At 66.8% G+C, this 56,140-nt stretch carries 53 protein-coding genes and 2 pseudogenes (1 of these 55 cut by a window edge); 17 read left to right on the top strand and 38 right to left on the bottom strand.

The window, feature by feature from the left end; translation table 11 throughout:
- Positions 1 to 144 carry the start of a nuclear transport factor 2 family protein gene (locus tag DIE23_RS31775; RefSeq protein ID WP_124615855.1) on the bottom strand. Its footprint begins 240 nt before the window's first position, so only the first 144 of its 384 coding nucleotides appear in the window; it begins with the start codon at positions 142 to 144; its stop codon lies off the left edge, out of view.
- A 45-nt stretch (positions 145 to 189) separates the two neighbouring features.
- Positions 190 to 759: an acyloxyacyl hydrolase gene (locus tag DIE23_RS31770; RefSeq protein ID WP_124615852.1), complete on the bottom strand. Its 570-nt coding sequence runs from the start codon at positions 757 to 759 to the stop codon at positions 190 to 192.
- A gap of 359 nt (positions 760 to 1,118) precedes the next feature.
- On the opposite strand from DIE23_RS31770, the gene rpoH reads away from it, so the two are divergent.
- From rpoH to cydX, 5 genes are all read left to right on the top strand, one after another.
- Positions 1,119 to 2,054: an RNA polymerase sigma factor RpoH gene (gene rpoH / locus DIE23_RS31760; protein ID WP_124615848.1), complete on the top strand. Its 936-nt coding sequence runs from the start codon at positions 1,119 to 1,121 to the stop codon at positions 2,052 to 2,054.
- Positions 2,055 to 2,381: 327 nt separating this feature from the next.
- Positions 2,382 to 2,663, top strand: coding sequence for a cytochrome oxidase putative small subunit CydP (gene cydP, locus DIE23_RS31755; RefSeq protein WP_124615846.1), 282 nt, complete (start codon positions 2,382 to 2,384; stop codon positions 2,661 to 2,663).
- Positions 2,653 to 4,233, top strand: coding sequence for a cytochrome ubiquinol oxidase subunit I (locus DIE23_RS31750; RefSeq protein ID WP_124615844.1), 1,581 nt, complete (start codon positions 2,653 to 2,655; stop codon positions 4,231 to 4,233). The genes cydP and DIE23_RS31750 overlap by 11 nt, the downstream gene beginning before the upstream one ends.
- A 31-nt stretch (positions 4,234 to 4,264) precedes the next feature.
- On the top strand, positions 4,265 to 5,401 hold the full coding sequence (gene cydB / locus DIE23_RS31745) for a cytochrome d ubiquinol oxidase subunit II (protein WP_124615842.1): 1,137 nt from the start codon (positions 4,265 to 4,267) through the stop codon (positions 5,399 to 5,401).
- Between the two features lie 54 nt (positions 5,402 to 5,455).
- Positions 5,456 to 5,578 (top strand): cytochrome bd-I oxidase subunit CydX, encoded by a 123-nt coding sequence (cydX, locus tag DIE23_RS31740; protein WP_124615840.1) that lies wholly within the window; start codon positions 5,456 to 5,458, stop codon positions 5,576 to 5,578.
- Between the two features lie 109 nt (positions 5,579 to 5,687).
- Here cydX and DIE23_RS31735 read toward each other — a convergent pair whose 3' ends face one another.
- Complete coding sequence (locus tag DIE23_RS31735) at positions 5,688 to 6,131, bottom strand: hypothetical protein (RefSeq protein WP_260436250.1); 444 nt, start codon at positions 6,129 to 6,131, stop codon at positions 5,688 to 5,690.
- 42 nt (positions 6,132 to 6,173) lie between these two features.
- Between DIE23_RS31735 and DIE23_RS31730 the strand changes: the two genes are divergently transcribed.
- Complete coding sequence (locus DIE23_RS31730; RefSeq protein WP_124615838.1) at positions 6,174 to 8,660, top strand: family 20 glycosylhydrolase; 2,487 nt, start codon at positions 6,174 to 6,176, stop codon at positions 8,658 to 8,660.
- Between the two features lie 179 nt (positions 8,661 to 8,839).
- Here DIE23_RS31730 and nagE read toward each other — a convergent pair whose 3' ends face one another.
- The 8 genes from nagE to imuA all read right to left on the bottom strand — a co-directional run bounded on the left by nagE (position 8,840) and on the right by imuA (position 21,900).
- The gene (gene nagE / locus DIE23_RS31725; RefSeq protein WP_124615836.1) at positions 8,840 to 10,603 is read right to left on the bottom strand and encodes an N-acetylglucosamine-specific PTS transporter subunit IIBC; all 1,764 of its coding nucleotides are present in this window, start codon (positions 10,601 to 10,603) and stop codon (positions 8,840 to 8,842) included.
- Between the two features lie 87 nt (positions 10,604 to 10,690).
- Positions 10,691 to 13,273 (bottom strand): phosphoenolpyruvate--protein phosphotransferase, encoded by a 2,583-nt coding sequence (gene ptsP, locus DIE23_RS31720; RefSeq protein WP_124615834.1) that lies wholly within the window; start codon positions 13,271 to 13,273, stop codon positions 10,691 to 10,693.
- Between the two features lie 15 nt (positions 13,274 to 13,288).
- Entirely contained in the window at positions 13,289 to 14,296 is a 1,008-nt protein-coding gene (locus DIE23_RS31715) for an SIS domain-containing protein (protein WP_124615863.1), read from the bottom strand.
- Complete coding sequence (gene nagA / locus DIE23_RS31710) at positions 14,289 to 15,392, bottom strand: N-acetylglucosamine-6-phosphate deacetylase (protein WP_124615831.1); 1,104 nt, start codon at positions 15,390 to 15,392, stop codon at positions 14,289 to 14,291. Before nagA ends, DIE23_RS31715 begins: the two co-directional genes overlap by 8 nt.
- Positions 15,393 to 15,494: 102 nt before the next feature.
- The gene (locus DIE23_RS31705; RefSeq protein ID WP_124615829.1) at positions 15,495 to 16,229 is read right to left on the bottom strand and encodes a GntR family transcriptional regulator; all 735 of its coding nucleotides are present in this window, start codon (positions 16,227 to 16,229) and stop codon (positions 15,495 to 15,497) included.
- Positions 16,230 to 16,550: 321 nt separating this feature from the next.
- Positions 16,551 to 19,766 (bottom strand): error-prone DNA polymerase, encoded by a 3,216-nt coding sequence (locus DIE23_RS31700; RefSeq protein WP_124615827.1) that lies wholly within the window; start codon positions 19,764 to 19,766, stop codon positions 16,551 to 16,553.
- 6 nt (positions 19,767 to 19,772) lie between these two features.
- A complete protein-coding gene (locus DIE23_RS31695) occupies positions 19,773 to 21,260 on the bottom strand; it encodes a DNA polymerase Y family protein (RefSeq protein ID WP_124615825.1) in 1,488 nt (495 codons plus the stop codon).
- Entirely contained in the window at positions 21,193 to 21,900 is a 708-nt protein-coding gene (gene imuA, locus DIE23_RS31690; RefSeq protein ID WP_124615823.1) for a translesion DNA synthesis-associated protein ImuA, read from the bottom strand. Before imuA ends, DIE23_RS31695 begins: the two co-directional genes overlap by 68 nt.
- 251 nt (positions 21,901 to 22,151) lie before the next feature.
- On the opposite strand from imuA, the gene DIE23_RS31685 reads away from it, so the two are divergent.
- The gene (locus DIE23_RS31685) at positions 22,152 to 22,460 is read left to right on the top strand and encodes a VF_A0006 family four-cysteine protein (protein WP_124615821.1); all 309 of its coding nucleotides are present in this window, start codon (positions 22,152 to 22,154) and stop codon (positions 22,458 to 22,460) included.
- 110 nt (positions 22,461 to 22,570) lie between these two features.
- Here the strand turns inward: DIE23_RS31685 and DIE23_RS31680 are convergent, their stop codons facing one another.
- Together DIE23_RS31680 and DIE23_RS31675 are read right to left on the bottom strand one after the other, a co-directional pair.
- On the bottom strand, positions 22,571 to 23,386 hold the full coding sequence (locus DIE23_RS31680; protein ID WP_124615819.1) for a MetQ/NlpA family ABC transporter substrate-binding protein: 816 nt from the start codon (positions 23,384 to 23,386) through the stop codon (positions 22,571 to 22,573).
- 175 nt (positions 23,387 to 23,561) lie between these two features.
- Positions 23,562 to 23,807, bottom strand: a pseudogene (locus DIE23_RS31675) (hypothetical protein); the annotation flags it as partial.
- A gap of 72 nt (positions 23,808 to 23,879) precedes the next feature.
- Between DIE23_RS31675 and DIE23_RS31670 the strand changes: the two are divergent.
- The gene (locus DIE23_RS31670; RefSeq protein ID WP_124615817.1) at positions 23,880 to 24,170 is read left to right on the top strand and encodes a YciI family protein; all 291 of its coding nucleotides are present in this window, start codon (positions 23,880 to 23,882) and stop codon (positions 24,168 to 24,170) included.
- 149 nt (positions 24,171 to 24,319) lie between these two features.
- Here the strand turns inward: DIE23_RS31670 and DIE23_RS31665 are convergent, their stop codons facing one another.
- Genes DIE23_RS31665 through DIE23_RS31645 form a run of 5 tightly spaced genes read right to left on the bottom strand, consistent with a single transcriptional unit; the run spans position 24,320 to position 28,402 of the window.
- Positions 24,320 to 24,937 carry an SCO family protein gene (locus DIE23_RS31665; RefSeq protein ID WP_059599875.1) on the bottom strand — a complete coding sequence of 206 codons (618 nt, stop codon included), beginning with the start codon at positions 24,935 to 24,937 and terminating at the stop codon, positions 24,320 to 24,322.
- An 18-nt stretch (positions 24,938 to 24,955) separates the two neighbouring features.
- Complete coding sequence (gene cyoE, locus DIE23_RS31660) at positions 24,956 to 25,858, bottom strand: heme o synthase (protein ID WP_006477738.1); 903 nt, start codon at positions 25,856 to 25,858, stop codon at positions 24,956 to 24,958.
- Positions 25,859 to 25,866: 8 nt separating this feature from the next.
- Positions 25,867 to 26,979, bottom strand: a complete 1,113-nt coding sequence (locus DIE23_RS31655) for a heme A synthase (protein WP_124615815.1) — start codon at positions 26,977 to 26,979, stop codon at positions 25,867 to 25,869.
- 25 nt (positions 26,980 to 27,004) lie between these two features.
- Positions 27,005 to 27,631: a cytochrome C oxidase subunit I gene (locus tag DIE23_RS31650; RefSeq protein WP_124615813.1), complete on the bottom strand. Its 627-nt coding sequence runs from the start codon at positions 27,629 to 27,631 to the stop codon at positions 27,005 to 27,007.
- 60 nt (positions 27,632 to 27,691) lie between these two features.
- Positions 27,692 to 28,402 carry an SURF1 family protein gene (locus DIE23_RS31645; RefSeq protein WP_260436251.1) on the bottom strand — a complete coding sequence of 237 codons (711 nt, stop codon included), beginning with the start codon at positions 28,400 to 28,402 and terminating at the stop codon, positions 27,692 to 27,694.
- Positions 28,403 to 28,486: 84 nt separating this feature from the next.
- On the opposite strand from DIE23_RS31645, the gene DIE23_RS31640 reads away from it, so the two are divergent.
- Entirely contained in the window at positions 28,487 to 28,696 is a 210-nt protein-coding gene (locus tag DIE23_RS31640) for a twin transmembrane helix small protein (RefSeq protein WP_124615809.1), read from the top strand.
- Between the two features lie 185 nt (positions 28,697 to 28,881).
- Here the strand turns inward: DIE23_RS31640 and DIE23_RS31635 are convergent, their stop codons facing one another.
- From DIE23_RS31635 to DIE23_RS31605, 8 genes are all read right to left on the bottom strand, one after another.
- Positions 28,882 to 29,739: a cytochrome c oxidase subunit 3 gene (locus tag DIE23_RS31635; RefSeq protein ID WP_124615807.1), complete on the bottom strand. Its 858-nt coding sequence runs from the start codon at positions 29,737 to 29,739 to the stop codon at positions 28,882 to 28,884.
- Positions 29,740 to 29,876: 137 nt separating this feature from the next.
- Positions 29,877 to 30,077 (bottom strand): DUF2970 domain-containing protein, encoded by a 201-nt coding sequence (locus tag DIE23_RS31630; RefSeq protein ID WP_006752057.1) that lies wholly within the window; start codon positions 30,075 to 30,077, stop codon positions 29,877 to 29,879.
- A gap of 16 nt (positions 30,078 to 30,093) precedes the next feature.
- On the bottom strand, positions 30,094 to 30,702 hold the full coding sequence (locus DIE23_RS31625) for a cytochrome c oxidase assembly protein (protein WP_124615805.1): 609 nt from the start codon (positions 30,700 to 30,702) through the stop codon (positions 30,094 to 30,096).
- 35 nt (positions 30,703 to 30,737) lie between these two features.
- Entirely contained in the window at positions 30,738 to 30,878 is a 141-nt protein-coding gene (locus DIE23_RS39750) for a cytochrome oxidase small assembly protein (RefSeq protein ID WP_006760728.1), read from the bottom strand.
- 82 nt (positions 30,879 to 30,960) lie between these two features.
- Entirely contained in the window at positions 30,961 to 32,568 is a 1,608-nt protein-coding gene (ctaD, locus tag DIE23_RS31620; protein ID WP_124615803.1) for a cytochrome c oxidase subunit I, read from the bottom strand.
- 43 nt (positions 32,569 to 32,611) lie between these two features.
- On the bottom strand, positions 32,612 to 34,207 hold the full coding sequence (gene coxB / locus DIE23_RS31615) for a cytochrome c oxidase subunit II (RefSeq protein WP_124615801.1): 1,596 nt from the start codon (positions 34,205 to 34,207) through the stop codon (positions 32,612 to 32,614).
- Positions 34,208 to 34,263: 56 nt separating this feature from the next.
- Entirely contained in the window at positions 34,264 to 34,788 is a 525-nt protein-coding gene (locus DIE23_RS31610; protein ID WP_124615799.1) for a DUF2244 domain-containing protein, read from the bottom strand.
- Positions 34,789 to 34,983: 195 nt separating this feature from the next.
- Positions 34,984 to 35,949: a methyltransferase domain-containing protein gene (locus DIE23_RS31605; protein ID WP_124615797.1), complete on the bottom strand. Its 966-nt coding sequence runs from the start codon at positions 35,947 to 35,949 to the stop codon at positions 34,984 to 34,986.
- A gap of 83 nt (positions 35,950 to 36,032) precedes the next feature.
- On the opposite strand from DIE23_RS31605, the gene DIE23_RS31600 reads away from it, so the two are divergent.
- Entirely contained in the window at positions 36,033 to 36,845 is an 813-nt protein-coding gene (locus DIE23_RS31600; RefSeq protein WP_124615795.1) for a ComF family protein, read from the top strand.
- Between the two features lie 105 nt (positions 36,846 to 36,950).
- On the top strand, positions 36,951 to 37,421 hold the full coding sequence (trmL, locus tag DIE23_RS31595) for a tRNA (uridine(34)/cytosine(34)/5-carboxymethylaminomethyluridine(34)-2'-O)-methyltransferase TrmL (RefSeq protein WP_057926485.1): 471 nt from the start codon (positions 36,951 to 36,953) through the stop codon (positions 37,419 to 37,421).
- A 36-nt stretch (positions 37,422 to 37,457) separates the two neighbouring features.
- On the opposite strand, the gene DIE23_RS31590 is transcribed toward trmL, so the two are convergent.
- The 5 genes from DIE23_RS31590 to DIE23_RS31570 form a co-directional block, all read right to left on the bottom strand.
- Positions 37,458 to 37,982 (bottom strand): O-acetyl-ADP-ribose deacetylase, encoded by a 525-nt coding sequence (locus DIE23_RS31590; RefSeq protein ID WP_124615794.1) that lies wholly within the window; start codon positions 37,980 to 37,982, stop codon positions 37,458 to 37,460.
- A gap of 105 nt (positions 37,983 to 38,087) precedes the next feature.
- Complete coding sequence (locus tag DIE23_RS31585; protein ID WP_057926483.1) at positions 38,088 to 39,086, bottom strand: NAD(P)H-dependent glycerol-3-phosphate dehydrogenase; 999 nt, start codon at positions 39,084 to 39,086, stop codon at positions 38,088 to 38,090.
- A 26-nt stretch (positions 39,087 to 39,112) separates the two neighbouring features.
- The gene (secB, locus tag DIE23_RS31580; RefSeq protein WP_014895954.1) at positions 39,113 to 39,595 is read right to left on the bottom strand and encodes a protein-export chaperone SecB; all 483 of its coding nucleotides are present in this window, start codon (positions 39,593 to 39,595) and stop codon (positions 39,113 to 39,115) included.
- 107 nt (positions 39,596 to 39,702) lie between these two features.
- The gene (grxC, locus tag DIE23_RS31575) at positions 39,703 to 39,963 is read right to left on the bottom strand and encodes a glutaredoxin 3 (RefSeq protein ID WP_124615792.1); all 261 of its coding nucleotides are present in this window, start codon (positions 39,961 to 39,963) and stop codon (positions 39,703 to 39,705) included.
- Complete coding sequence (locus DIE23_RS31570) at positions 39,960 to 40,382, bottom strand: rhodanese-like domain-containing protein (RefSeq protein WP_124615790.1); 423 nt, start codon at positions 40,380 to 40,382, stop codon at positions 39,960 to 39,962. Before DIE23_RS31570 ends, grxC begins: the two co-directional genes overlap by 4 nt.
- 134 nt (positions 40,383 to 40,516) lie before the next feature.
- On the opposite strand from DIE23_RS31570, the gene gpmA reads away from it, so the two are divergent.
- The 3 genes from gpmA (at position 40,517) to DIE23_RS31555 (ending at position 43,919) form a co-directional block, all read left to right on the top strand.
- Positions 40,517 to 41,263: a 2,3-diphosphoglycerate-dependent phosphoglycerate mutase gene (gene gpmA / locus DIE23_RS31565; RefSeq protein ID WP_124615788.1), complete on the top strand. Its 747-nt coding sequence runs from the start codon at positions 40,517 to 40,519 to the stop codon at positions 41,261 to 41,263.
- A gap of 248 nt (positions 41,264 to 41,511) precedes the next feature.
- Positions 41,512 to 43,053, top strand: a complete 1,542-nt coding sequence (locus tag DIE23_RS31560) for a S41 family peptidase (RefSeq protein ID WP_124615786.1) — start codon at positions 41,512 to 41,514, stop codon at positions 43,051 to 43,053.
- Between the two features lie 113 nt (positions 43,054 to 43,166).
- Positions 43,167 to 43,919: a HesA/MoeB/ThiF family protein gene (locus DIE23_RS31555; protein ID WP_124615784.1), complete on the top strand. Its 753-nt coding sequence runs from the start codon at positions 43,167 to 43,169 to the stop codon at positions 43,917 to 43,919.
- 89 nt (positions 43,920 to 44,008) lie between these two features.
- On the opposite strand, the gene ptsP (DIE23_RS31550) is transcribed toward DIE23_RS31555, so the two are convergent.
- The 7 genes from ptsP (DIE23_RS31550) to DIE23_RS31520 all read right to left on the bottom strand — a co-directional run bounded on the left by ptsP (DIE23_RS31550) (position 44,009) and on the right by DIE23_RS31520 (position 51,433).
- A complete protein-coding gene (ptsP, locus tag DIE23_RS31550; RefSeq protein WP_124615782.1) occupies positions 44,009 to 45,781 on the bottom strand; it encodes a phosphoenolpyruvate--protein phosphotransferase in 1,773 nt (590 codons plus the stop codon).
- A 205-nt stretch (positions 45,782 to 45,986) separates the two neighbouring features.
- Positions 45,987 to 46,256, bottom strand: a complete 270-nt coding sequence (locus DIE23_RS31545; protein WP_124615780.1) for an HPr family phosphocarrier protein — start codon at positions 46,254 to 46,256, stop codon at positions 45,987 to 45,989.
- A 74-nt stretch (positions 46,257 to 46,330) separates the two neighbouring features.
- Positions 46,331 to 46,801, bottom strand: a complete 471-nt coding sequence (locus DIE23_RS31540) for a PTS sugar transporter subunit IIA (protein ID WP_044848229.1) — start codon at positions 46,799 to 46,801, stop codon at positions 46,331 to 46,333.
- A gap of 231 nt (positions 46,802 to 47,032) precedes the next feature.
- A complete protein-coding gene (gene gshB / locus DIE23_RS31535; RefSeq protein ID WP_124615778.1) occupies positions 47,033 to 47,989 on the bottom strand; it encodes a glutathione synthase in 957 nt (318 codons plus the stop codon).
- Between the two features lie 25 nt (positions 47,990 to 48,014).
- Positions 48,015 to 49,304 carry a glutamate--cysteine ligase gene (gene gshA, locus DIE23_RS31530; RefSeq protein ID WP_124615776.1) on the bottom strand — a complete coding sequence of 430 codons (1,290 nt, stop codon included), beginning with the start codon at positions 49,302 to 49,304 and terminating at the stop codon, positions 48,015 to 48,017.
- Between the two features lie 242 nt (positions 49,305 to 49,546).
- Positions 49,547 to 51,061 carry an ammonium transporter gene (locus tag DIE23_RS31525; protein ID WP_124615774.1) on the bottom strand — a complete coding sequence of 505 codons (1,515 nt, stop codon included), beginning with the start codon at positions 51,059 to 51,061 and terminating at the stop codon, positions 49,547 to 49,549.
- Between the two features lie 33 nt (positions 51,062 to 51,094).
- On the bottom strand, positions 51,095 to 51,433 hold the full coding sequence (locus DIE23_RS31520) for a P-II family nitrogen regulator (RefSeq protein WP_006398175.1): 339 nt from the start codon (positions 51,431 to 51,433) through the stop codon (positions 51,095 to 51,097).
- 356 nt (positions 51,434 to 51,789) lie between these two features.
- On the opposite strand from DIE23_RS31520, the gene DIE23_RS31515 reads away from it, so the two are divergent.
- From DIE23_RS31515 to DIE23_RS31505, 3 genes and pseudogenes are all read left to right on the top strand, one after another.
- Positions 51,790 to 52,041, top strand: a complete 252-nt coding sequence (locus DIE23_RS31515) for an accessory factor UbiK family protein (RefSeq protein WP_006398174.1) — start codon at positions 51,790 to 51,792, stop codon at positions 52,039 to 52,041.
- Positions 52,042 to 52,298: 257 nt separating this feature from the next.
- Positions 52,299 to 53,321 (top strand): annotated as a pseudogene (locus tag DIE23_RS31510) (YifB family Mg chelatase-like AAA ATPase); the annotation flags it as partial.
- A gap of 1,649 nt (positions 53,322 to 54,970) precedes the next feature.
- Positions 54,971 to 55,771, top strand: coding sequence for a hypothetical protein (locus tag DIE23_RS31505; protein WP_124615770.1), 801 nt, complete (start codon positions 54,971 to 54,973; stop codon positions 55,769 to 55,771).
- Positions 55,772 to 56,140: the final 369 nt, after the last annotated feature.

The following is a 56,140-nucleotide window of genomic DNA, read 5'->3' as shown; positions in this document are numbered from 1 at the left end:
CTGCTTGGTTTCGCGTTTGCCATTGGTGTGCACGAAGAACACCTTGTCCGACAATTGCGCATCGAGCGCCTCGCCGTCTCCGTCGACCATCGCCCGGAACCGATCGCGCTCGAGTGCGCGAATCGCATCGATCACCTTAGCCATCGCCTGACTCCTCGGCAACGCGCCCGCCGTGCGCGGGCGTGCGGATCAGAAGTTGTACTGCACGTAGAACTGGTGGAAATTTATACCAGGATTCGGCTCTTTGATACCCGCGTTAGACACATGTTGAAAACGATAACCGACCTGATACTGTTGGCGTTCTCCGAACTGTGCGCCGACGCCGACGACGTCCGCGAACTGGAAGGCGGTCGACAGCGACAGATTGTGCGAGATCGTCGGGTGAGTCAGGAACCGGATGCCTGCGCCGGCCTCGATGAACGGGCGAACCTGGCCCGCGCTCTTGATGAAACGGAACATCGGCGTCGCGCCGATCTCCCCGAGGTTGGCGTGAACGTTGCCGCCCGTGTGCCAGTAGCCGACGTTGCCTTCCATCACGAACGCGAAGTGCCAGCCGCCGATTTCCCACCAGTTCCAGCCCGGATCCCACACCACGCCGAGATCGCCCGTGTCGATCCCGTGGCGATCGGAAAACCCGCCGCCCGCCTGGATCCCCCACCGGTCCGCAAATGCGGCCCCCGATCCGCCCAGCAGCGACGCCGCCAGCAGCGCATGCAGCGCAAGCCGGCTACGGGGCCGGCGATTCTTCTTATTGTTCATCAGACACTCCAACTTTGCGGGTTGAATGGAGCCTTGCCGCAGCGGCCGGCCCGAGCGAACTGAATGGTATGGTAAAGGACTTTTCGGATCGGCATCGCGAAGCGAAATTGTTTGCTTCCAAAACGACAAAAATCGAAATCGTCTACCGATTACCATCAGAAACAAGGACTTACGGAACTTCCTCCGGCCAGCCCGGTCGCAAATTAGACTATCGACTCGACAAGCTCGATAGAAAACCGGGAACTCGGATGGCCACGCACCCTCTAAGGAATTAGCACTCGGATTACGGGAGTGCTAAGATGGGCCCCGGAATCTCATCCGAGACTAGGGTTTGTCCCTGATTCCAAAGGAGTTTTTTAGTGAGCCACGCCCTGACCCTTCCGAACACCCTGAGCCCGACGCCGGCCAAGGCCGAATCGGCAGGCTCGCTGGCGCTCGCAACTCAATCGATGTTGCCGGGCCAGCTTGGCAACATCGACGCGTATATCCAGGCCGTCAACCGGATCCCGCTGCTGAGTGCCGAAGAGGAACGCCAGTACGCGACCGAATTCCGCGAAGACAACAACCTCGACGCGGCACGCCGCCTCGTGCTGTCGCACCTGCGGCTCGTCGTGTCGATCGCGCGCAACTATCTCGGCTACGGCCTGCCGCACGGCGACCTGATCCAGGAAGGCAACATCGGCCTGATGAAGGCGGTGAAGCGTTTCGACCCGGCGCAGAACGTGCGCCTGGTGTCGTACGCGATCCACTGGATCAAGGCCGAGATTCACGAGTACATCCTGCGCAACTGGCGGATGGTGAAGGTCGCGACGACGAAGGCGCAGCGCAAGCTGTTCTTCAACCTGCGCAGCCACAAGAAGAGCATGCAGGCGATGACGCCCGAGGAAATCGACGGCCTCGCGCAGGAGCTCAACGTCAAGCGCGAAGACGTGACCGAAATGGAAACGCGCCTGTCGGGCGGCGACATCGCACTCGAAGGGCAAGTGGAAGACGGCGAGGAGTCGTACGCGCCGATCGCCTACCTGGCCGATTCGCACAACGAGCCGACCGCCGTGCTCGCCGCACGTCAGCGCGACATGCTGCAGACGGACGGCATCGCGCAGGCGCTCGAGTCGCTCGACGCACGCAGCCGCCGGATCATCGAGGCGCGCTGGCTGAACGTCGACGACGACGGCTCGGGCGGCTCGACGCTGCACGATCTCGCGGCCGAGTTCGGCGTGTCGGCCGAACGCATCCGCCAGATCGAAGCGAGCGCCATGAAGAAGATGCGCACCGCACTCGCCGAATACGCCTAAATCCGCGATTTAGAGCGCGTCACCCAAAACCGCTGCCCAACTCGGCAGCGGTTTTTTTTCGCCTATCCTTTCTCCCGTTTTTTTCGTATTAATCGACCTTATTGATCGGGTATCGGGTGGTTTCGGGCCCCTTCCGCATAACCTTGATCTACCTCAAGTTTCAGCTCGCGCTTCGCGACGGTCTGCCGCAGCGCAGCACTCGGCATCGAAATGCCGGCATCTTAAAATTGGCACGTCGGCATAAAAGGATTAAAACAGCTTCACGGCCGTAATAAATCCGACGTAGAGTCGCCCCAAAACCCTGTAAATCGATTCAGGATAATCACCTTGATCTCGATCAATAAAGAGCCCGCTCCGCCGTCGTCCGCGCAGCCGGCGGGCACGCCCGGCTGGCGCGCGCGCATCGGCGCGTGGGCACGCGGGCCGACCCTCGCCCGCGACATCACGCTGGTGCTGATCGTCAAGCTGATCCTCTTGATGTCGCTCAAATACGCATTCTTCAATCATCCGCAGGCTGAGCATATGTCGCTGCCGCCTGCCGCCGTCGCCGAGAAGCTGCTCTCGGTGCCGGCGCCTGCATCCACCGAGGGAGACCACCATGATAAGTAGCGAAGTCGTCGATCTGTCACGTCTGCAGTTCGGCATCACGGCGCTCTACCACTTCCTGTTCGTGCCGCTGACGCTCGGCCTGTCCTGGCTGCTCGTCATCATGGAAGCCGTCTACGTGATGACCGGCAAACAGGTCTACAAGGACATGACCCAGTTCTGGGGCAAGTTGTTCGGGATCAACTTCGCAATGGGCGTGACGACCGGCATCACGCTCGAATTCCAGTTCGGCACGAACTGGTCGTATTACTCGCACTACGTCGGCGACATCTTCGGCGTGCCGCTCGCGGTCGAGGGCCTGATGGCGTTCTTCCTCGAATCGACCTTCGTCGGCCTGTTCTTTTTCGGCTGGAACCGCCTGTCGAAGGTCAAGCACCTGATGGTCACGTTCCTCGTCGCGCTGGGCTCGAACCTGTCCGCGCTGTGGATTCTCGTCGCGAACGGCTGGATGAACAATCCGGTCGGCGCCGAGTTCAACTACCAGACGATGCGCATGGAAATGACGAGCCTGTTCGACGTGCTGTTCAACCCGGTCGCGCAGGTGAAGTTCGTCCACACCGTGTCGGCCGGCTACGTGTCGGCGGCGATGTTCGTGCTCGGCGTGTCGTCGTGGTACCTGCTGAAGAAGCGCGATGTCGACTTCGCGCTGCGCTCGTTCGCGGTCGCGGCCGGCTTCGGCCTCGCGGCGACGCTCTGCGTGATCGTACTCGGCGACGAATCGGGCTATACGACCGGCGAAGTGCAGAAGATGAAGCTCGCCGCGATCGAGTCCGAATGGGAAACGCAACCGGCGCCCGCGTCGTTCACGCTGATCGGCATCCCGAACCAGGACGAACAGCGCACCGACTATGCGATCAAGATCCCGTACGCGCTCGGCCTGATCGCGACGCGCTCGATCGACGAACCGGTGATCGGCCTGCGCGAGCTCGCGAAGCACAGCGAGGAGCACATCCAGAGCGGGATGGTCGCGTACGGCGCGCTGCAGAAGATCAAGCAGGGCGACACGAGCGAGGCGACCCGCGCATTGTTCGACCAGCACAAGCAGTATCTCGGCTACGGGCTGATGCTCAAGCAGTTCACGCCGAACGTGACGGACGCGACGCCCGAGCAGATCAAGGCCGCCGCGAAGAAGACGATCCCGCCGGTCGCGCCCGTGTTCTTCTCGTTCCGGATCATGGTGGCCCTCGGCTTCCTGTTCGTCGCGACGTTCGTCGCCGCGTTCTGGTTCTGCGCGCGCCGCGAACTGCTGCAGGACAACCGCCGCTGGTTCCTCCGCTACGCGGTGTGGGCGATCCCGCTGCCGTGGATCGCGATCGAATTCGGCTGGATCGTCGCCGAACTCGGCCGCCAGCCATGGACGATCGCGGGCGTGCTGCCAACGCACCTGTCGGCGTCGAGCCTGCAGCCGAGCGACCTGTACCTGAGCCTCGCCGGCTTCATCCTGTTCTATACCGCGCTGTTCGTCATCGAGATCAAGCTGATGTTCAAGTACGCGCGCCTCGGCCCGTCGTCGCTGCATACCGGCCGCTATCACCACGAACTCGCCGCAGCCGGCGAGCGTGCCGCGGTTTGAGCACGCCCCCGCAACGGAACAAGGAATCGCTATGGACTATGCAACTCTCAAGCTGATCTGGTGGCTGCTCGTCGGCGTGCTGCTGATCGGCTTCGCCGTCACCGACGGCTTCGACATGGGCGCGACCGCGCTGCTGCCGTTCCTCGGCAAGACCGACGACGAACGCCGCATCATCGTCAACACGGTCGGCGCGACGTGGGAAGGCAACCAGGTGTGGCTGATCACGGCCGGCGGCGCGATGTTCGCCGCGTGGCCACTCGTCTACGCCGCGTCGTTCTCCGGCTTCTACTTCGCGATGCTGCTCGTGCTGTTCGCGCTGTTCTTCCGGCCGGTCGGCTTCGACTATCGCAGCAAGCGGCCCGACCCGCGCTGGCGCGCGGGCTGGGACTGGGGCCTGTTCGTCGGCGGCTTCGTGCCGGCACTGGTGTTCGGCGTCGCATTCGGCAACCTGCTGCAGGGCGTGCCGTTCAAGTTCGACAGCGACCTGCGCGTGACCTACTACGGCGGCTTCTGGGCGCTGCTGAACCCGTTCGCGCTGCTCTGCGGGCTCGTCAGCCTCACGATGCTCGTCGCGCACGGCGCCGCGTTCATCAAGATGAAGACCGACGGCGCGATCGCGCGCCGCGCGTCGATCACGCTGCGCGTGTCGGCGCTCCTCGCGGTCGTGCTGTTCGTGCTGGCCGGCGTGCTGATCGCGTCGACCATCGGCGGCTTCCACATCACGCACGCCGCGCCGACCGACACGGTCGCGAACCCGCTGCTGAAGGACGTCGCCGCCGGCTCGGGCCTGTGGCTCGCGAACTACGGCGAGTATCCGTGGATGATCGCGGCGCCAGTCGTCGGGATCACGGGCGGCCTGCTCGCGCTGCTGCTCGCCGGCTCGAAGCAGGAAAAGACGGCGTTCTTCTGCACCGGCCTGATGATCGCCGGCGTGATCCTGACCGCTGGCTTCTCGATGTTCCCGTTCATCATGCCGTCGTCGCTCGACCCGCGCAGCAGCCTGACCGTGTGGGATTCGACGTCGAGCCACATGACGCTGCAGGTGATGCTGTTCGCGGTGATCGTGTTCCTGCCGATCGTCCTGCTCTACACGAGCTGGGTGTATCGCGTGATGCGCGGCAAGGTCACGCACCAGTCGCTCGAAGAGAACAAGCACTCGATGTACTGAACCCGGCCGGGGCGCGCACGCGCCCTCGCCCACCGTTTCGCAAGGAGTCGAATCATGTGGTATTTCAGCTGGATTCTCGGTATCGGCGTCGCGCTGTCGTTCGGCATCGTCAACGCGATGTGGCTCGAAGCGCGGCAGAAGCCGCAGGAAGCGCCGGCACGCGCACGCCGCGACTGACGCATGCGCGTCGGCGGATCGCCGCGCCGACGTCGGGAACGAACCTCGCTTCATGCGAGGTTTTTTTTCGTCCCGCCCCGCCGGACAGGCCGCGCGCGCCGATGCCAATTTAGCGCCAGATTGATACCACTTGAATACCAATAAAAGGTTTCATAAGATCTTTGGACACGGCCGCTGACAGGCCGAATCCATTTTCGGTGGGGGAGACATGCGAGCCCCGTGTCTGGCGCGCGCCTGCGCGCCGCGTCGTCGTTTGCGTGCAGCCGCCGGTCGCCCGGTGGCGGCGCTCGCCGTTGCGATTGCGGTCGCTGACGGTCGGTCCGGTCGGCCCGGTCGGTCGTTTCCCGCCGACGACGGCCACATCGACGCCGCGGCGGCCATCGCCCATCGCCGATGAACCCGCCGACGTGCGCTCGCCGATCCGATCGGCACGCTTGCCCACCTCCCGTTCCGTAACGCACGCGATCCGCGTGCCGAACACGCGCGGCGCGAGCGCCTCGCGCCGCGCGCTGGTGCCCCGCAGCTCCGTTGAAAGCCCCGACCGCAGCGACATCGTTCCACGATGTCGCTACGCCCCTTTTTATCAGGAGTTCGAATGAAAAGCACGTTGCCCTCCCTGTTGGCCGGATTGCTGATCGCGGCGCTGTCGCCGGCCGCGAGCTGCGCCGCGACCGCGCAAACCACCGCCGGCGCGACCACCGGCAGCCTCGCCCAGCCCGCCACGCAGCCTGCCGATCTCGCGGCCCTGCTGGCGAACGGCCTCGCGTTGCGCGTCGCCGTCGACAACAATCACGCGGTCGCGGCCGGCGTGCCGTGCGCCGATCTCGGCGCGGACGGCGCGGCCTGCGCGACGGGCCGCCTGTTCCTGCAAAACCGCGGCCACCAGCCGATCGCCGACGGCGGCTGGAAGCTCTACCTGCACAGCATCCGCCGCCTGCTGCGAATCGACAGTCCGGGCTTCGCGCTACGCCGGCTCACCGGCGACCTGTACGAGCTGACGCCGCAGCCGGGATCGGTGCGGCTCGCACCCGGCGAACGCATCGAGCTGCCGTTCGTCGCCGAATACTGGCTGCTGCGCTACAGCGACGTGATTCCGCGCCCGTATGTCGTCGTCGACGGCGCGTCGCCCGCCGTGCTCCGCTACAACGACACCGACGACGAGCTCCGCTATGTCGAATCGCTGCCGGCCGACGCGCAGAACAACTCGACCGGCAACGCGCCGCCCGTCGCCGCCCGCCCCGACGCGAGCCGCGCACTACCGAGCGTGAAGCGCGAGCAGCCGCTGCCCGGCACGCTCGACCTGCGCGGCGTCGAGCTCGCGCTGCCGGACCTGCCGGACGCGCAAGTCGCGGCGCTGCGCGAACGCGCGACGACACTCGGACTCGACGGCGTGCGCGTGCCGGTCCGCGGCGCCGTCGCACCGCGCCAGCTGCCGGCCGACATCGCGACGCCGGGCGGGTACCGGCTCGCGATCGGGCCACGCGGCGTGCTGATCGAAGGCTACGATCGCGCGGGCCTCTACTACGGCGTGCAGACGCTCTACTCGCTCGCGCCCGCCGGCGGCGGCCCGATCCCGGCGATGCTCGTCGAGGATGCGCCGCGCTTCGCGCATCGCGGGATGCATGTCGACCTCGCGCGCAACTTCAAGCACCCGGCGACGCTGCGCCGCCTGATCGACCAGATGAGCGCGTACAAGCTCAACCGCCTGCACCTGCATCTGTCCGACGACGAAGGCTGGCGCATCGAGATTCCCGGCCTGCCCGAGCTGACCGGCATCGGCTCGCGCCGCTGCCACGACCCGAGCGAGACGCGCTGCCTGCTGCCGCAACTCGGCTCGGGCCCCGACAACCGCTCGGGAGGCGGCTACCTGACGCGCGACGACTACGTGGCGCTCGTGCGCTACGCGACCACGCGTTTCGTCGAGATCATCCCGGAGATCGACATGCCCGCGCATGCGCGCGCGGCCGTCGTAACGATGGAAGCGCGCTATCGGCGGCTGCATGCGGCTGGCCGCGAGCAGGAAGCGAACGCGTACCGGCTGCTCGATCCGCAGGACACGACGAACCTGACGACGGTCCAGTTCTACGATCGTCGCAGCGACCTGAACCCGTGCGTGCCGGGCGCGCTCAATTTCGCGTCGAAGGTGATCCGCGAGATCGCGGCGATGCATGCGGACGCGCAAGCGCCGCTGCACACCTGGCACTACGGCGGCGACGAAGCGAAGAACATCTTCCTCGGCGCCGGCTTCCAGCCGCTGAACGGCACCGACCCGAACAAGGGGCGCATCGATCTCGCCGCGCAGGACAAGCCGTGGGCACGTTCGCCCGCGTGCACGGCACTCCTCCAGCGCGGCGAGATCAAGTCGATCGACGAGTTGCCGACGCGTTTCGCGAAACAGGTGAGCGCGGCGGTCAGCGCGAACGGGATCGACACGATGGCCGCGTGGCAGGACGGCATCAAGCATGCGAACGGGCCGCAGGACTTCAGCACGCGCCACGTGATGGTGTCGCTGTGGGACACGATCTTCTGGGGCGCATCCGACAGCGCACGCGACCTGAGCGGCAAGGGCTACCTGACGGTGCTCGCGCTGCCCGACTACCTGTACTTCGACTTCCCGTACACGCTCAACCCGCGCGAACGCGGCTACTACTGGGGCTCGCACGCGACGGACGAGTACAAGGTGTTCTCGCTCGCGCCCGATAACCTGCCGCAGAACGCCGAAGTGATGGGCGATCGTGACGGCAACGCATTCGAAGTGACGGGCACGGGCCCCGCGCCGCGCATCGAGGGCATGCAGGGGCAGGCGTGGGGCGAGGTGATGCGCAACGACACGTTCCTCGAATACATGGCCTATCCGCGCCTGCTCGCGCTCGCCGAACGTGCGTGGCACCGGGCCGACTGGGAGCTGCCGTATGCGGCCGGCGTGCGCTTCAGGCGCGGCGACACGCATCACGTCGACCTGGCCGCGCTGCAGCGCGACTGGGCCGGTTTCGCGACGCTGCTCACGCAGCGCGAATTGCCGAAGCTCGACCGGGCCGGCATCGCCTACCGGAAGCCGACCTTCACGCTGACGAACCCGTGAGCGGTTGACGGGCTGAACGGGTGATCCGCGCAAGCGGTACGCGATGCGGATGAGTGCATCGCGCACACGCACCGCCAAGGAAAAACGGCTTGCGACGCATCGCAAGCCGTTTTCGCTTTACCGACTGGTGGCCCGACCCGGCTACGCCGACCGGGCCTGTCTCATCGCATCATGCCGGATCAGGCCGGTTGCGGGGCCGCACCGCCGCCCGTCGACGTCAGGCGCGCGCCGAGCTGTTCCGCATAGCGTGCCGCCGCGTTGCCGCAGACGATGTGGAACGTGTCCGGCGACACCCATGCAACGTCGAGCGCGCCGAGTCGATCGCGATCGACCGCCGATGCGTCGCGCACGACGACGCGCAGGCGCGTGGTCGCGATCGAGTCGAGCGATGCGACGTTGGTCGCGCCGCCGAACACCGCGAGCCAGCGCAGCGGATCCGGATCGAGCGGGCCGGCCGCCGCGCCCGTGACCGGCTGCGCAGCCGCGACCGTGGCCGTCGCCGCCGCACCGGTCGCGCCGCTGCCGATCGCCGAACGCATCTCGTCGGCAATGATGTCGGCCTCGGGCCCGATGATCACCTGCACGCTGCTACCGCCCCGCTTGAGCACGCCGCGCGCGCCGATCGACTTCAGTTCCGGCTCCGACACCTTCTCCGGATCGACGACGGTCAGGCGCAGGCGCGTCGTGCAGGCGTCGACGACCGTCAGGTTGCCCGCGCCGCCGAGTGCGGCAATGTAGCGCTGCGCTCGCGGTGCTGCGGCCGCGGCACCGGCCGCCGGTGCGACGAAGCCGCCCGATGCGTACGACTCGGTCGCCGCGTCGGCCGAGGCCGGCTCGCGGCCCGGCGTCGCCATGTTGAACTTGCGGATGAAGAAACGGAACAGCCCGTAATACGCGACGCCGTACGCGATGCCGAGCGGCACCGCGATCCAGCCCTTCGTCGACAGCCCGTAGTTCAGCACGTAGTCGATCGCGCCGGCCGAGAACGTGAAGCCGAGCTTCACGCCGAGAATCTGGCAGATCGCGAGCGACAGCCCTGTGAGCACCGCGTGGATCACGTACAGCACCGGCGCGAGGAACATGAAGCTGAATTCGATCGGCTCGGTCACGCCCGTCAGGAACGACGTGAGCGCCATCGAGAACAGCAGGCCGCCGACCATCGCGCGGCGCTCCTTCGGCGCTTCGTGCAGCATCGCGAGACACGCGGCCGGCAGGCCGAACATCATGATCGGGAAGAAGCCGGCCATGAAGGTGCCCGCGGTCGGATCGCCCGCGAAGAAGCGGTGCAGGTCGCCGTGCACGAGCTCGCCGCCGGCCGGCGGCGTGAAGTTGCCGAACACGAACCATGCGAGCGAGTTGATGATGTGATGCAGGCCCGTGACGAGCAGCAGGCGGTTCAGGAAGCCGAACACGAACGCACCGATCGCGCCCGCCGTCGTCAACCACTGGCCGGCCGCGTCGATCACATGCTGGACCGGCTGCCATACGTATCCGAACACGATGCCGAGTATCACGCACACGAGCCCGGTGATGATCGGCACGAACCGCTTGCCGCCGAAGAACGCGAGGTAGTCGGGCAGCTTGATGTCCTTGTAGCGGTTGTACAGCAAGCCCGCGACCACGCCCGCGATGATCCCGGACAGCACGCCCATGTTCAGCTTGGGATCGATGTCCTTCATGATCGCGGTTTCGATCAGGTAACCGATCGCGCCCGCGAGTGCCGCCACGCCGTTGTTGTCCTTCGCGAAGCCGACCGCCACGCCGATCGCAAACAGCAGCGGCAGGTTGTCGAAGATCGCGCCGCCGGCATCGGCGATCATCTTGATATTGAACACGTCCGGCTGCCCGAGTCGCAGTAGGATGCCGGCAACCGGCAACACCGCGATCGGCAGCATCAGCGCCCGGCCCAGGCCCTGTATCTTCAGAAACGGATTCCCGTCCATTCAGTCCTCCAATCCATGTCTCGTCATTAAGCGTCGTTGACCTAATTGCTTTCGTAGTGAAACGGGTCGCGTGCCCGCCGTCGACGTTCAGTCGAGCGGCCAGACCTCGCGGCTTGCTGCCCTTACCGCCTGTGCCGAGTCGAGTGCGAGCAGATCCTGCGCACGCTGGCGACACAGCTGGTAATCGAGACGGCGCACGCGCGCCTTGATGCCCGGCACCGACACCGGGTCGACCGACAGTTCGGTCACGCCGAGGCCGACGAGGATCGGCACCGCGAGCGGATCGCCGCCCAGCGCGCCGCACACGCCGATCCACTTGCCATGCTTCGCGGCGCCGCGCACCGCGATGTCGATCAGGCGCAGCACGGCCGGATGCAGGCCGTCGGACTGCGCGGCGAGATCGGCCTGGCAGCGGTCCATCGCGAGCGTGTACTGGGTCAGGTCGTTGGTGCCGATCGACAGGAAATCCGCGTGCTGCGCGAGCTGGTCGGCAAGCAGCGCCGCCGACGGCACCTCGATCATCACGCCGACCTCGATCGGCTCGGTGCGGCCCTGTGCACGCGCGAATTCGTCGATGCGCTTGCGCAGCCGCACGAGCTCGCCCGCATCCGTCACCATCGGCAGCAGGATGCGCACCGCGCCGAATGGCTTCACCGCGAGCAGGCCCTGCAGCTGATCGTCGAGCAGATCGGGGCGCACCTGCGCGAGGCGGATGCCGCGCAGGCCGAGCGCCGGGTTCGGTTCGGGCGGCAGCGTCAGGTAGTCGACTTCCTTGTCGGCGCCGACGTCGAGCGTGCGGATGATCGCGGTGCGGCCCTGCAGCGCGTCGACGATCGACTGGTAGCTCTGCTGGTGCTCGACGACGCTCGGCGCGGCCTGGCGATGGATGAACATCAGCTCGGTGCGCAACAGGCCGACCGCGTCCGCGCCGTTGTCGACCGCGATGTTCGCGTCGTCGAGTGTCGCGATGTTCGCGGCAACCTCGATCGCGCGACCGTCGACCGTCGCAGCGGCTTCGCGCGCCTGCTGCCGGTTCGCTTCGCGCACGCCGTCCAGGCGCTGGCGTTCGTGGCGCGCGCGCTCGACGTCGAGCGCGGTCGGCGCGTGTTCGAGACGGCCCGCGCTCGCGTCGACGACGACCTGCGTGCCGTCCGGAATCGCGTACAGCGCATCGCCGACCGCGACGAGCGCCGGAATGCCGAGCTGGCGCGCGATGATCGCCGCATGCGACGTCGCGCCGCCGCGCGCCATCACGAGCGCGGTCACGCGCTGGCGATCGAGCGACGACAGGTCCGACGGCGTGAATTCCTCCGCCGCGAGCACGGCCTCGTCGGGCAGCGTGCGCGTCGCGCCGCTCGTGTGGCCGAGCGCGCGCAGCACGCGCTTCTCGATGTCGCGCAGGTCGGCCGCGCGCTCGGCGAGCAGCGCGTCATCGAGTTTCGACAGCGTGTCGATCTGCGCGCGGATCGTCGCCCGCCACGCGAAGCCCGCGCTCTTGCCGAGGCTGATCTGGTCGCGCGCCGCGTCGACCAGCGTCGGGTCTTCGAGCAGCACGCGATGCACCGCGAAGATCCCCGCCTCGCCGACCGCGCCGCGCGCCGATGCGTTGCGAACCGTTTCGTCGAGTTCGGCGTCGACCGCCTTCAGCGCCTGGTCGAGCCGGCGGCTTTCCGACGCGGGCGTGCCGGCCGCCTGTTCGGGCGGCACGATGTCCGCATCGTCGAGACGCACCAGCGTGCCGACCGCGATGCCGGGTGCCGCGCAAACGCCCGCGAGCGTGTTCGGATCGAGCATCGCGCCGGTGTTGTGCACGACAGTCTGCGGCGCGGGTGAACGCAGACGCGCCGGTTTCTCCTCGACTTCGCCGTGCGCTTCGCGCAGCAGTTCATGCTCGACCGCATCGACGGCTTGCTGCGCATGCGCGCCGCGGCCGACCAGCTCGATCGTCGTGCCTTCGCCGGCGCCGAGGCCGAGCAGGCCGACCACACTTGCGATCGGCGCCTTGCGACCATCGAAATGCACGTCGACATGCGCATCGAGCCCGCGCGCGGCTTCGCGCGCCCGTGCGGCCGGCCGCGCATGCAGGCCGCCCGGCTGTGTCAGCACGACCTCGCGGCGCACTTCGTTCATCGCCGCCGCGCCGGCCTGCGCCGCCTGCGCGGCGGCTTCGCCCTTGCCGCGCAGCGTCAGGAGCGGCGTCTCGCCGGCCGTCGCGAAACCGCTCGCGCGCTCGACGACGTCGAACGCGTCGGAGTTCGCGATCGCGATCACCGAGACCAGCGAATGCGCGCTGCGCGCGACCGCGTCCTGGTCGAACTCGATCAGCGGGTCGCCCGCTTCGACACGCGCGCCAGCCTCGACGCGCGCGGTGAAGCCCTGCCCGTTCAGCTCGACGGTGTCGATGCCGATATGCAACAGCACTTCCGCGCCTTGCGGCGTCGTGATCGTCACCGCGTGGCCAGTGCGCGCGAGATGCGACACGATGCCGGCGCACGGCGCGACGAGCTTGCCCGCGAGCGGGTCGATGCCGATGCCGTCGCCGAACATCCCGCCGGAGAACACCGGATCGGGCACATCGGCCAGCGCGACGATCGGCCCGGTCAGCGGAGCGAGCAGGACGATCGGATCATGGGTGGAACTCTTCAACTGGGACTCCTCGGCGCGTCTCATCGGCTGTCTCGGCTATCAGTGCGTTTCGGTGACTTTGTTCAGGTGGCGCGGCGTGTCGGGATTGCGGCCGCGCGCGACGGCGAGATCCGCCGCCATCACGTAGAACGAAAGAATGGCGGCGATCGGGTCGAGCGCCGAATGGGCGGACTGCGCGAGCGGCAAGGTCGCGCCGGGCGTGCCGGCGGGTGCCGCGAGCAGCACCGCTGCGCCGCGCGCGCGCATGTCCTGCGCGAGCTGCAGCAACCCGGCCTGCTCGGGCCCCGGCGGCGCGAACACGAGCAGCGGATAGTCGCGGTCGATCAGCTCCATCGGGCCGTGACGAACTTCGGCGCTCGAGAATGCCTCGGCCTGGATGCCGGAGGTTTCCTTCAGTTTGAGCGCGGCTTCCTGCGCGATCGCGAGGCCGAGGCCGCGGCCGATCACGATCATCCGTTCGACGTCCGCGAGCGCGGCGACGGCCGGCGACCAGTCGAGCTGGCCGGCCTGCGCGAGCGCGTCGGGCAGGCCGCGCAATGCCGTCATCAGCGCGGCGTCACGCTGCCAGTACGCGACGATCTGCGCGGACAGCGACAGCATCGCGATATAGCTCTTGGTCGCGGCGACCGACAGTTCGGGGCCGGCCAGCAGCGGCAACTGGTGCTCGCACGCGTCTGCGAGCGGCGATGGCAGCACGTTCACGGCGGCGACGGTGCGCGCGCCGGCTTCGCGCAGCGCGGCCATCGTGTTGACGAGGTCGGGGCTCTTGCCCGACTGGGAGAATGCGAGCGCGAGCTGGTCCTGCACCTTCAGCGGCGCCTGCTGCAGCGTCGCGACCGACATCGGCAGCGACGCGACGGGCACGCCGAGGCGGCTCATCGTCAGGCTCGCGAAATAGCTGGCGGCGTGATCCGAGCTGCCGCGCGCGACCGTCAGCGCGACGGCCGGCGGGTGATCGAGCAGTTGGCCGGCGAGCGCTTCGACGCGCGTGGTGTCGGCGAGTTGCGCGGCGACGACCTGGGCGGACTCGCGCGCTTCCTTAAGCATATTCGACAATCGATTCTCCTTCGACGTAGGTCGCGGTGAGGTTCAGGTCGCGATCGAACACGACGAGGTCGGCCCATGCGCCGCGCTCGAGGCGGCCGCGATCGGTGACGCCGAGGTAGTCGGCCGCATAGCGCGACATCCGGTTCGATACGTCGGCGATCGGCAGGCCGAGCGACACGAGGTTGCGCAGCGCCTGGTCCATCGTCAGCGTGGAGCCGGCGAGCGTGCCGTCGGCGAGCCGCACGCCGCCGAGGCACTTGGTCACGTGCTGGCTGCCGAGCCGGTATTCGCCGTCGGGCATGCCGGTGGCGGACGTGCTGTCGGTCACGACGTACAGGCGCGGAATCGCGCGCAGCGCGGCACGAATCGCGCCCGGGTGCACGTGCAGCAGGTCGGGGATGATTTCCGCGTACTCGGCATGCGCGAGCGCGGCGCCCACCAGGCCCGGGTTGCGGTGATGCAACGGCGACATCGCGTTGAACAGGTGCGTGAAGCCGCACGCGCCGTGCTTGAGCGCGGCGACGGCGTCATCGTAGGTCGCGAGCGAGTGGCCGAGCTGTACGCGCACGCCGCGCGCGGCCATCTCGCCGATGATCTCGATGTGGCCGGCGATTTCCGGCGCGAGCGTGACGACGCGGATCGGCGCGATCGACAGGTACTTCAGCACTTCGTCGAGCACGGCCGACACGGCCGCGTCCGGCTGCGCGCCGAGCTTGCCGGGGTTGATGTACGGCCCTTCGAGATGCACGCCGAGCACGCGCGCGCCACCGGCCGTGCGGGTGCGGGCGACGGTGCCGAGGTTCGCGACGACCTGCATCAACTCGTCGCGCGGCGCGGTCATCGTCGTCGCTAGCAGGCTCGTCGTGCCGAACTGCGCGTGCGTGCGCGCGATCGTCTCGATCGCGTCGCCGCCTTCCATCACGTCGGCGCCGCCGCCGCCGTGCACGTGCAGGTCGATGAAGCCGGGCAGGATGTACGGCGCGTCGTTCTTCGCGGGATCGGCGGGCGTGCCGTCGAGCGTGGTGATGCGGCCGTTCTCGCTATCGAGCGAGCCGTGAATCCAGCCGTCGGGGGTGAGGATGTTGCCAGTCAGCATGACGTTTCTCTTGATGATCTGGTGACGCGGACATCCGCGTCGCGATTTGCAAATCCGTTGCGTTGCGTTCCGTTGCGCGTGGCGCCCTGGCAGTCTCGCGCGTCAGCGTTTCAGTTCGGCGACGAAATCGTAATAGTCGTCACGGCAATACGTTTCGGTCACTTCGATCGCGCGCTGGTCGGCACCGTAGCCGATACGCGTGATCACGAGCAGGGCCGAGCCCGGCTTCACCGCCATCCACTTCGCGATCTCGTGCGTCGCGTTCGCCGCGCGAAAGTGCTGCAGCGCGCGCACGACGGTCATCCCGCGTGCGTCGAGGTATTCGTACAGCGACGCACCGAGCGCCTGCGGATCCGGCACCACCGCGGCCGGCAGCGTCGAATGCTCGACGGCCATCACGATGCCGTCCGCGCGGCGCAGCCGTTCGAGCCGCGCGACCGTCGCGCCCGGCGCGAGGCCGAGACGCGTGATCTCGTCGCGGCTCGCGGCGCGCAGCTTGCGCGACAGCCACACCGAATCGGGCACGAAGCCGCGCTGCTGCATCTTCGCGGTGAAGCCGACGAGACGCGACAGCGGATCGGCCACGCGCGGCGTGATGAAGCTGCCCGCCCCGCGCGCCCGCTTGATCAGCCCCTGCTCGACCAGCAGCGCGAGCGCACGGCGGGCCGTGATCCGCGACACCCCGACCGACCCCGACAGCAGCCGCTCCGACGGCAGCGCCTCGCCGGCCCGCCACGCGCCGGCATGAATCGCGCTCGTCAGGTTGCGGGCGAGCTGCAGATACAGCGGCGTGTCGTCGAGGGGATCGGGCGCCAGTTCGGACCAGCCGGTTTCCATGTGCCTCCGGGTGTCGGACGACGATCTCGGACCGTCGAAAGTGAACGCATTATATAACCACAATAATACCAGTCAACGAACTGGTATTAGCGGTGCGAAAAATCCCCGGAAGCCTTGCCCGGCAAGCGTTTCATTAGCGATAAAGCCTTTGTTTACAACATGATGCGAGATAGGGATTTACCCGGATTGGTATGCAAGGGGACAGTTCAGATGCCGGATTTGGCGGGTTGGGAGGGCTGAAAACGAGACCGGAATAGAACCAGTTCGGCCGACTGGTATGCATCCGGCGGCAGCGCGCGGGCGGCGTGCCGACACGCCGCGTCAGTGGAACTCGCGGCTCGACGTGCGCAGGCCGCCGAGCAGCGGCGTCAGATCCTCGAAATGCTGCGCGACGAGGTGCCTCACGTTGCTGACGACCTGCCACACGCCCGACGCCGCGAGCAGTCGCGAATCGAGCGTTTCGCGGCGCTGTCGCGCGAGCAGTTCGGGCCGCACGATCACGTTCACGCAGCCCGTCTCGTCCTCGAGCGTCATGAACATCACGCCCTTCGCGGTGCCCGGCATCTGCCGCGCGATCACGAGCCCGCACGCGCGCGCGAGCCGTCCGTCGGGACGGCCGCGCAACTCGGCCGCGGACGACAGCCGCTGCGCGCGCAACGCGGGCCGCAGCAGCGCGACCGGGTGGCGGTTCAGCGTGAGGCCGGTGGTGTGATAGTCGGCGAGGATGTCGTCGGCTTCCGACGGCGCGCCGAGCACGGGCTTCTCCGTTTCGTCGATCGGCGCGGCGGCGAGCAAATCGCGCTCGGGGGCCGCGGCGACGGCCTGCCACAGGGCATCGCGGCGATGGCCGGCGAGCGTCGCGAGCGCGTTCGCGGCGGCGAGCGCTTCGAGATCGCGCCGTTCGAGCTGCGCGCGGCGCGCGAGCGCGTCGACGTTCTCGAACGGGCCGGCCGCGCGGGCGGCCTCGATGCGCCGCGCGGCGGCCTCGCCGAGACCGCGCACGAGCGACAGGCCGAGCCGCACCGCAGGCTGGCCGTGTGGCGGCGGCTGGCCGGGCAACGCTTCGAGCGACGCTTCCCAGCCGCTTCGCGTGACGTCGGCCGGCAAGACCTTCACGCCGTGGCGTTTCGCGTCCTGCACGAGCTGCGCGGGCGCGTAGAACCCCATCGGCTGGCTGTTCAGCAGCGACGCGACGAAGATCGCCGGTTCGTGGCATTTGAGCCAGCTGCTCGCATAGGCGAGTTTCGCGAAGCTGGCCGCGTGGCTCTCGGGGAAACCGTATTCGCCGAAGCCCTTGATCTGCTCGAAGATCTGCTCGGCGAATTCGCGCGTGTAGTGGCGTTCGAGCATCCCGTCGACGATCTTGTCGTGATACTTCTCGAGGTTGCCCTTGCGCTTCCACGCGGCCATCGCGCGGCGCAGCTCGTCGGCCTCGCCGGGCGTGAAGCCCGCCGCGACGATCGCGATCTGCATCACCTGTTCCTGGAAGATCGGCACGCCGAGCGTGCGAACGAGCACTTCCTTGAGCGCCTCGCTCGGATACGTGACCTCCCCCTCCTCTTCGCCGGCCACGATCCTGCGCCGCTTCAGATACGGATGCACGGCGCCGCCCTGGATCGGCCCGGGTCGCACGATCGACACCTGGACGACGAGATCGTAGTAGTTGCGCGGCCTCAGGCGCGGCAGCATCGACATCTGCGCGCGCGATTCGATCTGGAACACGCCGACCGTATCGGCACGGCAGATCATGTCGTAGGTTGGTTCGTCATCCTGCGGAATGTGCTTCAGCGTGAACGGCTGGCCGTCCTCAGGCGGCCCGCGCCACGCGGTGCGCAGGTCGAAGGCGCGATGCAGCGCCGACAGCATGCCGAGCGCGAGCACGTCGACCTTCATCAGCTTGAGCGATTCAAGATCGTCCTTGTCCCACTGGATCACGCGCCGCCCGTCCATCGCCGCGTTCTCGACCGGCACGAGCCGCGTGAGCTTGCCGCGGCTGATCACGAAGCCGCCCGAGTGCTGCGACAGGTGACGCGGAAAGTTGAGCAAGCGCCCCGCCAGTTCGGCCCATGCACGAATGATCGGCGTCGCCGGGTCGAGCCCGGTCGACGCGAATTGCTGCAGCAGGTCGCGGCTTCCGTCGAACCAGCGATGCCCCTTCGCGACGCGGTCGACCAGCATCGGATCGACGCCAAGCGCCTTGCCGGTTTCGCGCAGCACGCCGCGTGGGCGGTATGTCGATACGGCCGCCGCGAGTGCCGCGCGATCCTTGCCGTATTTTTCGTAGATATGCTGAATGACCTCTTCCCGGCGCTGGTGCTCGAAGTCGACGTCGATGTCGGGCGGCTCACCGCGCTCCTCGCTGATGAAGCGCTCGAACAGCATCGTGCTCTGTTCGGGATTCACCTCGGTGATGCCGAGGCAATAGCAGACGACCGAATTCGCGGCCGAGCCGCGGCCCTGGCACAGGATGTTCCGGCTGCGCGCGTATTTGACGATGTCGTAGACGGTCAGGAAGAACGGTTCGTAGCTCAGCCTCGCGATCAGGTCGAGTTCATGCTTGATCTGCTTCTCGACCTTTTCCGGAATGCCCTGCGGATAACGCCCGGCGGCCCCGGCGAAGGTTTCCTGTTCCAGGTAGCGCGTCGGCGTGAGCCCCTTCGGCACGATCTCGTCGGGGTATTCGTAGCGCAGCGTGTCGAGTTCGAAATCGCACGCGCCGAGAATCGCGCACGTTTCCGCAATCTCCTCCGCCGAAAACAGCTGCGCGATCCGGTTCCGCGTGCGCAGGTGCTGTTCCGCATTCGGCGCGAGCGCATACCCGCACTCCGAAACCGGCATCCCGACGCGGATCGCCGTCATCACGTCCTGCAGCGGCTTGCAGGAACGCCGATGCATCGTCACGTCGCCGAGCGCGACGATACGCATGCCGCGCCGCTCGCCGGCCGCGCGAATCTCCTCGCGCTGTGCGCCGTCGAGCGGGCGCTGCAGTTGCACGAGCCCGAGTCGCGCGCGCTCGCCGAAGGTCGCGAGGAACCATGCGACCTGCGCATCGAGCACGTCCGCACGCACGGGATGCGTGGGTACGAGAATCGCGAAGCAGTCGGGCATGCCGCGCAGATGCGCGAACTCTGCAGGCGGGGCCGACAGCATCCGCGATGTCAACGTGTAAGTGCCCTTCGGCGCGGCCATCCGTCGCCACGAAATCAGCTCGGAAAGATTGCCGTAACCCTCCCGGTTCTGCGCAAGCAGCACGAGCCCGAACGCACCCGGCCCCGGATCGTGGCCGGGTGCGACTTCCTCTTGTGTGACTTCGAAATACGAACCGATGACGAGCGGCAACCCGTTCTCCCGCGCGGCGACATGCATGCGCGGCGCGCCGGCCAGCGAGCATTCGTCGGTGATCGCGATCCCGCGATAGCCGAGTTCCACCGCCCGCTCGACCAGTTCCTCCGCATGCGACGCGCCATGCAGGAACGAAAAGTTCGACCGGCAGAACAACTCCGCGTAATCGGGCATCCCGTTGAATTCCGCAACCATCTCCGTTTACCCGAACAGGCCGTGCAGGAACCAGCGCGGCTCGACCTGGCTTCCCGACCGTTCAAGGAACACCCAGTAGCACGCGCCGGCCTCGTCCTGGGCGACGTGGTAATCGCGTGCCGCCAGTTGCCCGTCGAACCACCCGGCTTCGATCCGCTCGGCCGACGACATCATCCTGAGCGGCGTATGAAATACCGGCCGCTCACCGCGCATCAACAACGGCAGCGGCTCGGCCAGCAGCCACGCGGGACGCGGCGGTGCGGCAGGCGGGCCGGCGGCCGGCTTGCCCGCCGGTGCATCGAGCGGCAGCCAGCGGTTCGCGGCTTCGGGCCGGTGATCGGCAACGGGCGCCGCGCGCAGCACGTTCTCCGCGCCGAGCCGCGCGACCAGCAGCTCGAACAGCCGCGCACGCGTCTCTTTCGTGCCGCCCGGCTCGGGAAAGAGATCGTCGGCCGGCGGCGCGACCGATTCGACGCGCGTGGCCTTCAGCCGCACCGCGATCACCGCGGCCGGCAGCTCGACGCGCGCGAGCCGCTCGCCGAGCAGCCGCATGAAGTGCGTCTCGTCGCGCACGGGCGCGGCGAACGCGAGTTCGAGCGGCGTCGGCGGCACGGCCTGGCGGCCGCGCTCGTGCTCGAGATCGAACGTCATCGCGGCCAGCGACAGTTGCCGCGCGGCCAGCCAGCCGCAGAGCTGCACGACGAGCCGCCGCGCGGCGAACAGCACGGCTTCCGCGTATTCGACGCGTTCCGGCAATTCGAGCCGCACGTCGAACACGGGCGGCACCGCCATCCACGTGAGCGGCTCGACCGCATCGCCGTACGCGCGATCGAGCGCGGCGAGCAGCGCCGGACCGCAGCGGCGCTGCAGCCCCGCGCGCGGCAGGCCGCGCAGGTCGGCGAGCGTGCGGCAGCCGAGGCCGTCGAACCAGCCCGCATACGGGCGCGCGTCGGGCAGCAGCACGCACGGCAAACGATCGAGCGTACGGACGAGCGAAGCCGGCCCGGCCACGCGGCGCCGGACACGCGCACGCGCCGACGTGCGCGCGAGCAGCCACGCGCCGCGCCCGGTCGGCGCGGCGGACAGGCGCGCCGCATAGCCGAGCGCCGCGAGCGTCGTGCGCACCTGGCGGCACAGCGACGGCAGGCCGCCGAACAGGCGCAGGCTCGGGCCGACATCGACGAGCAGCGTCGCTTCGTCGTCGAGCGCGACGCACGGCGAGAAGCGCAGCAACGCGAGCGCGACCGCGCGCAGCGCATCGGCCTCGCGGGCGGGATCGCGTTCGACGAGCCGGGTGTCGGGTGCGAGCGTCAGCACGCCGCCGCGCTTCATGCCCGCGCGCACGCCCTGCCGCCGCGCGGGCGCGTCGGCAATCAGCACGACACCCTGCTCGAGCACCGCGCAGCCTGTCGCGCCGGCCTGCGCGTCAGACGGCGGCGGGGCGCACACGTCGAGCGGCAGGCGCGGCAGATGGATGCCGAGCAAGACGCGCATAGCGGCTCTCCAGGATGGGCGACGGCAAATCGAGCGCGAGCGGCTCGCTGCGCGCGGGCCCGCGACGCTTGACGATGTCGAGCGACACGCCGCCCGGCACCGGATGCAGCGCGACGCGCAGCACGGCCGGCGACGGTTGCCGCGCGGCCGACAGCGGGCGCAGCATCACGAACAGCGTGTCGCCGGTGCGCGCGGCCGCGAGATGCAGGCGCCGCAGCGCATCGGGCCGCGCGTCCTGCCAGAGCAGCAGCGCGCCGCAGCAGCCCGCCCTGAGCGCCTGCTCGGCGGCCCACAACGCATCGGTGCGGCTGCCGGCGCGCAGCCACAGCAGCGCGTCGGACGGCACGCCGAGACCGGCGAGCGCGGTCGCATGCGGCGACTGCGGCGGCGCGACGAGCGCGAGCGGACGCCGCGCGCTGACGGTGCACGCGAGCGCGGGCGCGAGCAGCCGCATCTCGCCGCAGCCCGGCTGCGCGGCCAGCAGTTCGACGAGCCCGCCGACCGGCCAGCCGCCGCCCGGCAGTTCGGCGGACAGCGGCGCGAAGCCCGTGTCGATCGTGCGAGAACCGCCACGCGCGAGCTGCGAGCCGCGCCACAAGGACGGATGAAGGGATTCGGGAGAAATGGAGGATGCGAGCATGACGCCACCCACAACTGTATGGATATACAGTATATGGCAATGCGCTCGTGCCGCACAGTGCTGCTACGAAGTTGGTATTTTCGTCGGAGGAAAACGATGAGGAAGCCGGCGCCCCCTGCCGTCGCGCCGCCGCGAAACGCGTGCGACGCGCGGCCGGCTGCGGTCCAGCCGGTATCGGCCCAACGCGTCAGCCGCCCCTGCCGCTTTACGTTATGCTGTCCGCCGACCCAATCCACACCATCGGAGTGCACATGACCCGGGGAATCCGTGCGATCGCATGCGCAGCCGTGGCGCTGGCGCTGCCAGGCGCGGCATTCGCGCTGACCGACGGCTATGCGCAGTACGACGACTGCATGCTGGGCGCGCTGCGCGAAAGCCGAAACGGCGCGGCGGCCCAACTGATCCAGCGCTCATGTGACGCACTGTACCGCAACAACGCGATGCTGTTGCCGCGCGAGCGGCGCTTCCACGAGTGCGTCGTGCAGTCGCTGCCGGGCGTGCGCGACAACTACGCGATCCAGCAGATCATGGCGATCTGCTCGCGGCGCGGCGAGATGTGAGCCGGCGCTGAACGCCGGATGCCGCGCGGCCGTCCGCCGGCCGCGCCAACGAAAAAGGGCCTGCGCGATGCAGGCCCTTTCGTTTCAGCGGTCCGACCGGTATGCGGCGTTCAGAACGACGCGACCATCGAGCCCTTGAACTGCTTCTTGATGAATTCCTTCACTTCCGGCGACTGGTACGCCTTGACCAGCTTCTTCACCCACGGCTGATCCTTGTCCTTCGCGCGCACGGCGATCACGTTCGCGTACGGGCTCGTCAGTGCCTCGAGCGCGATCGCGTCCTTGGTCGGCTGCAGGTTCGCGGCGAGCGCGTAGTTCGTGTTGATCACGGCGGCGTCGACGTCCGACAGCACGCGCGGCAGTTGCGCGGCGTCGAGCTCGGAGATCTTCAGTTTCTTCGGGTTCTCGGCAATGTCGAGCACCGTCGCGTTGTTGCCGCCCGTGCCGGCGCCGGCCTTCAGCTTGATCACGCCTTGCGTCTGCAGCAGCAGCAGCGCGCGGTTCTCGTTCGACGGATCGTTCGGCACCGCGAGCTTCGCGCCTTGCGGCAGGTCCTTCAGTGACTTGAATTTCTTCGAGTACACGCCGATCGGCGAGATATAGGTCAGGCCCGCGGTGACGATCTTGTAGCCACGCTGCTTCACCTGGCTGTCGAGATAGGGCTGGTGCTGGAAGCTGTTCGCGTCGAGATCGCCCGAGTCGAGCGCCGCGTTCGGCTGCACGTAGTCGTTGAACTCGATGACCTTCACGTTCAGGCCTTCCTTCTCCTTCGCGACCTTCTGCACGACCTGCCACACTTCCGAATCCGGGCCGGCCACCGTGCCGACCTTGATCACCTTGTCTTCGGCGTGCGCGCCCGCCGACAGCGTCAGCGCGGCACCGGTGGCCAGTACGGAAAATACCTTCAGGAGACTGCGACGCTTCATCTGTTTCTCGCTTTCTTGCTAACTGAAAATGGGGCGCGATACGGGTATGCCCGGACTCGCAGGAAGGGGCAAATGGTGTCACAGGATCGACCGGAAGTGAAATACATCCCGCTCATATGGGTATGCACCGCGGCGGTGCTGACGGAGGATGCGCGGTCCGGCCGTTAGTTGCGTATTAACGAACGATGCCGCCGGCATCGGCGACCCGGAACGCGCCGATCGCGTCGCGCAGACGCCCGGCCTGCGCCTGCAGCGACGTGGCGGCCGCGGCGGCCTCCTCGACGAGCGCCGCGTTCTGCTGCGTGACCTGGTCCATCTGCGTGACCGCGCGCCCGACCTGCGTGATGCCGCTCGCCTGCTCCTCGGACGCGGCCGCGATCTCGCCCATGATGTCGGTCACGCGCGCGACCGCCGGCACGACACGGAACGGCCGCTGTGCTACAAAGACCGGCTGACCGGCGCGCCACGCGCCGGCGACATTCCAGGGCCATCCATGTACGTCATCGACATCCACTACAACGCGTCGCTCGAGCGCATCGACGATGCGCTCGAACGCCACCGTGCGTATCTGCAGCCGCTGTTCGAGCGCGGCATCTTCATCGCGGCGGGGCCGAAGGTGCCGCGCGAAGGCGGCGTGATCCTCGCGGCCCGCATCGACCGCGACGAACTGGACGCGATCCTCGAGACCGATCCGTTCGTGACCGAAGGGCTCGCGACGTATCAGGTGACGGAATTCCGGATTACGCGCGCCGCGCAAGGCTTCAACGTGCCCGCGCTGCCGTGACGCGCGCAAGCGCGACCGTGCGCACTCACGCCGCCATGCGAGGCGGCGAATGCAGATGGAGGGGAAGCAGGAAGAATGCGTGACGGCGCGTCGCGGCCGTCACGCGTGTCGCCGGGCGAGCGCCCGGGCGAACATGCGGCGTACGCCGCTCAGTCGACCAGCAGCTTCAGGTCGTGGACCCACGGGCCGGGGCCCTGGCCGTCGCGCACGAACAGGCGCAGCTTGCCGTCGCGATCGAACACGTAGCTCGCGGCGGTGTGATCCATCGTGTAACTGCCGGGCGTCTTGCCCGGCACCTTCGCGTAGTACACGCGGAAATCCTTCGTGACCTTCTTGAGCGCCGCTTCGTCGGCCGGCCGCAGGCCGATGAACGACGGATCGAACGCGGGCACGTACTGGCCGAGCAGCGCGGGCGTGTCGCGCTCCGGATCGACGGTGACGAACAGCACCTGCACGCGTTTCGCGGCGTCGGGCCCGAGTTGCTTCAGCGCCTCGGACAGTTCGGCCATCGTCGTCGGACAGACGTCCGGACAGTGCGTGTAGCCGAAGAACATTACGACCGCACGCCCCTTGAAGTCGGCGAGCGTACGCACCTTGCCGGTCGTGTCGGGCAACGAGAAATCGCTGCCGAACTGCGTGTTGCCGGTGATGTCGAGATTCTGGAATTTCGGCGCGTTGTCGCAGCCGGCGAGCAGCGTCGCTGCCGCGAATGCGCACGCGAGCATCCAGCCTTGGCGCGCGCGGCGCCCGAACCATGAATGGAGCATTGCGTTCAAACCGTGCGGTTACACGCCGAGCAGCGGGCGTGCATAGTGATCGACGAGCAGCGCGGCGAACAGCAGCGACAGGTAGACGATCGAGTAACGGAAAGCCTTGCGGGCGAGTTCGTCCGAATAGTCGCGGTGGATCTTCCACGCATAGGCGAGGAACACCGCGCCGAGCAGCACCGCGCTCGTCAGGTAGACGGCCCCGCTCATCCCGGAGATGAACGGCATCAGCGTGACCGCGAACAGGATCACCGTGTACAGCAGGATGTGCAGCCGCGTGAATTTCTCGCCGTGCGTGACGGGCAGCATAGGCAGGCCCGCGTTTTCGTAGTCCTTGCGGCGATAGAGCGCCAGCACCCAGAAATGCGGCGGCGTCCACACGAAGATGATCAGCACGAGGATCCACGCGTCGCCGGGCACCGCGCCGGTGACCGCGGCCCAGCCGAGCGCCGGCGGCATCGCGCCCGACGCGCCGCCGATCACGATGTTCTGCGGCGTCATCGGCTTGAGCAGCAGCGTGTAGATCACCGCGTAACCGACGAACGTCGCGATCGTCAGCCACATCGTCAGCGGGTTCGTGAACGTATAGAGCGTCCATGCGCCTACGCTGCCGAGCACGGCCGAGAACAGCAGGATCTGCGGGGTCGTGATCTCGCCGCGCGCGGACGGACGCCACGCGGTGCGGCGCATCATCGCGTCGATCTTCTGCTCGACGAGGCAGTTGATCGCGAACGCGGCGCCGGCCAGCAGCCAGATGCCGACCGTGCCGCCGATCAGCACATGCCACGGCACCATGCCCGGCGTCGCGAGAAACATGCCGATCACCGCGCAGAACACCGCGAGCTGCGTGACACGCGGCTTCGTCAGCGCCATGTACTGCGAGAACCGGCTACCGGGCGATTGGGAAAGGGTGCTTTGCATGGGGACGGTCACGCCGGGGCGGCGTCGCGCGCGGGCTGCACGACACGGCCGGGGCGGCTTGAAAGGATGCGAAAGTTTAACATGACGACGAGCAGCAGCAGGATCGCGGCGCCGCCGTTGTGCGCGACGGCGACCGGCAGCGGCCACTGCAGCACGATGTTGGTCAGGCCCGTCAGGAACTGCAGCAGGACGACCAGCAGCACGCCGTTCGCGGGCCGGCGCAAGGACGCGAAGCGGCGCATCTTCAGCGCGAACGCGACCAGATACGCGACGACGACGAACGCGAACGTGCGGTGGGTCCAGTGAATCGCGACCAGCGCATCCTGCGTGATCGCGTCGCCGTCCTTCGTCATCCCGAGCGCGCGCCACAGATGGAAGCCCTGGCCGAAGTTCATCGGCGGAATCCACTGGCCGTTGCAGGTCGGGAAATCGGTACACGCGAGCACCGCGTAGTTGGTGCTCACCCAGCCGCCGAGCGCGATCTGCACGACCAGCAGCACCAGCGCCGCGAGCGCGGCCGCGCGGTAGCGGCCGGCCTCCGGGTCATGCGACGGCAGCGGCGTCTGCCGCGCCGCGAGCCAGCCGAGCGTGCCGAGCAGCGTGAGGCCGAGCAACAGGTGGGTCGTGACGATCACCGGCTGCAGCTTCATCGTGACCGTCCACGCACCGAACACGCCCTGCACGACGATCAGCAGCAGGAGGCTCGTCGGCCACCACGGCGACACGTGCAGCGGGCGGCGGCGCAGCCGCGCGGACCATGCAATCACGACCTGCGCGATGATCAGCACGCCGATCGCCATCGCGAAATAGCGGTGGATCATCTCGATCCATGCCTTCGTCATGCTGACGGGGCCGGTCGGCATCGCCTGGTGCGCGGCCGAGATCGCCGCGTGCGCGATGAACGGCGACGACGTGCCGTAGCAGCCGGGCCAGTCCGGGCAGCCGAGGCCCGAATCGGTCAGTCGCGTGAAGCCGCCGAACATCACCAGGTCGAGGGTCAGGAACGTGGTGATCCACACCAGCTTGCGGAACTTGTTGTCGTCGGCCTTCACCCACACGTACGACAGCGGCAGCAGCGCGATGCAGAGGCCGATCAGGCCGAGTTGCAGTAGATACGACATCGAATGGTTGCCTCGTTGTCTCGCCTTAGCCGATGCTCGACCACTTCAGCAGCTTCGTCACGTCCGACTTGATCTTGCTGGGGTTCGGGTTCTTCGGGAAACGCATCATCAGGTTGCCGTTCGGGTCGACCATGTAGATGTGGTCGCTGTCCTTCGCGCCGGCATCGGCCGGCAGCCATGCGGCCACCGCGGCCGGATCGGCGACGAGCCGGCGCGTGTCCGGATACGCGTCGAGCACCTTCTGCGGCATCGCGCCCGCATCGCTGCGCAGCCACACCATCGTGATCCGGTGCCGCTCGCCCGCCTGCGTGACGCGGATCTGGCGCATGAAGTAGAGCTTCTGCGCGCAGGCGTCGTCGCATGCGCTGCGGTCGGTCATCACGAACAGCCACACGCCGCGCAGCGACGACAGCGGCACCGTCTTGCCGGTTTCGTCGGTGACCTGCAGGTCGGCCGGGATCGGCCGCTGCGGCTCGATCAGCGTGCCGTAGTTGGTCGAGCCGCCCTTCGGCTTGATCACGTAATAGGTGAAGTACGACGCGATCATCGGCGCCGCGCACACGAGACCCAGCAGCACGAGCATCCAGCGGCCGCGCTTGCGGGCCGCGGGCGAGATCGGCGCTGCGGCCGGACCCTGACGGGAAGATTGCATGGACAAATCAGACCTCTCGAAACGAACCCGCGGCGCTTGCGCCGCGTCCTGGCATGGCGCTCACGCGCCGGCCGACTTCTTCGCCGCACGCCGCGCGGCGTACAGGCCGAAACCGAGCGCGGCCGCCGCCATGGCCCACCACTGAAACATGTAACCGTAATTGCGCTCGACGCCGGTCGTCGCCGCCGGCCAGTCGCGCACGAGCTTGTCGCCGTCGTCGCTCGTCTGCTGGATCACGAACGGCTGCAGCGGCAGCCCCGTTTCCTTCGCATACGCGGCGACGTCCAGGTTCTGCCGGATCTTCTGGTGCGCGGCCGAGCCGCCTTCGCCGAGCTCGAACGCACGCGACGCGTCGGCGCGCGCGATGCCCTCGATCTCGATGTCGCCGTCGGGCGTCGGGAACGGCTCGATGGCCGTGCGATCGGCGATGTTGCGCGGCAGCCAGCCGCGATTCACCAGCACGACGCCGCCGCCCGAGAGTTTAAACGGCATCACGACGTAAAAACCTGGCTGGTCGTTATACGGCCGATTGTCGAGGAACACCGCCTGATCCGGCAGGAAGCGGCCCTTGGCGCGCACGCGGTGGAACTCGATCGATGCGAGCGGAATCGGCTGCACCCCGACGTCGACGGGCACCGCGTGCTCGTAGCGCACGATACTCGCCTGCAGCGCTTCCTTCTGGTGCGCGCGGTCGCGCTGCCAGAACCCGAGACGAATCGTAACCGCGACGACGACGAGAATCAGCAGCGCAGGCAGCCAGCGGATCTTCATCGGGCCACCCGCGAGGCGCATGCGCGAAAACGAAGTGCGATAATTATCCTCTTCCTTTCGAATTGCCGTCGTCCGGTTCGTGTCATGCACATCCTCGTTCCCATCGCCTTCGTCCTCATCATCGCCAGCATGGGCTCGGCGCTCTACTTCATGATGCAAGACCGCGGCCATACGAAACGCATGGTGTGGTCGCTTGCCACCCGCGTCGGGCTGTCCGTCTCGCTGTTCCTGTTCATCCTGTTCGCGAACTGGATGGGCTGGATCCATTCGACCGGCCTGCCGATCGGGCGTTGATGCCTTCACCGCGGCGGCGGCCGTGACCGCTGTGACATATCGCCGCACAACGGTGCCACCAAGCAAAAGCGCCGCCTGACTGAGTCGCGGCGGCGCCGGATTGGCGTCGAGCGCAAGCAGCCAGCGCTGCCCCGTCCCCGCCAATGAAAACGGCCCGCGCATCGCTGCGCGGGCCGTTGTTGCATTTACAGCCAGTAGACGACGACGTACAGGCCGAGCCAGACGACGTCGACGAAGTGCCAGTACCACGCGGCGCCTTCGAATGCGAAGTGGTGATCGGGCTTGAAGTGGCCGCGAATCATCCGCACCAGCACCACCGCGAGCATCGTGCCGCCGAGGAACACGTGGAAGCCGTGGAAGCCCGTCAGCAGGAAGAACGTCGAGCCATAGACGCCCGAGTTCAGCGTCAGGTTCAGTTCGTTGTACGCGTGGTAGTACTCGAAGCCCTGCATGAACAGGAAGCAGACACCGAGCACGAGCGTCGCGGCCAGCCAGGCGATCGCCTTGTTGCGATGATTGTCGCGCAGCGCGTGGTGCGACACCGTCAGCGTCGCGCCCGACGCCAGCAGGAATGCGGTGTTCAGCGTCGGGACCGGCCACGGGCCCATCGTCTTGAAGTGACCGGCAAGCGCGGCCGGGCCTTCGTTCGGCCACACGGCGGAGAAATCCGGCCAGATCAGCTTGTAGTCGAGGCTGCCGAGCTGGTGCAGCGCGATTTCACGCGCGTAGAACAGCGCGCCGAAGAATGCGCCGAAGAACATGACTTCGGAGAAGATGAACCAGCTCATGCTCCAGCGGTACGACTTGTCGACATTCTTGCCGTAATGACCGCCTTCCGACTCGGCGATCGCGTCGCCGAACCAGTGATACAGCGTGAAGAGCAACCACAGCAGGCCAAGCAGCGCCGTGTACGGAGCCCAGTCGTGACCGTTGATCCACAGCGCCACCGACGCGAGCATGACCAGCAGGCCGATGGCCGCGCTGATCGGATGCTGCGACGGATGCGGCACGAAATAGTACGGGGTCTGGTTTTGACCGCTCATGCTTGATTCTCCACTTCAGTCCAATTTGTGTACCGGAAACCGCTCCGGCTTTATTTCTTGCGCGGCGCGACCGCCGCCGCTCTTTCCCGCACGCAGCACCGAGGCGCTGCGCACTGCATTCTTTCCAGCCGCGAGCCTCAGCCCACCACCGCGCGCACGATCAGGATCAGCACGCCGATGAACACACCGGCCGCGATCAACGCGACGATCAGCACGTGCAGCGGATTCAGCTGCGTCGCGTCGGCCTCCAGGTCGCGCCGCTTGCGCACCCCGAAGAACGACCACAACACCGCTCGCACCGCCTGGCCGAACGACCCGCTCCGCTTGGTCTCCGTCATCGCCCCGTCTCCGTCGTCATGCGTCCGGCTTCGCCGCGCCCTGCGCCGCCGTCTTGCGCGGTGCCGGCGCCGGCGCGGCCGGCGTGTTCAGCTCGAAGAACGTGTACGACAGCGTGATCGTCTTCACGTCCTTCGGCAGCTTCGGATCGATCACGAACACCACCGGCATCTTGCGCGACTCGTTCGCGGCCAGCGTCTGCTGCGTGAAGCAAAAACACTCGATCTTCTTGAAGAATTCCGTCGCCTGCTTCGGCGCGTAGCTCGGAATCGCCTGCGCCACCACCGGCCGGCCCTGCCCGTTGGTCACGTCGTACACGATCGTCGTCAGCTCGCCCGGATGCACGTCGAGGCTGTTGTGCTCCGGCTTGAAACCGAGCGGGCCGCGTGCATTCGCATCGAACTCGACCGACACCGTGCGGCTGGTGTCGACCTGCGTGTTCTTCACCTCGCGTTCGCTGACATCGCGCTGCACCAGATTGTTGATGCCGGTGATCTGGCAGATCGCGCGATACATCGGAATCAGCGCGAAGCCGAAGCCGAACATCAGTCCGGCCACGACGAAGAGCTTCACCAGCATCGAACGATTGAACGCGCGATCGACGGCGCCCTCTTCCGGCTTCGACATACGACAACTTCCTCGCTACTGCGTCAGTTACGGCATCAGTGGGTGGACAGCCACCACTGCTTGATCACGACACCCACAAAAAAAACGGCGGCGATGACGAGCAGGATGAGGCCGAGCCGCTTGTTGCCCGCGCGAATCTGCTCGGGCGTTCGTCTTTCTTGTGGATTCCGGTTCATCTGAAACTTCTCTGAAACTTCTCGATTCGGCGCCCGCCGCGCCTGCCTGCGCGGCAGGCAGCGGCGGAACGCCGGGTGAAACTTATTCGACGTGCGGCGGTTGCTCGAACGTGTGGAAGGGAGCCGGGCTCGGCACCGTCCACTCGAGGCCCGTCGCGCCGTCCCACGGCTTGTCCGACGCCTTTTCGAGGTCGCCGCCGCCACGGTAGGCCGGCAGCGCGACCGCGAACAGGAAGTACACCTGCGCGAGGCCGAAGCCGAATGCGCCGATCGTCGCCACCTGGTTGAAGTCCGTGAACTGCGCCGGGTAGTCCGCATAGCGGCGCGGCATGCCCGCGAGACCGACGAAGTGCATCGGGAAGAACGTCAGGTTGAAGAAGATCATCGACGACCAGAAGTGGATCTTGCCGCGCGTCTCGTTGTACATCCAGCCCGTCCACTTCGGCGACCAGTAGTACCAGCCCGAGAACAGCGCGAACAGCGACCCGGCCACCAGCACGTAGTGGAAGTGCGCCACCACGAAGTAAGTGCCGTGGTACTGGATGTCGAGCGGCGCCATCGCCAGCATCAGGCCCGTCAGACCGCCGAACGTGAACACGAACAGGAAGCCGATCGCGAACAGCATCGGGGTTTCGAACGTCATCGAGCCGCGCCACATCGTCGCGAGCCAGTTGAACACCTTCACGCCCGTCGGCACCGCGATCAGCATCGTCGCGTACATGAAGAACAGCTGACCGGTGACCGGCATGCCCGTTGCGAACATGTGGTGCGCCCAGACCATGAACGACAGGATCGCGATCGAAGCCGTCGCGTACACCATCGAGCTATAGCCGAACAGCGTCTTGCGTGCGAACGCCGGGATCACCTGCGACACGATCCCGAACGCCGGCAGAATCATGATGTACACCTCGGGGTGGCCGAAGAACCAGAAGATGTGCTGGTACATCACCGGGTCGCCGCCGCCTGCCGCGTTGAAGAACGACGTGCCGAAGTGGCGGTCGAACAGCACCATCGTGATCGCGCCTGCCAGAACCGGCATCACGGCGATCAGCAGGTACGCGGTGATCAGCCAGGTCCATGCGAACATCGGCATCTTCATCAGCGTCATGCCCGGTGCGCGCATGTTCAGGATCGTCACGACGATGTTAATCCCGCCCATGATCGACGACGCGCCCATGATGTGGACCGCGAAGATCGCGAAGTCCATGCCCGGGCCCATCTGCGTCGACAGCGGTGCATACAGCGTCCAGCCGGCGGCCGTCGCGCCGCCCGGCGCGAAGAACGAACCGACCAGCAGCACGGCCGCGACCGGCAGCAGCCAGAAGCTGAAGTTGTTCATCCGCGCGAACGCCATGTCGGACGCGCCGATCTGCAGCGGAATCATCCAGTTCGCGAAGCCGACGAACGCCGGCATGATCGCGCCGAACACCATGATCAGGCCATGCATCGTCGTGAGTTCGTTGAAGAACTCCGGACGCATGATCTGCAGGCCCGGCTCGAACAGCTCGGCACGGATGCCGAGTGCCATCACGCCGCCCGACAGGAACATGATGAACGAGAACAGCAGGTACAGCGTACCGATGTCCTTGTGGTTGGTGGCGAACAGCCAGCGCCGCCAGCCGTGCGGGGCTTCGTGCGCGTGGTCGTCGTGCGCGTGGTCCGCGGCTACGTCGTGCCCGATGCTAGACATGAAAATCTCCTAATGCGAATACGTCGACTAACTCAGCGACACGTCAAGCCGCCGGCCCGATCTCGACCCGCCGGGCTTCCTTGGCGTCAGCCCCGCCCGTGATCGTTTCCGGCTTTTTGAGAATAATGTGGTCTTCCGCCACGCCTGCTGCCTTCAGCGCGTCGCGCACGGCCTGTGCACGATGCTTGGCGAGTTCGGCGTTCGCGTCGGACGAGCCCGTCTTGTCGGTGAAACCCGACAGCGCGAGCTTCGCGTCCGGATGTGCCTTCGCATAGTCGGCCGCTGCGGCAATCGCCGCTTTCGCGTCGGCCGGCAGCACGCTCTTGCCCGTTTCGAAGTAGATCGTCGACAGTGCAGCCGATGCCGATGCTGCCGCCGGCTGCTCGGCCGCGCCCGACGCGGCTTGTGCCGGTGCCGAGGCCGCTTCGGCCGGCGCCGCTGCGCCTGCCGTGTCTTCCGGCATCTTGCCGTTGCGCGCATCAGCCACTTGCTTCGGCTGCAGCAGGTCGTTCTTGTGGTTGCCCCACGAGTTGCGCTCGTACGTGATGACCGATGCGATGTCGAGGTCCGACAGCGACGCCCACGACGGCATGGCACCCTTGCCGTTCAGCACGCGCTCGACGTGGCCGGCGATCGGACCGTTCGCGATCGCGCTGCCGTCCATCGCCGGGAAGGCGCCGAGGCCCTTGCCGTTCACCTGGTGGCAGGCCGCGCAGTTCGCCTTGTAGACTTCCTCGCCGTGCGCGACGAGCTCGGCCATCGTGTAGACCTTGTTCGGATCGACCGACGCGCTGGCCAGCTTGGCCTTCTGCGCGGTCACCCACTTCGCGTAGTCGTCGTCCGACAGCACGACGACGACGACCGGCATGAACGCGTGTTCCTTGCCGCACAGTTCGGTACAGAAGCCGCGGAACGTGCCGACCTTGTCGGCCTTGAACCACGTATCGCGCACGAAGCCGGGGATCGCATCCTGCTTCACGCCGAACGCGGGCACGTACCACGAGTGAACGACGTCGTTCGCGGTCGTGATGATGCGGATCTTCTTGTTGACCGGCACGACGAGCGGGTTGTCGACTTCCTGCAGGTAGGTCTCGGTGATCGGCTTCTTGCCCATCACTTCGTCACGCGGCGTGCTGAGCGTCGACAGGAAGCTGATGCCTTCGCCCGGGCCCTTCACGTAGTCGTAACCCCACTTCCACTGGTAGCCGGTGACCTTGATCGTGAGATCGGCGTTGGTCGTGTCCTTCATCGCGACGACGGCCTTCGTGGCCGGCAGCGCCATCAGCACGACGATGATGAACGGCACGATCGTCCAGATGATTTCGACGGTCGTGCTTTCATGGAAATTGGCGGCCTTGTGGCCTTTGGATTTGCGGTGCGCGAAGATCGAATAGAACATCACGCCGAACACGCCGACGAAGATCACCGTACACAGGATCAGCATCATCGTGTGGAGATCGTAGAGCTCCTCGGCGATCTTCGTGACAGGCGGCTGAAAGTTGATCTCGTTGACGCGGGGGCCGCCCGGGCTATCACCGACCGCCAGAGCAGCGCCGGCAAAGAGCAGTCCGCTGCATGCCAGCACGCCCGTGAGGGCTCGCTTGATTGTTTTCATAGCATCCTTACCCAAAATTTCCATTCAAACCCTCCCCCGTCGCAAGCCGCCGGCCTGTTCCGGCCGGTGCCCGCGCCTCGTCAGCCGCAGCGCCTGAGCGACACGCGCAGTTCGTCGGCGAACTGCGCACGCTTGTGCTGCGCGAGATGCTGCCCGATTACGACGGTCTGCCCGCGCGATACCAGTCGAATCGGATCGCGTGGCGTCGCACCCGGCTCGACCCGCACCCAGCGCGGGTTGAATTCGATCTGCGTGAACCGCTCCGCATCCATCCGCTCGATCACGAGCCGGTGCGGAAACAGCCTGATGCGCTCGTAATCGACCGCATGACGGGCATAGATCGCAAACGCGACGCCTACCGCCAGCAATTCGATTCCGGTGAAGGGCATGACGAGCCAGGCCCCCCGCCACATCAGCACTGCCGCGATCACCAGCGAGAAGCCCGCGAGCGATGCGTAAAACAGCACGAACTGGCGCGGCGACGCCGAACAGTTGCGTTTCATGAGCCAGTCTTCGAGGACCGGCTCACCGTTCGTCGTCTCCGCCAAACCCCTCGCCGCTTCCATCGCCGCCTCACGCGAATGGCATGCGATGCATGCCTGCATCGGACTCGTCGGCCCGTATTGCGGGGACCCCGGGACGACAAGCTGACGCATTATAGGCGGGTTCAATGGCATCCACAAGCAAGTGGCTATCGGCCCGCGAGCCAAGCGCCACAAGCTTCCCGGCCGTTTTGGGCGTCAATTCGACCCCGCTTTGCGCCGCTAATTTCGGACATAACAAAACCCCTCTTTACCGCTTTACCGATTCTTCGGACGCCCCTTTCCGATATCTTCGATGCGCACGATGCCGTGCCCCTCGGCGGTCGTGCGCGGCACGGCCTTCCACGCGTGGCCGTAGATCACTTCGAACGTCAGCGGGATCGTGCCGTCCGCGCGCCGGCGCGCTTCCAGCGCATCGCCGAGCGCCGCGCGAAAGCGCCGCGCCGCACGCTGCGGCACCGCGCGGTCGAACGGATAGGCGCCCCAGCGGCGCACGTCGGCCAGCAGGGAATCGGGGGTCTTGTACGTGACGGTCAGCACTTCCTGGTCCATCACCGGAATCTCGAAGCCGCTCTCGACGAGCATGTCGCCGAGGTCGTGCATGTCGACGAAATCGACGACGCGCGCGGCGGGCGGCGCGATGCCGAGCGCCGCTTCGGTGTCCGCGCAGGCCGCGCGCAACTCGCGCAGCGTGTCGGGGCCGAACGTGCTGAACATCAGCAGGCCGTTCACGCGCAGCACGCGCTGCCATTCAGGGAACACCGTATCGGGACGCGAATGCCAGTGCAGCGCGAGATTCGACCAGATCAGGTCGAACGCGCCGGCCGCGAACGGCAGCACCGAGAAGTCGGCCTGCGCGACACGCGGGCCGCGCTGGCCCAGCGCCCGGCCGAGCGACGCAGGCAGCCAGCGGCGCCAGCTCGTCTGCTCGACCTCGCGCTGGCCCGCCCGCGCGAGCATCGCGCCGGACAGGTCGACACCGAACACCGGGGCTTCGGGAAAGCGCGCGCGCAGCGCCGGCAGGTCGTCGCCCGGGCCGCAGCCCGCGTCGAGCACGGCCGCGGGGCTCACCTTGATGTATTCGAGGCGCTCGTTCATCCGCTGCGCGATCTCGCGCGGCAGGAACGCGACCGCGTCGAACGCGGCGGCGCGGCGATCGAAGATTCGCCGCAAACGCCGGGCGTCATTGGCCGGACGGCCGGTTGAAGTCGAAGCTGGGGACATGTCGGGCACACTGGCGAAGAGCCCGAAGTATACTCGCTCGCCTCGCAGCCTTCAGCGAGACGGGGCCGCCAGGAGTGTTCGCGATGAATCGCAGTTCCACCCCGCGCCCGATGCGCGTCGTTTTGTCGCAGGTTCGAGCGCTGGCCGTGCGCGTCGTCGCGCTCGCGTTGCCGAATCGGTGCGCGCTGTGCGGCAATTTGTCACACACGGTGATTTGCAGTGCCTGCGACACCGCGTACTGGAACGAAGCGCGGCTGCGCTGCGACGTCTGCGCGGTGCCGCTGGGTGTGGGGCGGCCGCGGCCGCGCGGAGACCGCGGCCGGCACGGTGACGCCGGCCCGGCGTCCGCTTACCGGTGCGACGCGTGCCGCGCGACGCCGCCGCCGTTCGACGCGACGCTCGCGCTCGCCGATTACCGCGCGCCGCTCGACGGACTCGCGCGCGGCCTGAAGTTTCATGCGCGGCTCGCGCTGGGCGCGGAATTCGCGGCCCGGCTCGCGCAGCGGGTCGACGACACGGACGCGATGCGCGCCGCGGGAGACTTCGACGTGATCGCGCCGGTGCCGCTGTCGCACGGGCGGCTGGTCGCGCGCGGCTACAACCAGGCGTGGGCGATCGCGCGGCCGCTTGCGCGCCGGCTCGGCGTGCGTGCCGACGCGGCGCTGCTTGCACGCGTGGCCGAGACCGCGCCGCAGTCGCGGCTCGACCGGCGCGCGCGGCGCGACAACGTGCTCGCGGCGTTCGCGGTGACGGGCGACCTCACCGGCCGCCACGTGGCGCTCGTCGACGACGTGATGACGTCCGGCGCGACGCTCGCGGCGGCCGCGCAGGCATTGAAGGCGGCGGGTGCCGCGCGCGTGACGAATCTGGTTGCGCTGCGCACCGCCAGGGATTAATTAGATAGAGGCCGGCCGCACGCACGCGGCGACGGCCGTCACGAACCGGCCGGCCGGGAAGGACAGCACATTGCTCCGCCCCGGCCGGCCCAGCCAGACCCAACCATGTTCAACGTCGTCCTCGTCGCCCCCGAAATTCCGCCGAACACCGGCAACGTGATCCGCCTGTGCGCCAACACCGGCGCGCGCCTGCATCTGATCGAGCCGCTCGGCTTTCCGCTCGACGACGCGAAGATGCGCCGCGCGGGCCTCGACTATCACGAGTACGCGCAAATGCGCGTGCACCGCGACTGGGACGCGTTCGTCGCGGCCGAAGCACCCGATCCCGCGCGAATGTTCGCGTTCACGACCCGCGGCTCGGGCCGCTTCCACGACCATGCATTCGTGCCGGGCGACTGGTTCGTGTTCGGCTCGGAAACACGCGGCCTGCCGGCCGAACTGCTCGAACGTTTCCCGAACGAACAGCGCGTGCGCCTGCCGATGCGGCCGGGCAACCGCAGCCTGAACCTGTCGAACACGGTGGCCGTGGTCGTGTTCGAGGCGTGGCGCCAGGCCGGTTTCGAAGGAGGCGCCTGACGCGTCCGCACGGCCCGCGCCGCGCGGCCGGGCGCGCTAGATCCGCGCGAGCCGCGCGCGATACAGGTCGTAGATGTCGGATGAAAAGCACGCGAACACCACGCGTGCGAGGTTGGGCGCCTGCGGCAGCATTTCGGCGACCGTGCCGACCGCGATGTCGACGGCTTCGTCGGCCGGATAGCGATACACGCCGCAACTGATCGCCGGGAATGCGATCGAGGTCGCTGCCACCTCCTCGGCCAGTTCGATCGCGCGCCGGTAGCAGGCCGCGAGCAGTTCGGACTCGCCGCGCCCGCCGCCGTGCCACACCGGGCCGACCGCATGAATCACGTACCGGGCCGGCAGCCCGTGGCCGCGCGTGAGCTTCGCGTCGCCGGTCTCGCAGCCGCCGAGCGTGCGGCATTCGGCCAGGAGGCCCGGGCCGGCCGCGCGATGAATCGCGCCGTCGACCCCTCCGCCGCCGAGCAGCGAACCGTTCGCGGCATTGACGATCGCGTCGACGTCGAGCGTCGTGATGTCGACGAGTTGCACGTCGAACGTGGTGGAACCGATCTGCAGCATGACACCCTCCCGAAACGCCGGAGACTGTTCAAGCGTAGTGCGCTTTGGCGCCGCCCGCTTTGCGCGAGCGCGCCCAGCCGCAAAAATCGGCGTAATTCGTCGGTGTTATTCGGCGCGCGCGTCGCGCCGCAGCAGGCCGCTGACCGCATCGCGCGGTGCGACGCTGTCGAACAGCACGCCGCATACGGCTTCGGTGATCGGCATTTCGATCGATTGCGCACGCGCGAGCGCGAGCACGGCCTGCGCGCAGCGCACACCTTCGGCCACGTGGCCGAGGGCACCGAGGATGTCGTTCAGCGAGCGGCCGGCCGCCAGCTGCAGGCCGACCGTGCGATTGCGCGACAGATCGCCCGTCGCGGTGAGAATCAGGTCGCCGAGGCCAGTGAGGCCCGTGAAGGTTTCCGCACGGCCGCCGAGCGCGACGCCGAGGCGTGACATTTCGGCGAGGCCGCGCGTGACCAGCGCGGCGCGCGCATTCAGCCCGAGCCCGAGGCCGTCGGCGATGCCGGTCGCGATCGCCAGCACGTTCTTCACCGCGCCGCCGACCTCGACGCCGACCACGTCGTCACCCGTGTAGATCCGCATCGCGCCGTGATGGAACGCGGCGAGCGTGCGCTCGCGGCATTCGGCGGACGTGCTCGCGACCGTCAACGCGACGGGCAGCCCGAGCCCGACCTCGCGGGCAAAGCTCGGCCCCGACAGCACGCCGTTGCTGTGCTGCCCCGGCAGCTCGGCCGCGATCACCTGGTGCGGCAGCAGGTGCGTGTCGGCCTCGAAGCCCTTGCAGACCCACACGACATGCGCGGGCACGCAGCCCGCGTCGCGCATCGCGCCGAACAGCGTGCGCAAGCCCGCCACGGGTGCCGCGATCACGCACAGCGCGTCGTCCGCGGCGCCATGCGCGAGCGCGGCGCCGAGATCGGCGTCGTAGCGCAGCGCATCGGGCAACGCGATGCCGTCCAGATAGCGGGAATTTTCGTGCCGGGCCTGCAGCCCGGCGATCAGCGCGGCGTCGCGCGCCCAGAGAAGCGTATCGTGCCGCGCGGCCAGATGGCCCGCGAGCGCGGTGCCCCAGGCACCGGCGCCGAGAACGGCTACTTTCATACCCAGCACCGGTCCGGAGTGAAACGTCAGTTCAGCGTCGTGCCGTTCGGCGCGCCTGCCGCACCGGCCTGCTGCTGCTGAAGCTGCGCGAGACGCTGCTCGTACAGCGCCTGGAAGTTGATTTCCGCCAGGTGGATCGGCGGGAAGCCCGCACGCGTGATCGCGTCGGCGATGTTCGAGCGCAGGTACGGGAACAGGATCGTCGGGCAGGCGATGCCGACGAGCGGGTCGAGCTGTTCGTCGGGAATGTTGCGAATGTCGAAAATGCCGGCCTGCTTCGCTTCGATCAGGAACGCGACCTTGTCCTTCACCTTCGCGGTGACGGTACCCGACACGACGACTTCGAACACACTTTCCGCGAGGCGTTCCGCCTTGACGTCGACTTCGACTTCAACCGACGGCATGTCCTGCTCGAGGAAGATCGCCGGCGAATTCGGCTGCTCGAGCGACATATCCTTCAGGTAGACGCGCTGGATGTTGAAGAACGGTTGGTTTTCGACGTCGGACATGGTGTTTCCCTAAAAGTGGTGACGGGGCGGCCCGGCTTCACGCCGGCCACCTCGGTTGAATCCTGCGCGCTCGAGCCGAGACGCGGCCGGCGGCCATTCTGCCCTAATCAGGCCGCTTGCAGAAGCGGCGCGAGCCCGCCTTCGCGGTCGAGCTTCGACAGATCGTCGTAACCGCCGACGTGCGTGTCGCCGATATAGATCTGCGGCACCGTGCGACGGCCCGTGCGCGTCATCATTTCCTCACGGCGGGCCGGATCGCGGTCGATCAGCACCTTTTCGATCTGCTCGACGCCGCGCAGCTTCAACAGGCGCTCGGCCTGAATGCAATACGGACACACCTGCGTGCTGTACATCAAAACCTTGCTCACTTCGCCACTCCTTGTTTGACGACCGGCATCCCGGCCTGCTGCCACGCGGCGACGCCGCCCTCGAGCACGTGTACCTCGGCATAGCCTGCCGCCTCGACCTCGCGCGCCGCCTTCTGCGACTGCTGGCCGTTCTGGCAGACGAGCAGCACGGGGGTGCTCTTGTTTTTCGCGACCTGCGCGATTTTCGCGCCGATCTCGCCGGCGGCGACCTGGCGCGCCGACGGCAGGTGGCCGGCGGCGAAGTCGGACGCGGCACGCAGGTCGATCACGACCGCGTTGCGGCGATTGATGAGTTGCGTCGCCTCCGCGGCCGACAGGCCGCCACGGCCGCGACGCAGTGCCGGCCATGCGAGCAGGCCGCCCGAAACCAGCAGGATCGCGATAAGGGCCAGGTTCGTGTAATCGGTAAAGAACTTCACGGAATTCCGCCGGAAAAAGAGAAATCGGAAAAGGACAATCCCGCCATTATAAAATAACCGTCTTGCGCGATGGCGGACCCGCACCGGGTACCGTGCGACGCGCCCCGCTTCCTTCACTACCGACCGCAAGATCCATGTACAAACTCGTTCTCATCCGCCACGGCGAATCGACGTGGAACAAGGAAAACCGCTTCACCGGCTGGGTCGACGTCGACCTGACCGAACAGGGTCGCAACGAGGCCTACCAGGCCGGCGAATTGCTCAAGGAGGCCGGCTACACGTTCGACATCGCGTACACGTCGGTGCTCAAGCGCGCGATCCGCACGCTGTGGCACGTGCAGGACAAGATGGACCTGATGTACCTGCCGGTCGTCCACTCGTGGCGCCTGAACGAGCGCCACTACGGCGCGCTGTCGGGTCTGAACAAGGCGGAAACGGCCGCCCAGTTCGGCGACGACCAGGTGCTCGTGTGGCGCCGCAGCTACGACACGCCGCCGCCGGCACTCGAGCCGACCGACGAACGCGCGCCGTTCAGCGACCCGCGCTACGCAAAGGTGCCGCGCGAGCAACTGCCGCTCACCGAGTGCCTGAAGGACACGGTCGCGCGCGTGCTGCCGCTGTGGAACGAGTCGATCGCGCCGGCCGTCCGGGCGGGCAAGCAGGTGCTGATCGCCGCGCACGGCAACTCGCTGCGCGCGCTGATCAAGTACCTCGACGGCATCTCGGACAGCGACATCGTCGGCCTGAACATTCCGAACGGCGTGCCGCTCGTGTATGAGCTCGACGAGGACCTGAAGCCGATCACGCACTACTACCTGGGCGACCAGGACGCGATCGCGAAGGCGCAGGCCGCCGTCGCGAAGCAGGGCAAGGCGGGCTGATACCCGTCAAGCCGGGCAGGCCGCGTCGCGCGCGGCCTGCCCGGCGGCCCCGGCAAGCGACGCGAACCTTCGCGGCCCCGGTGCTGTCGAATCCGCTTTCGAATCCGCAGCGCGTCCGGCGGCACCCCGCCGGGACCCGGGCTCCGGGGCCAATTCGCACCGTTCCACTGGGTCATCGGACGAACAGTTATACTTGTCCGCTACATCCCCGCTACCGCCACGCGCTTCCCGACCGCACCAGACTCTCTATGCGAATGAAATTGAAGAACATCGGCCTGATTGCCGCGGGCCTCGCCACGGGCGTATTCGCCACGCTGCAGGTTTCGGCGTCGGCCGAGCAGACCGCCACGGCACCGCTTCCCCTCGACCAGCTCCGCCTGTTCGCGGAAGTGTTCGGCCAGATCAAGCGCGAGTACGTCGAGCCGGTCGACGACAAGAAGCTGCTGACGGCGGCGATCAAGGGCATGGTGTCGAGCCTCGACCCGCACTCGTCGTTCCTCGACAAGACCGACTATGACGAGCTGCAGGAGCAGACCAAGGGCCGCTTCGCGGGTCTCGGCATCGAGATCTCGCAGGAAGACGGCCTCGTCAAGGTGATCTCGCCGATCGAGGATACGCCCGCGTTCCGCGCCGGCATCCGTCCGGGCGACCTGATCACGCGCATCAACGACAAGCCCGTGCGCGGCATGACGCTCGACAAGGCCGTCAAGCAGATGCGCGGCGAGCCGGGCACCAAGGTCACGCTGACGATCTTCCGCAAGAGCGATGACCGCACGTTCCCGATCACGGTCACGCGCGCGATCATCAAGGTCCAGAGCGTGAAGATGAAGCTGCTCGACCCGGGCTACGCATATATCCGGATCACGAGCTTCCAGGAGCGCACGACGCCCGATCTCGCCGCGAAGCTGCAGGACATCGCACGCCAGCAGCCGAACCTGAAGGGCCTGATCGTCGACCTGCGCAACAACGGCGGCGGCCTGCTGCAGAGCGCGGTCGGCGTCGCCGGCGCGTTCCTGCCGCCCGACTCCGTCGTCGTGTCGACCAACGGCCAGATCCCGGATTCGAAGCAGGTCTACCGCGATACCTACGACAATTACCGCCTGCCGTCCTTCGACGGCGATCCGCTGAAGAGCCTGCCGCCGATCTTCAAGACCGTGCCGATAGTCGTGCTGACGAACGCGTATTCGGCGTCCGCGTCGGAAATCGTCGCCGGCGCGCTGCAGGACTCGAAGCGCGCGCAGATCATGGGCAAGACGACGTTTGGCAAGGGCTCGGTGCAGACGGTCCGTCCGATGACGGCCGACACCGCGCTGCGCCTGACGACCGCCTACTACTACACGCCGAGCGGCCGTTCGATCCAGAACAAGGGCATCACGCCCGACGTGCCGGTCGATCAGTATGCGGACGGTGATCCGGACGACGTGCTCGTGACGCGCGAGGTCGACTACACGAACCACCTCGCGAACACGCAGGATCCGAACGAGAAGAAGGAACAGGAAGTGCGCGAGCAGCGCCGGATGGACCAGCTGCGCGTCCTCGAGGAGCAGAACGACAAGAAGACGCCGGAGCAACGCCAGAAGGACCGCGATCGCAAGCCGATCGAGTTCGGCAGCGCCGACGACTTCATGATGCAGCAGGCGCTCAACAAGCTCGAGGGCAAGCCGGTGCAGGAATCGAAGTCGCTGCTCGCCGAGAACACGGCGAAGAGCCCGGCCGGCAAGGCCGCGTCCGCCGCGAAGGCGTCGGGCGCGAAGGCGGCCGCACCCAAGCCCGCATCGGCACCGCAGTAAGCGCCGGCCGGCATCCGACGGGCCATCGCGGGAAGACCGCGATGGCCCGTTTTTCATGTGCGCCTAGAATAGACCGATATCCGGCACGTCCCGCCTCGCTCACGCTTTCCCACATGAACGACGATCAACTCCTCCGCTACTCCCGCCACATCCTCGTCGACGAAATCGGCATCGAGGCGCAGCAGCGCTTCCTCGACGCGCATGCGATCGTCGTCGGCGCCGGCGGTCTCGGTTCGCCGGCCGCGATGTATCTCGCGGCGTCCGGCGTCGGCACGATCACGCTCGTCGACGCCGACACGGTCGACCTCACGAACCTGCAGCGGCAGATCCTGCACGTGACGGCGTCGGTCGGCCGCAGCAAGGTCGAATCGGGGCGCGACGCACTCGCGCAGCTGAACCCGGAAGTGACCGTGCATGCGGTCGCGGCGCGCGTCGACGATGCATGGCTCGACGAGCACGTACCGCAGGCAACCGTCGTGCTCGACTGCACCGACAACTTCGCGACGCGCCATGCGATCAACCGTGCGTGCGTCGCGCACGGCGTACCGCTCGTGTCGGGCGCCGCGCTGCGCTTCGACGGTCAGATCAGTACGTTCGACTTCCGCGACCCGGCCGCCCCCTGCTACGCGTGCGTGTTCCCGGAAGACCAGCCGTTCGAGGAAGTCGCATGCGCGACGATGGGCGTGTTCGCACCGACGGTCGGGATCATCGGCGCGATGCAGGCCGCGGAAGCGCTGCGCGTGATCGGCGCGATCGGCACGACGCTCAACGGGCGGCTCATGATGCTCGATTCGCTGCGGATGGAATGGACGACCATGAAGATCGCGCGCCAGGCCGACTGCCCTGTGTGCCAGGGCCGGCACTGACGCGCGCGGGATGCATGCGCCGAACGGCGCATGCGTGACGTTTTGCTACCTTCGCGACGCGCGACGGTTCCGCGGTGCAGCCGCGCCGCCTAGGCGGCCGCGTCCGCGCGCGGCTCCGCGACCGACAGGCGCTTGAGCGCCGCCTGCACTTCCTCCGGCTCGAACGCGGCCAGCACGTCGGCCGTCGGCTTCTCGAGCGCCTTCAGGTGCGCACGCAGGATCTCCTGCTTCACGACCAGCAACTGGCTCGGGTGCATCGAGAACTCGGTGAGCCCCATCCCGAGCAACAGGCGAGTGAGCGCCGGATCGCCCGCCATCTCCCCGCACACCGACACCGACACGCCCGCGCGCTTCGCCTCGCGCAGCGTGTACGAGATCAGGTGCAGCACCGCCGGATGCAGCGGGTCGTACAGGTGCGCGACCGCGTTGTCCGCGCGGTCGATCGCGAGCGTGTACTGGATCAGGTCGTTCGTGCCGATCGACAGGAAATCGAAGCGCTTCAGGAACAGCGGCAGCGCGATCGCGGCGGCCGGGATCTCGATCATCGCGCCGATGCGGACATTCGGGTCGTACGCGAGCCCCGCGTCGTCGAGCTGGCGCTTCGCCTCGCGGATCAGGTCGAGCGTCTGGTCGATCTCCTGCGCGTGCGCGAGCATCGGGATCAGGATCTTCACCTGCCCGAACGCGGACGCGCGCAGGATCGCACGCAGCTGCGTGAGGAACATCTGCGGCTCCGACAGGCTCCAGCGGATCGCACGCAGGCCGAGCGCCGGGTTCGGCGCCGTCTCGTAGCCCTCGTCGAGCGCCTCGAGCGGCTTGTCCGCGCCGACGTCGATCGTGCGGATCGTCACCGGCATGCCCTTCATCCACTCGACGGCGCGCTTGTACGCGGCGAACTGCTCCTCCTCCTCCGGCATCTCCTTTTGATGCATGAACAGGAACTCGGAGCGGAACAGCCCGACGCCGACCGCGCCGGCCTCGACGGCCGCCTTCGCGTCGTCGGGCAGCTCGATGTTCGCGTACAGCTCGATCTTCGTGCCGCACAAGGTCTGCGTCGGCGAGAACTTCAGGCGCTGCAGCTTGCGTTGCTCGAGCAGCTTCTCGGACTGGCGGTACGAATATTCCTCGAGGACGATCGGCGCGGGATCGACGATCACGATCCCCTGGTCGCCGTCGACGATGATCAGGTCGTCCTGGCGGATCAGCGAACTCGCATGCTGGACGCCGACCGCGGCCGGAATGCCGAGGCTGCGCGCGACGATCGCCGTGTGCGACGTGCGGCCGCCGAGATCGGTGACGAACGCCTGGAACGACTGCGACTTGAACTGCATCATGTCGGCCGGCGCGATGTCGTGTGCGACGACGATCATCTCGTTCTGGCCGTGCGCGGCCGCGCGATCGAGCGCCTGCGACGCCGACGGCGCACCGGCGAGCGCCTTCAGCACGCGCTCGACCACCTGTTCGATGTCGGCCTTGCGCTCGCGCAGGTATTCATCTTCGATGTCGTCGAAGTGGCGCGTGAGCAGCTCGAGCTGCTCGGTCAGCGCCCATTCGACGTTGTAGCGTCGCGTGCGGACCAGGTCGATGGTTTCCTGCACGAGCATCGCGTCGCTCAGGATCATCGCGTGCACGTCGATGAACGCGCCCACTTCGGTCGGGGTGTCGTCGGTCAGGTCGGCGCGCAGCGCCTCGAGTTCGCGATGCACGACCTCGCGCGCCGTATTGAAACGCGCGACCTCTGCGTCGATCTGGTTCGCCTCGACCAGGTAATGGGCGACGTCGAGCGCCGCCGGCGCGATCAGATACGCTCGCCCGATCGCGATACCACGTGAGACGGGAATGCCATGCAGCGTGAAGGACACGCGCACCTCCTCTGTACATGTAAAGCCGCGGCACACTGCTGCGATGCGCTTATGACCCCGGTTAGCGATTATAAATTCCGCACCTCCGTGCTGACTGCATGCAGCGCAGCATTGCGGTTTCCGCATCAATGCTGCGGACGAAAAAAATGCCGCGACAAACGCGGCATTCTGCTTCGAAACGGCAACGATCCTGGGGTGGCCCGGATCACTGACCTTCGCCGAACTTGTCCGCGATCAGCTTGAGCAGTGCGTCCATCGCCTCGCGCTCGTCGGGACCTTCGGTCTCGATCGTCACGCTGCTGCCGATGCCCGCCGCGAGCATCATCACGCCCATGATGCTCTTCGCGTTGATCTTGCGTCCGTTGCGCGTCATCCAGACTTCCGCCTGGAAGTTGCCGGCCAGTTGCGTAAGCTTGGCCGATGCGCGTGCATGGAGCCCCAATTTGTTGACGATGGTGGTTTCTTGTTGAAGCATGATTCTCGGTCGGGTCGGTCGAGGCCGCCGGCGACGTGCGTCGGCGGGTCGGTCTAAAACGGAAAACGGGACGGTCAGTGCGATTCGGTGCGCGGTTGCGGCTCGGGCGGAATCGGCGCGCACTGGCCGCAGCCGGTTTCCGACGGCGGCGGCGGCGTACCGGCCGACACCTCGTGGACGCCCTTCGCGCCGCCGGACAACGCCTTGTCGACGAGCTTGTCGAGCGGCACGGTACGGTAGCAGACGGCGCGCACCAGCATCGGCAGGTTCACGCCCGCCAGCACGCGCACGTTGTCGAGCTTCGCGAGCTGGCCCGCGATGTTCGCGGGCGTCGCGCCGTACATGTCGGTCAGCACGACGACGCCGTTCTCTTCCCTGAGACGCGCGAGCTCCGCGTGCGCGAACGCCATCACCTGGGTGGGGTCGCTGTCCGCCAGCACGTCGATGCAGCCGATGCGCGCGGGCACGCCGCCGTAGATGTGCGCGATGCAGTCCCGCAGCGCGGTGGCAAGTGGCGCGTGCGCGATGATCAGAATCCCGGCCATGTCAGACTGCCCCCGGCCGCCCCTGGCGGGCCGACGCCCCGCAACAGGGCAACGAGCATAGCGAGTGTGGGAATCGTTTCATGTTCAACCTTGCAACGGTTTCGGCCCGACCGCCGGGCCTTCGGCGCGCTGGTCGCGGCACCGGGCAAGCGGGCATTGTAGCAGGCCGGTCGAACCGCTCCGGCGACGGGGGACCTGCGCGGCCGCCGCCGGGGTTGCGCGGGAAGCGGGCTACGCGGCCGCCCGCTCCAGCGCGTCAATGAACATCGCGGCGACGTCGAAACCCGTCTGCTCCATGATTTCGCGGAAGCACGTCGGGCTCGTCACGTTCACCTCGGTCAGCCAGTCGCCGATCGCGTCGAGCCCGACCAGCAGCAGCCCGCGCGCGGCGAGCACCGGCCCGAGCGCCTCGGCGATCTCGCGGTCGCGCGGCGTCAGCGGCTGCGCGACGCCGAGCCCGCCCGCGGCGAGATTGCCGCGCACCTCGCTGCCCTGCGGGATCCGCGCGAGCGAATACGGCACCGGCTCGCCCGCGATCAGCAGAATGCGTTTGTCGCCTGCCTTGATCTCGGGAATGAACTTCTGGATCATCAGCGAGCGCGTGCCGTCATGGCCGAGCATCTCGATGATCGCACCGAGATTCATCCCGTCGGCCTTCACGCGAAACACGCCCATCCCGCCCATCCCGTCGAGCGGCTTCACGATCACGTCGCCATGCTCGGCGTGGAACGCACGCAAGCGCGCGGCGTCGCGCGTGACGAGCGTCGGCGCGACGAACTGCGGAAACTCGCCGATCGCCAGCTTCTCCGAGTGATCGCGGATCGACTGAGGCTTGTTGAACACGCGTGCGCCTGCACGCTCGGCAAGTTCGAGCATCCAGGTGGCCGTCACATACTCCATGTCGAACGGCGGATCCTTGCGCATCAGCACCGCGCCGAACGACGTCAGCTGACGCGATTCGTGCGCGGCCGCCTCGTACCACGGATGGCGATGCAGGTCGGCCGTGTCGCCGACGATCGCCACGCGCTGCACGTCCGCCTCGACGCCCGAGCCCGTCCACGCGAGCTGGTGCGGCTGGCACGCGTACACCGCATGCCCGCGCCGCGCGGCCTCCGCCATCATCGCGTAGGTCGAATCCTTGTAGATCTTGAAGCGCTCGAGCGGGTCGGCGATAAAGAGAATGTCCATGCGGGTCCTGTACGTAGCGAAGCCGTTACACCTGGATGGCTTCGGGATCGGTCTTTTCCAGTTCGATCGACGACGCGATCAGCGACAGGCGCGCGACGACGCCATACATGTAGAAACGGTTCGGCGGCGCGGCGCCCGGCTTCGCGCCGGCATCCGGCAGCGCGGTGTGCTCGAAGCCGAGCGGCACGTAGTGCATGCCGGGCGCGTTCAGGTTCTGGTCGCGCTCGCGGCCGGCGTGCGTGCGGTAGAAACCGCCGACCACGTAGCGGTCGATCATGTACACGACCGGTTCCGCGACTTCGTCGCCGACGCGCTCGAACGTATAGACACCTTCCTGCACGATCACGTCGCGCACCGCGAGGCCAGCCTTCGACTCGGCCATCTGCGCGCGCTCGGCCTTCGACATGCGGCCGATCTCGGCCGCATCGTGCACGGTCATCACGCCGCGCCCGGCGGTACCCGCGTCGGCCTTCACGACGACGTACGGCTTTTCGCTGATCCCGTATTCGCGGTACTTGCGCGCGACCTTCTTCAGCACGCCGTCGATCGCGTCGGCGAGCGCCTGCTCGCCTTCATGCGCCTGCCAGTCGACGCCTTCGACATGCGCGAAATACGGATTCACCATCCACGGATCGACGCCGACCATCTTCGCGAACTTCTTGGCGACGTCGTCGTAGCACGAGAAGTGCGTCGACTTGCGGCGCACGGCCCAGCCAGCGTGCAGCGGCGGCAGCAGGTACTGCTCGTGCAGGTTTTCCAGCACGGCGGGAATCCCCGCCGACAGGTCGTTGTTCAGCAGGATCGAGCACGGATCGAAATTCTTCAGGCCGAGGCGGCGCTGCGAACGCTCGAGCGGTTCAAGCACGATCTTCTGGCCGTCGGCCAGCGTGATCGGTGTCATGTCGGTGATGCTGGGGTCGAGCGAGCCGAAGCGCACGTTCAGGCCGGCCTGGCGCATGATCGTCGCGAGCCGCGCGACGTTTTCCAGGTAGAACGCGTTGCGGGTCGGCAGCTCGGGAATCACGAGCAGGTTCTTCGCGTCCGGGCAGATCTTCTCGATCGCGGCCATCGCGGCCTGGACGGCGAGCGGCAGCACTTCGGATGGCAGATTATTGAACGCGCCGGGGAACAGGTTCGCGTCGACGGGCGCCAGCTTGAAGCCGGCGTTGCGCAGGTCCACCGAACAATAGAACGGCGGGGTGTGTTCCTGCCATTCGAGCCTGAACCAGCGTTCGATCGCAGGCGTCGCGTCGAGGATCTTCTGCTCGAGCTCGAGCAGCGGACCGTTCAACGCGGTAACGAGGTGGGGAACCATGAATCACTCGCGAGCGGGAGAATGAAGATTGTAGAGCAATTGCCCTGCCCATTTGGGGATTGTTCCCGGCTTCGCAAGGGTTTGGAGGAAGTTTTCGGCTATTGACCCGATAGGTCGAAGGGTTATGCGCTACGGCAGCAGGAGGCGGTAGAAAAAAAAGCCCGCCGGGTGGGCGGGCCGAAATCGCTGCGCTCATTCGTGGCGGGCGCCGTCTGCGCGGCGGCCCGCTTCATCCTTATGACTTATTCGACATGCTCGCCGTGCAGCACCACGTCGAGACCTTCGCGCTCTTCCTCTTCGGTCACGCGCAGGCCGATCGTCAGGTCGATCAGCTTCAGCAGCACGAAGCTCAGCACGCCGCTGTACACCAGCGTGATCAGCACGCCCTTCGCCTGCAGCAGCAGGCTGCCGTCGGCGCCGCCGATGTCCTTGATCGCGAACACGCCGGTCAGCAGCGCGCCGAGAATCCCGCCCACGCCGTGCACGCCGAATGCGTCGAGCGAATCGTCGTAGCCGAGTTTCGACTTGAGCCACGTCGCCGACCAGAAGCACACGACGCCGGCCGCGATGCCGATCACGAGTGCGCCCGTCACGCCGACGAAGCCGGCGGCCGGCGTGATCGCGACGAGGCCCGCGACCGCGCCCGACACGATGCCGAGCACCGACGGCTTGCCGTGCGAGAGCCACTCCGCGAACATCCAGCCGAGCGCCGCGCACGCCGTCGCGACTTGCGTCGTCAGCATCGCGAAGCCGGCACGGCCGTCGGCCGCGACAGCGGAACCCGCGTTGAAGCCGAACCAGCCGACCCACAGCATCGAGCCGCCGATCATCGTCAGCACGAGGTTGTGCGGGGCCATCGATTCACGGCCGAAGCCGACGCGCTTGCCGAGCATCAGGCACGACACGAGGCCCGCGATACCGGCGTTGATGTGCACGACGGTGCCGCCCGCGAAGTCGAGCACGCCGTCCGCCGACAGCCAGCCGGTCGGCTCCCACACCATGTGCGCGATCGGCACATAGACGATCAGCGACCAGAGCGTCATGAACACGAGCATCGCCGAGAACTTCATCCGGTCGGCGAACGCGCCGCAGATCAGCGCCGGCGTGATGATCGCGAACGTCATCTGGTAGACGAAGTAGACCGATTCCGGGATCGTCGTCGCCAGGTGGCTGACGGTCAGCGTGGTCGCCTTGTCGCCCTTCACGTAGGTCATCCCGTGCAGGAACGCGCGCGACAAGCCGCCGATGAAGCCGTTGCCCGGCGTGAACGCGAGGCTGTAGCCGACCACCGTCCACAGCACCGTGATCACCGCGGTGATCGCGAAGCTCTGCATCACGGTCGCGAGCACGTTCTTCTTGCGGACCATGCCCGCGTAGAACAGCGCGAGGCCGGGGATCGTCATGAACAGCACGAGCGCGGTGGACGTCAGCATCCACGCGGTGTCGCCGGCGCTGATCTTCGACGAATCGACCGAGAACGGCTCGGTCGGTGCGGCGGGTGCGGCCGGCGCGGACGCGGCGGCGGCAGCCGATGCGTCCGCGGCGCCCGAAGCGGGTGCGGCAGCAGCGGCAGGTGCCGATGCGTCCGTGGCGGCCGGCGCCGAAGCGGCGGGCGCGGCGGCTGCCGATGCATCGGAAGCCGTGGCGGCGGGCGCGGACGCAGCCGCGGCGGAGGCCGCGTCGTCGGCGAGCGCGGGGCCGACGCCGGCCGCGATCAGCGAGCCTGCCATCAGCAGGGACATCAGAAGTTTGCGCATCTCGGGTTTCCTCTTGTCGCTTGTCTTTGTCTGTTACAGCGCGTCAGCGCCGGTCTCCCCGGTCCGGATCCGGATCACCTGCTCGATCGGCGTGACGAAGATCTTCCCGTCGCCGATCTTGCCGGTGCGCGCGGCCCGCTCGATCGCCTCGACCGCCTGGTCGACCAGATCGTCGGACACGGCCGCCTCGATCTTCATCTTCGGCAGGAAATCGACCACGTATTCGGCGCCCCGGTACAGCTCGGTGTGCCCCTTCTGGCGCCCGAACCCTTTCACCTCCGTCACCGTGATGCCGGAGACGCCGAGCGCGGAGAGCGCTTCGCGCGTCTCATCGAGCTTGAACGGCTTGATGATTGCGGTAATCAGTTTCATGAAGTCCTCTCGCTGGGTGGTCCCGTCGAATTGGTTGGAATGGTGTAACGGCCTCTTCTCAGCAACTCGCATGCCATGTTCGTGCGAGCACCGCCTCGAACGGCTCTTAAACGGGGTCGCATCGTGCGCTGAAAGGTGCGGAAGCCCGGCCGAATGGCCAATGTGGCCCAGGTTTGCTGGCGCGCCGAAAGGATCGTTGCTAGAGTGCACGCACGTCCCGGCTCACCGGGCCATTCACCCATGCGGGCGCCATGCCCGGAATTCGCGCCGCGGGCGCACCATTTCCGGTCATGCGTGCATCATGGGCGTGTACGCAACTGAAGATGCACATTTTTTGTGCAAGGAAGGGAAATCTCATGAAGCAACCCAGCGATGTTTTCAACGACCTGCAGTCGCGCGTCAGCGACCTGCTGAAAAACTCGCCGGCCAAGGATGTCGAGCGCAACGTGAAGGCCATGCTGTCGCAAGGCTTCTCGAAGCTCGATCTCGTCACGCGCGAGGAGTTCGACACGCAGGCACAGGTGCTCGCCCGTACCCGCGTGCGTCTCGAGGAACTCGAGAAGCGCGTCGCGGAACTCGAGCAGAAGCTCGCAGCGTCCCAGGCCTGACGCCCCACCCGACCGACAGGTCCGGGCGCGGGCCGCCACGTGCGGCCCGCGCCTGACACCCGGAAGTCAGCCAGCCAGTCAGCCGTTCCGTCGTTCTTCGCAGTCCCCCGCTCTTCGCTGTTCCTCGCTCTTCGCTGTTCGTCGTTCCTCGTTCTTTCCCGCGCCACGCCGGCAAGCGCGCACCGATTCCTCCGATTTCCGCGGGATGCGGCCCCGAACGGCCGTTACCCGTCCGATTCATTTACAGGAGCCTCGCCATGTCGCTCGCCGTGGTGCGCAGTCGCGCGCCGGCGGCCGGCCGCGCGCCGGACGTCACCGTCGAAGTCCATCTCGCCAACGGGTTGCCGTCGTTCTCGATCGTCGGCCTGCCTGATCTCGAAGTCCGCGAAAGCCGCGAGCGCGTGCGCGCCGCGCTGCAGAACTGCGGATTCGACTTCCCCGTCAGGCGCATCACCGTCAATCTCGCGCCGGCCGACCTGCCGAAGGAGTCGGGCCGCTTCGACCTGCCGATCGCGCTCGGCATCCTCGCCGCGAACGGGCAACTCCCGGCCGACGCGCTGGCCGGCCGCGAATTCGCAGGCGAACTGTCGCTGACCGGCGCGCTGCGGCCGATGCGCGGGGCGTTCGCGATGGCGTGCGGCGCGGCGCGGGACTGGCGCGAGAGGGATGCCGGAGCGAGCCTTGGTTCCGGGCTTGGTTCCAGCCGCCGATCCGGCGTCGATTGCGACGTGATATCCGGCGCGACCGCCCTGTCGCACCCGCCCGAGCTGTACCTGCCGCTCGACAGTGCGGCCGAGGCCGCGCTGGTTCCGGGTGTCACCGTGTTCGGCGCGCCCGACCTGCCCGCGCTATGCGCGCACCTGGCCGGTGCGCCGGATGCCCGGCTCGCGCCGGTCGCGGCGCCCTGCCTCGACAGCGTGCCGGCGCCGGCCGCGCCCGATCTCGCGGACGTCGTCGGCCAGCGCGGCGCCCGGCGCGCGCTCGAAGTCGCCGCCGCGGGCGGGCATCACATGCTGATGATCGGGCCACCCGGCGCGGGCAAGTCGATGCTCGCCGCGCGACTGCCAGGCCTCCTGCCGCCGCTGACCGACGACGAGGCGCTGACGTCGGCGGCGCTCCTTTCCGCGAGCCGCATCGGCTTCTCGCCCGCGCAGTGGCGGCGGCGCCCGTTCCGCTCGCCGCACCACTCGTCGAGCGCCGCCGCGCTGGTCGGCGGCCGCAACCCGCCGCAACCGGGCGAGATCACGCTGGCGCACCTCGGCGTGCTGTTTCTGGACGAGCCCGACGGTTCGCTTTTTGGTGGCGGTTGGTCAAACGCACGGGAGCCAAGCCAGAGTTGAGTCTCCGGGCTTTGAGCCTAACGAAAGTGCCTTGACAATTATCAAGGAGAAGGAACTTCTGACACGCAAACCAAAGAGCCTTGGAAAGCAGAGCTTAGACCGTTGCGAACGGGAAACTAGCCCTATGGTTCTTCACAGTCCTTTGTCGGACTCCAGCTACACGCATCGTGGCATTCGAGTCGCCCCCTTTAATCCCGCTGAGCGGTCAACATAACCCGCCTAACGATATGGTTGATGGTCATCGCGCACTTTAATCGACGCCGATACACTCGCTACACAAAATTATAGTTTTGTTGTATCGCAATATAACATTAATAGCAAACAACTATCGAGAATAGATTAGCTGATAAATACTCCGAATTGGACCCTCTTTTGAGTCATAGGCATGATGAGCCCCGTTCTATCTAGGTGGTCCGTCATGACTGAGCCAATTATCCGCGACATCTCTGCGTACCTAGACTTCCCATTCGTGAAGCTGACCGAAAAAGCGCTGAGCGCAATCGACAGCGCGACACGAGGAGCTGAACCATGGGTCGCTCGACAGATGTCGAAGATAACTCGCTGTCTCGAATGCTTTCTTCAAATATCGGATGGCCCCACTCTAAGTGCGAGTGAATCGTGGGTTGCAAACAGTAGCACGTTAGGAGCTTTTATTGGCGCCTTAAACTCACCCTCGTTCTTAAAGGCAGATTCCTCATCAACACGATGCGCGTATACCTGAACGCGTTCTTCTCGGAGGTAGAGCGAAGCCTGCTCGACCCTAGCATGCCAGTAACGGATATACGTGGTGTAACTGCAAAGATTGAATCTCTTCTCCCGTCGCTAGCAAAGCCAGAGCAGCGTCGGCCGATGCTAACACTGCACTATCTCTTTTGCCATTGCATGCCTGGGGCGGAACGGAGCAAATCGTTCGAGCGTGTTAAGAGATTCATTCCGGAGCTCTCCACTCCCTCGTCCGAGAGCTTTTTCTTGTACGTTTTCGAGGGGCGTCTTCCTGACTGGTCAGCACAGTCCTGTGAAGCATTGCTTCTCGCATACTTTCGGCGCCGCTACGAGTCGGGACACTTAGATGTTGGCGCTCTCCTCGGTGCAGCAGGTGCTTTAACGGTTGCGGAACTGTATCGGACTGTCGATGAGACGTCCGCACGCCGACTTGTCAGCTGGGCTGTAGACCAATTCCCGAGTATTCGGAGGCTGCGCGAGTACGAGGCGACACTTGCTACGGATGGGTTTCAGCCGATTCTCTGGTGGAAAATCTTGCTTCCCGAACGGGAAATACCACCTCCGCCTACAACTGGGCAGTCCCGCAAGCTTGAAAAACTCAATGGTCGTCTACGCGGAGGCAATCGACAAAATGTTAAACGAGTAGCAAAACGGGAGAGGAGAAGGCCCCCGGGATAGCATCGCTCCTTTCTCAACCTACCGAAAGCGGGTTCTGCGTTCGGCCAGACGCGGTGTTGTTGGTCGATACGTCGACGACACGCCCCAAACAAACAGAACTGTACAGTTCTGCACAACCGCGTGACTGAATATATTCTTTGTCCTGATGAGGCGCTAGCGCAAGAGCCCCGACCTTAGTGAGAAAGAGAATGATTGCGGACGAGCTCCGAGCAGATGTGCCTCTTCCAAGGCGAATCAATCTGGCTGCCGCCGACGCGCACCGGATGTTGGCTTACCCAAACGGGTTCGCTGACGCATTCCGCGACATGGACTGCACCACAGCGGCCCACATGGTCGAGCAACTCACCGCTCACCTGAGCACCGCCACGCAGGTAGACGGCGTTGGAGTCATCGAAGAATTGATGTTTGTCTGTGTAGACGAGAGGCGGGGGCAATCATCGATGCGTGGCCTCAGCCGCGCGGTCGCCGAGTTCGTCGCCAACTGCATGCGATTCGTCGCGGACGACGATACGGAATTCATCCTCGTCGAGTTTGTAAGCACCGTGCCGCTCGTCTATGGATACGACCTGCTGTGCAAGGTCGGCGCGGCATATCGCCTAGTTCGCGGTAGCAGGGAGAGTGAACTCTCCAGCGCCGAACGTTTCGTAGCTGACATCAACGCTATCGAGCACGCAATCGAAATCTGGAGAGAACGAGCTAGGCGTGTGATTGCTTCCGGCTATGTCATGGAGGAAGGAAACCTGTTCATGTTTCTGGAAGGTCTCGCGCACCTTGGCGTCGGCGCGACTGATGCCGACGCTATGGCCGCGCTGCACGAGTTCTGTAGGGATGTGCCTGGCGGGTTCGGATACCTTCTCGAGCAAGCCCGCAACAACCGGGACCTTTTTCTGAGTATGACTACAACGACCGGCCTGGGCGGAGTACGCGACGAAAAATGGCTCCAGTTCTGCGCAGCCGCAGGTCTTTGGCCGCATAAAAACGAAAATTAAAATTAACGCGGCCAATTCATCAGAATCAATGAGTTAGCGTGCCCACAACCGGTCGCCCGCCAAGTTAAAGCTAAGTCGGCGAGAGGCTGGCAGAGGTAGTCAATCCAGCCAATCGTCGTCGAACGCATCCACGAGCGGCTGCTTGCCCCCGCAAACGGCGCCAGTTGCGCCGGAAAGCGGATGGTCATCGGACCCGATGGCGAGCACCCAAAAGACTCGGCCGCTCCCGGCGTCCGTTTGAACCTGTGCTCCGTCGCGAAGACAGCGCGCCGATGGCGTCTCCGGTACGCCCCGTTACTATCTTCACGCCCCGATAATTGGGGCTTTGGCCAGCCAGGCCCGGCATGATTCTCGCCCCCAGTCGCAGTC

This window comes from Burkholderia sp. Bp9143, from assembly GCF_003853645.1.
Lineage (GTDB): Bacteria > Pseudomonadota > Gammaproteobacteria > Burkholderiales > Burkholderiaceae > Burkholderia.
Note: the sequence above shows the minus strand (reverse complement) of the source record. Positions and strands in the feature narration are given on the sequence as shown.

Bases quoted from the DNA above. Each gene is read 5' to 3' on its own strand.
- DIE23_RS31770 (WP_124615852.1), bottom strand. From the start codon at position 759: ATGAACAATAAGAAGAATCGCCGGCCCCGTAGCCGGCTTGCGCTGCAT.
- DIE23_RS31750 (WP_124615844.1), top strand. From the start codon at position 2,653: ATGATAAGTAGCGAAGTCGTCGATCTGTCACGTCTGCAGTTCGGCATC.
- cydB (WP_124615842.1), top strand. From the start codon at position 4,265: ATGGACTATGCAACTCTCAAGCTGATCTGGTGGCTGCTCGTCGGCGTG.
- cydX (WP_124615840.1), top strand. From the start codon at position 5,456: ATGTGGTATTTCAGCTGGATTCTCGGTATCGGCGTCGCGCTGTCGTTC.
- DIE23_RS31735 (WP_260436250.1), bottom strand. From the start codon at position 6,131: ATGTCGCTGCGGTCGGGGCTTTCAACGGAGCTGCGGGGCACCAGCGCG.
- DIE23_RS31730 (WP_124615838.1), top strand. From the start codon at position 6,174: ATGAAAAGCACGTTGCCCTCCCTGTTGGCCGGATTGCTGATCGCGGCG.
- nagE (WP_124615836.1), bottom strand. From the start codon at position 10,603: ATGGACGGGAATCCGTTTCTGAAGATACAGGGCCTGGGCCGGGCGCTG.
- ptsP (WP_124615834.1), bottom strand. From the start codon at position 13,273: ATGAGACGCGCCGAGGAGTCCCAGTTGAAGAGTTCCACCCATGATCCG.
- DIE23_RS31715 (WP_124615863.1), bottom strand. From the start codon at position 14,296: ATGCTTAAGGAAGCGCGCGAGTCCGCCCAGGTCGTCGCCGCGCAACTC.
- nagA (WP_124615831.1), bottom strand. From the start codon at position 15,392: ATGCTGACTGGCAACATCCTCACCCCCGACGGCTGGATTCACGGCTCG.
- DIE23_RS31705 (WP_124615829.1), bottom strand. From the start codon at position 16,229: ATGGAAACCGGCTGGTCCGAACTGGCGCCCGATCCCCTCGACGACACG.
- DIE23_RS31700 (WP_124615827.1), bottom strand. From the start codon at position 19,766: ATGGTTGCGGAATTCAACGGGATGCCCGATTACGCGGAGTTGTTCTGC.
- DIE23_RS31695 (WP_124615825.1), bottom strand. From the start codon at position 21,260: ATGCGCGTCTTGCTCGGCATCCATCTGCCGCGCCTGCCGCTCGACGTG.
- imuA (WP_124615823.1), bottom strand. From the start codon at position 21,900: ATGCTCGCATCCTCCATTTCTCCCGAATCCCTTCATCCGTCCTTGTGG.
- DIE23_RS31685 (WP_124615821.1), top strand. From the start codon at position 22,152: ATGACCCGGGGAATCCGTGCGATCGCATGCGCAGCCGTGGCGCTGGCG.
- DIE23_RS31680 (WP_124615819.1), bottom strand. From the start codon at position 23,386: ATGAAGCGTCGCAGTCTCCTGAAGGTATTTTCCGTACTGGCCACCGGT.
- DIE23_RS31670 (WP_124615817.1), top strand. From the start codon at position 23,880: ATGTACGTCATCGACATCCACTACAACGCGTCGCTCGAGCGCATCGAC.
- DIE23_RS31665 (WP_059599875.1), bottom strand. From the start codon at position 24,937: ATGCTCCATTCATGGTTCGGGCGCCGCGCGCGCCAAGGCTGGATGCTC.
- cyoE (WP_006477738.1), bottom strand. From the start codon at position 25,858: ATGCAAAGCACCCTTTCCCAATCGCCCGGTAGCCGGTTCTCGCAGTAC.
- DIE23_RS31655 (WP_124615815.1), bottom strand. From the start codon at position 26,979: ATGTCGTATCTACTGCAACTCGGCCTGATCGGCCTCTGCATCGCGCTG.
- DIE23_RS31650 (WP_124615813.1), bottom strand. From the start codon at position 27,631: ATGCAATCTTCCCGTCAGGGTCCGGCCGCAGCGCCGATCTCGCCCGCG.
- DIE23_RS31645 (WP_260436251.1), bottom strand. From the start codon at position 28,402: ATGAAGATCCGCTGGCTGCCTGCGCTGCTGATTCTCGTCGTCGTCGCG.
- DIE23_RS31640 (WP_124615809.1), top strand. From the start codon at position 28,487: ATGCACATCCTCGTTCCCATCGCCTTCGTCCTCATCATCGCCAGCATG.
- DIE23_RS31635 (WP_124615807.1), bottom strand. From the start codon at position 29,739: ATGAGCGGTCAAAACCAGACCCCGTACTATTTCGTGCCGCATCCGTCG.
- DIE23_RS31630 (WP_006752057.1), bottom strand. From the start codon at position 30,077: ATGACGGAGACCAAGCGGAGCGGGTCGTTCGGCCAGGCGGTGCGAGCG.
- DIE23_RS31625 (WP_124615805.1), bottom strand. From the start codon at position 30,702: ATGTCGAAGCCGGAAGAGGGCGCCGTCGATCGCGCGTTCAATCGTTCG.
- DIE23_RS39750 (WP_006760728.1), bottom strand. From the start codon at position 30,878: ATGAACCGGAATCCACAAGAAAGACGAACGCCCGAGCAGATTCGCGCG.
- ctaD (WP_124615803.1), bottom strand. From the start codon at position 32,568: ATGTCTAGCATCGGGCACGACGTAGCCGCGGACCACGCGCACGACGAC.
- coxB (WP_124615801.1), bottom strand. From the start codon at position 34,207: ATGGAAATTTTGGGTAAGGATGCTATGAAAACAATCAAGCGAGCCCTC.
- DIE23_RS31610 (WP_124615799.1), bottom strand. From the start codon at position 34,788: ATGCAGGCATGCATCGCATGCCATTCGCGTGAGGCGGCGATGGAAGCG.
- DIE23_RS31605 (WP_124615797.1), bottom strand. From the start codon at position 35,949: ATGTCCCCAGCTTCGACTTCAACCGGCCGTCCGGCCAATGACGCCCGG.
- DIE23_RS31600 (WP_124615795.1), top strand. From the start codon at position 36,033: ATGAATCGCAGTTCCACCCCGCGCCCGATGCGCGTCGTTTTGTCGCAG.
- trmL (WP_057926485.1), top strand. From the start codon at position 36,951: ATGTTCAACGTCGTCCTCGTCGCCCCCGAAATTCCGCCGAACACCGGC.
- DIE23_RS31590 (WP_124615794.1), bottom strand. From the start codon at position 37,982: ATGCTGCAGATCGGTTCCACCACGTTCGACGTGCAACTCGTCGACATC.
- DIE23_RS31585 (WP_057926483.1), bottom strand. From the start codon at position 39,086: ATGAAAGTAGCCGTTCTCGGCGCCGGTGCCTGGGGCACCGCGCTCGCG.
- secB (WP_014895954.1), bottom strand. From the start codon at position 39,595: ATGTCCGACGTCGAAAACCAACCGTTCTTCAACATCCAGCGCGTCTAC.
- gpmA (WP_124615788.1), top strand. From the start codon at position 40,517: ATGTACAAACTCGTTCTCATCCGCCACGGCGAATCGACGTGGAACAAG.
- DIE23_RS31560 (WP_124615786.1), top strand. From the start codon at position 41,512: ATGCGAATGAAATTGAAGAACATCGGCCTGATTGCCGCGGGCCTCGCC.
- DIE23_RS31555 (WP_124615784.1), top strand. From the start codon at position 43,167: ATGAACGACGATCAACTCCTCCGCTACTCCCGCCACATCCTCGTCGAC.
- DIE23_RS31545 (WP_124615780.1), bottom strand. From the start codon at position 46,256: ATGCTTCAACAAGAAACCACCATCGTCAACAAATTGGGGCTCCATGCA.
- DIE23_RS31540 (WP_044848229.1), bottom strand. From the start codon at position 46,801: ATGGCCGGGATTCTGATCATCGCGCACGCGCCACTTGCCACCGCGCTG.
- gshB (WP_124615778.1), bottom strand. From the start codon at position 47,989: ATGGACATTCTCTTTATCGCCGACCCGCTCGAGCGCTTCAAGATCTAC.
- gshA (WP_124615776.1), bottom strand. From the start codon at position 49,304: ATGGTTCCCCACCTCGTTACCGCGTTGAACGGTCCGCTGCTCGAGCTC.
- DIE23_RS31525 (WP_124615774.1), bottom strand. From the start codon at position 51,061: ATGCGCAAACTTCTGATGTCCCTGCTGATGGCAGGCTCGCTGATCGCG.
- DIE23_RS31520 (WP_006398175.1), bottom strand. From the start codon at position 51,433: ATGAAACTGATTACCGCAATCATCAAGCCGTTCAAGCTCGATGAGACG.
- DIE23_RS31515 (WP_006398174.1), top strand. From the start codon at position 51,790: ATGAAGCAACCCAGCGATGTTTTCAACGACCTGCAGTCGCGCGTCAGC.
- DIE23_RS31505 (WP_124615770.1), top strand. From the start codon at position 54,971: ATGATTGCGGACGAGCTCCGAGCAGATGTGCCTCTTCCAAGGCGAATC.